Consider the following 55294-nt stretch of genomic DNA (forward strand, 5'->3'; position numbering starts at 1 on the left):
GCGGCGCGGCAAGCGGGCTCTGACCGTCTGTATCTGGAAACGAACAGCGCCCTAAAGCCCGCGATCGCCTTGTATGAAAGCGCCGGCTTCGTTCACCTGCCGCCACGTCCCACGCCCTATGTGCGCGCGGACGTCTTCATGGAGAAGCGGCTCTAGCCGCCTAGGACGCGGCGGTGGCTGCCTTCCGCGACTGGCTGGTCGCGGAAGGCGCGCGTAGTCCGTCGCCGCCTATTCTTTCGATAGGTCCTGGCGGTTGAACCAGGCGACGGCGGCGGCGAAGGGGACGCCGATCCACAGGGCCAGGCTGAGGACGCCTTTGAGGACGGCGTGACCCGGCAGTTCGGTCGCCGCCATGCCGCCCTCGATAGCGGCCTTTAGCAGGTCGGTGGCCATGCCGGGCGACAGCAGAGGCAGAAGCCAGCCGTCTGGCGTCACGCCCATCGGCAGCAGCAGTTGGGGCAGGAAGAACTGGGCCACGCCGATCACCAGCGGCGCAAACAGGGCCGCCAGCAACGAGCGGGTCACCACGGCCGCCAGGAGGCCGAGCATGGTGAACTGCAGAATGCGCGCCCAGGAGGTCAGGGTTAGAAGGCCGAAGTCCGCCGCCGCTGCGCCGTTCATCGAGAAGGTGAGGGGGCGGCTGAACACCGCCGCCTGGATCGCACTGGCGATCAGGTCGGAGATCAGGGCGGCGATGGTCGCCAGCACGATCACCAGACCCACGACCGCCACCTTGCCGGTCAGCAGGTTCGGCCGGGTGTTGCGCGCGCTGATCAGCCGCCAGGTCTCCCAGCGATAGTCGCCGGCGTAGATGGTCGCCGCGCCGATCAGGACGAACATCAGGATGGCGGGATTGGCGAAGTCGCCCGCGCTCTTGACTAGGGCCATCCCCAGATCGAGCGGGCCGCCCTTCATCATGTCCGGCGGCAGCTTGCCCGCCAGTTTGGCTTCATTGGCCTTGGCGACCACGAAGCCCAGGGTGGCTAGGATCACACCCATGATGGGGATGAACAGCACGCTCCAGAACAGGGCGGTGCGGTTCTTGGACAGGCGGTAGGTTTCGGAACGGATAGCGTCAGCCAGCACGGTTTTGCTCCTGCACGCCGGTCCAGCCGGTTTCGCTCATGAAGACGTCTTCCAGGTCCGCGCCGATCCAGCGGGCCTCTTCGATATCGACACCGCCTTCGACCAGAGCCTTGATGGCGGCGGCGGCCTCGGCGCGGGGCACGGCGGCCACCACCGCGTCGCCCTCAAGCGTCGCGCGGTCGCCCAGCAGGGACATGGCCTTGGCCAGCGGCGTAACGGACAGGCGCAGACGCTCGCCCGAGGCGGTCAGGTCTGACACGCGGCCTTCGGTGATCACCTTGCCCTTGTTGAAGATGGCGACGCGGTCGCAGACGCGCTGGACCTCCTGAAGCTGGTGGCTGGCCAATATGACGGTGACGCCGTCGTGGTCGGCCAGGCTGCGGATCAGGGCGCGCATCTCCTGGATGCCGGGCGGATCCATCCCGCTGGTCGGTTCATCCAGGATGACCAGATCCGGCTTGGTCATCAGGGCGGCGGCGACGCCCAGTCGCTGCAGCATGCCGACCGAAAAGCCCTTCACACGGCGGTTGGCGGCCTCGCTCAGGCCAACGCGTTGCAGCCAGTTGTCGATCTCGGCCGAGGACACGCCGCCATGGGCGCGGGCCAGCCATTCCAGCACCTGGCGGGCGGTCATGAACGGCGGGAAGCGCGGCGTCTCGATCATCGAGCCCATGCGACGCATCGAGGCCGGATCGCCGATCCGACCGCCCATCACCGTGGCCTCGCCCTCGGTCGGACGAATCAGGCCCAGCAGGGTGCGAAACAGCGTCGATTTGCCCGCGCCATTAGGCCCCAGAATGCCGTAGACCCCGCCTCGCGGGATCGACAAGGTTAGGCCGTCCAAGGCCTTTACCGTCCCGTAGGTCTTGGTCAGGCCGCGAATGTCGATGACGGTTTCCATACGCCAAGCTTGGCGAGTGAACGCCGGTCGCACAAGCCGTCGCGTGGCTGTCGTCCATTAAGTTTAGGCAATGGTTCAATGCCGCCTTGGAGTAAGCTCATGTCTCGTTTCGTCGCCGCCAGCCTGGCTGTGGCCGCCGCCTTCGCCGTCGCGTCCTGCGCAGGGGCCCCGCAACCCGCCTTTACATCGTCGGTTGTCGAGCAGGCCGCGCAGACGAGCCGTCCCGATCTGGTGATCCTGGTGTCGATCGACAGCTTCTCGCCGAACTATCTGGGCAAGGGGCAGACGCCGGTGCTGGATGGACTGGTCGCCGGCGGCGCGTTCGGACCGATGCGGCCGTCGTTCCCAAGCGTGACCTTCCCCAACCACTATACGCTGGTGACGGGGCTGCACCCAGACCACCACGGCGTGGTCGGCAACCGGTTCACCGACGCGCAGCTGGGCGTCTTCACCATGGCCAGCAAGGAAAGCGGCTTTTGGGATCAGGGCGAGCCGATCTGGGTGACGGCCGAAAAGGCGGGCGTGCGCACCGGCACCATGTTCTGGCCGGGATCGGAGGTCGAAATCCACGGCGTGCGGCCCAGCCAGTGGGCGCCGTTCGACCAGGCAATGCCGGGCGATGCGCGCGTGGATCGCCTGCTGTCGTGGCTGGACCTGCCGATGGATCAGCGACCGAAGCTGGAGACGCTGTATTTCGACATCGTCGACACGGCCGGTCACCGCAACGGCCCCGATGCGCCCGAGACGCGCGCCGCCGCCGCATCGGTGGACGCCTCGATGGGACGATTGATCGAGGGGCTGAAGGCGCGAGGGCTTTATGATCGCACGATGCTGGTCGTAGTGTCGGATCACGGCATGGCTGCGACCTCACCAGATCGCGTCGTATGGATCGACGACATCATCGATCCGGCGGCGCTGAAGATCGGTTATGGCGGAGCAGTCCTGACCGCCGATCCGGCGCCGGGCCGCGAGGCCGAGGTGCAGCAAAAGCTGGTAGGGCGTCATCCGCATATGGAATGCTGGAACAAGGCCGATGTGCCGGCGCGACTGGTCTATGGATCCAACCCGCGGGTGGCGCAAATCGTCTGTCTGGTCGAGACCGGCTGGCTGACGGCGACACGGGATCGGCCGGTGACGCGAGCGGGCGGCGCCCACGGTTATGACAATCAGGCGCCGGAGATGGCGGCGATCTTCATCGCCCATGGGCCGGGCGTGGTAGCCGGGCGTCGGCTGACCGATATGGACAGTGTCGATGTGCAGCCTTTCCTAGCGCGGATGCTCGGGATTGCGGCGCCGGCCGGTGACGGGCGGGCGCAAGACACCTTGCCCGTCACCATGCCCTGACCGGGTGATTGGCGAGCCGACGATTTGAGCGCACACTGGTCGTCAGAAGGGGAGGCGAAGATGCGCAAGAGTCTGTGGGTCGCAACCGTTTCGGTCGCTTGTCTGATTGCGCCCGTGGCGGTCGCCGACGCCACGGCGACGGCGGCGACCTTGGCCCTGATCACCAATCCGCAGGTCTGCGGTAGAGTCGGGGCCGTCGGCGACGTTCAGCCGACACGCGACATGGTCATGGTTCCGGGCTTCGGCGACGACGGTTTCGCGGTCGATACGAAAAACCCTGAGGCCCAGGCCTGGTTCGACCATGGCGTGCGGCTGCGCTGGGCGTTCGAGCATTCGGAATCGGTGCGGGCGTTCAGGAAGGCGAGGCAGTTGGACCCGTCGTGCGGCATGTGCGCCTGGGGCGAGGCCTGGGCGATCGGGCCGAACCTGAATGGCGGAGGCGGCGATCCCGAATCGATCGCCACAGGCCTGCGCGTCGCCCGTGACGCGCGGCGTCTGGCCCGAGACGCTACGCCGATGCAGCGTCAGATGATCGACGCCCTGATCCAGCGCTATTCCGGCAAGGAGAAGACACGCGCCCTGCGTTACGCTCGCGCCATGGACCGGATTGCAAGGCGCCATGCCGACGACGTATCGGTCGCCTCGATCACCGCCGACGCCTGGATGCTCCAGCCCGAGGGCGAATGGTGGGACAAGGACGGCAAGGCGACCGATCCGGCCGTCACCCGCGCCATGGCGATCCTGCAGCACGCCCTGACGGTCAAGCCGAACGATCCGGGCGCCATTCACCTGTTTATCCATTTGACCGAATGGTCGGACGATCCACACAGGGCGCTGGCCTATGGCGAGCGGCTGGCCCTGTTGGCGCCGGGCGCCAGCCATCTGGTGCATATGCCGTCGCACACCTTCTATCGGGTCGGGCGCTACAAGGATGCGATGATGTCCAACGTCAACGCCGTGGCGCTGGACAAAAGCTACGACAAGCTGGTCGGCCCGCCCGGCGGCATTCGCGGCATGCGGCTGCATGCCCACAACATCCATTTCGGCATGGGCGGCGCCCTGATGGCTGGCGGGGCCGAGCGAGGGCTGGAGCTGGCCGACTGGTATATGGCGACTTATCCGCAGCTGGCGGGACCACCCGAGGCGGGCGAAGACGGCTATGTCGTCTATCGTCAGGTGATGGCGGCGGACGCCTATGCGCTTTACGGCCGGTTCGGATCGGACGCCCAGGTCGCGGCGCTGGCCGAGCCGGACGTGGGCCGTCCGCTGATGCAGGTCGGCTGGCGCTATGCACGGGGCGAGGCGGCGGCGCGGCGCGGGGATGCGGCGGCGGTTCGGATCGAAGCCCAGGCGATCGCCGCCCTGCTGGCGGACAAGGCGTTCAAGGGCCCGATGGCGGATCGTCAGACCGGTTTCGCCGAACTGTTCCAGAAGGTGCTGGAAGGCCGCGCGGCCATGATCGATCAGGACTATACCGCCGCCATCGCCGCCTATGGGCGGGCGGCGGCGATCCAGGCCATGGCGCCCGAGGGCGGCGATCCGCCGATGATCTGGTATCCGACGCGTCGCAGCCTGGCCGCCGCCATGCTGGCGTCCGGCGATGCGGCGGCGGCCAAGGCCAAGATCGGCGAACTGCTGAAGGATTGGCCGAACGACCCGTACAGCTACTACGTCCTCTACCGCGCCGAACAGGCGCTGGGCGACGAGACTGCGGCCAATGACGCCCTGCGCCATGCCGGCGTCGAATGGATCGGCGGACAGATGAGTTTGGCCGAGGCCTGACGCCTCGGCCGCAGGTTGGTCAGCGCTTCGCTGCTTCGATCAGTTTGCCGATTTCGGCCGGGTCGATGCCGGGGCTGGCCTTGCCGTTGACGAAGAAGGTCGGCGTGCCGCGCAGGCGCAGGGCGGCGGCCGTGGTGTGGATGTCGGCGATGTGGCGGGTGGTGTCGGGCGCGGCGATGGCGGCCTTGGCGCGGGCCATGTCCACGCCATGCGCCGCCAGAATGGCGTCGATCGCTTCGATCGACAGCGCCCGCTCGGTCATCAAGGCGTCATAGACCTCCAGATACTTGCCCTGCTGGTGCGCGGCCAGGGCGGCGCGGGCGGCGTATTGCGAGGTGACGTCGTCGCCGCGGTCCAGGATGGGCCAGTCCTTGAAGACGAAGCGAACCTCCGGATGGGCGGCCATCAGGGCGCGATAGTCGTGGGCTACGGCCTTGCAGCCGGGGCAGCGGAAGTCGAAGAACTCGATCACCGTGACCTTGGCGTTCGCGGGACCGAAGGCCGGATCGCGGGCGTCGGGCGCCAGGAGGCCGGCGTTGGCGGCGGCGGCCTGGTTCGTCTCCTCGACGGCGGCTTCGGCGTCCTTGGTCTGCAGCGCCATCTGCGCTTCCTGCAAGACCTCAGGATGCTCCAGCAGATACGCACGCACGTTCGATCCGCCGGTCAGATAGGGCGCGGCTGAAAAGCCCAGCGCGATGACCGACAGGCCCAGGGCTAGATAGCCGGCGCGGCCGCCGCTGAGCCAGGCAGGCTTGGCGGTCTTGGGTTCGGGCGCAGGCGGGGAGGCGTCGTCGGTCATTCAGGCTCGCAGTCGGCGGTGAGGGGTCAGTTGAGTGTGGCGGGCCGGCGCGCGGCGTCACGTCGGTCCAGGTCGTTAAGATCGTCGGGCGTGGCGCCCGAGGCCAGGACGATATCGACGGCGCGGCGCCATTCGATCGAGCCGGGGTCCAGCATGGAGCGGGCGCGCAGAGCGAACTGGGTGGCCTGTTTCTCGTCTCCGCCGGCGAAATAGTATTCGGCCGAGGCCAGTCGCGCCTCGCCTTCCTTGCCCTGGGAGGCATAGGCCTGGGCCAGCAGTCGCCAGGCCATGGTGTTGTCCTTCTCGGCGACGACGGCGTGTTTCAGCTGGTCGATGGCCTCGTCCAGCTTGGCCTTGTCATTGGTCTCGATCAGGGCGTGGGCCAGGTTGACGCGCAGGAGGGGGGCGTCGGGCTTTAGGCGGACCGCCTCGCGGTGGGCGGCGACGGCCTCGGCCGGGCGGCCTTCCTCGAACAGGATCTGGCCCTTCAGTTCCTGGAAATAGGGGTTGTTCACGTCGCCGGCGATCAGCGCATCCACCGCCGTCAGCGCCTTGTCCGTCTGGCCGTCGCGATACCAGGCGATGGCCCGCGCATAGCGACCGGGCAGGGAGGTGTCGGTCGACGGATAGTCGCGCAGGGTGGCGTTCGGCGCATCCATGAAGGCGTGAATCTTGGCCAGGATCAGCGCGTGCTGCGCCATACGTTCGGGGCTGTCGCGATGGTCGTAGTGCGGCTGCTCCTGCACATAGCGGCGCAGACTCTCGATCCGGTTCGACGACAGGGGGTGGCTGCGGAAATAGGGATAGCGGCGGGCGTCGGAGAAGACTTCCTGCGAGCGGAAGTTCTCGAAGAAGGACACCAGCCCGGCGGCGGATTGGCCGGCCGCCTCCAGCGCCCGCGCCCCCGAGATGTCGGCCTCGCCTTCCTGGCTCTGCATGTAATGCAGCGCGCCCAGAGCGCCGAAATACTGGCTGGAGCCGAGCAGGGCAACGCCTGCGTCCGGCGCGCCGGCGGCGATCGCCAGGGCGCCCAGCGCCATGGTCATGAACATCGGCTGTTTGCCGGCGTTCTCGGCCCCGTCACGCAGGGTGTGGCGGTTTTTGATGTGGCCCGCCTCGTGCGCCATCACGCCCAAGAGTTCGCCGGGCGTCTTGGTGCGCAGGATCAGGCCGGTGTTGACGCCCATGATCCGCCCGCGTGTCGCAAAGGCGTTCAGGTCGTTGTCGTTGACCAGCAGGACTTCGATATCGTTCGGGTTCAGCCCCATGGCCACGAAGACCGGGTCGGCCCATTCGCGCACGATGCCCTCGACCTCGGTGTCGCGGATCAGGCTTTGCGCGGAGGCCTGGCTGGCGACGGAAACAGCCATCAAGGCCGTCGCCGCCGCCGCCAGAACGCGGGATGCAGATCGGGGAAGCCATCTCATGGCTCTACTCCAACAACGACCGGCCCCCGCCTGTATCCAGACAGTCTAATCGTGACCGATCAGCGGCGCCACCACCCGCGCTTGGGCTTTTCGGGCGGTGCGACGATCTGGTTCGGGTCTTCAGCGATGATGGCCTCGACATCGATCTCCGGCGTGGGGGCGACGAACGGCTCAGCCAGGACTGCCTCGGTCACCGGAACCGCCGTCGGGGCGGCGACCGGGGCGACCTCGGCCGGTTCGGCGGCCAGCGCCTCGTGCGGGGTCACGTCCAGCTCGGCCGGCGCGCCTTGGACTGTGGCCTCGTTCGGCTCGATCGCGGTGTCGGGATGCGGCTCGGTCGCGATCTCGACATTGGCGCTGGCCGACTTGCGGCGCACGCGACGACGCTGAGGCTCGGGCGCGATAGCCGGGGGGGCCGTTTCGACGGCCTCGGTCGGCTCGACCATGACGGCCATCGGCGTCTCGGGCGAGCCATCGGGCGGCATGCCTTCGTTGGTGGCGCGGTTCTCGACCTTGATCTCGTGGCTGACGGGACCGTCGCCACGACCGCGACCGCGACGACGACGACGGCGCGAACGGCCGCCTTCCTCGCCGGAGCCTTCGGCGGCGACCACTTCCAGGCCTTCGACCTCGAACTCGGCGACAGCTGGGCGTGCAGCCCGCTCGGGGCGCTCGCCGCGTTCCGGACGACCTTCCGAGCGGCCGGGGTTCAGCGGGTCGAACCAGACATAGGGGTCGTCCAGCGACGGCGTGCGGCCGCGAACCCAGGTGTAGACGTCGCGCTCGCCATCCTCGCGCACGCGGCGACCGCCACGGCGGCCACGGCGACGGCGGCGGCCGTTTTCGTCTTCCTCATCGTCCGAGGCGTCGTCGGCGCTGACCGTATCGACGGCCTCGACGTCCGAGGTTTCCTCGTCGCGACGACCGCCGCGACGGCGACGGTTGCGCCCACGACCCCGATCGCGACCGCCTTCGTGACGTTCCGAACGTTCGCGCGGTTCGTCGTCGTCGCTGTCTTCGCGATCCAGGGATTCGACGGTGTCGTCATCGTCGTCGGCGATGATCTCCTCGTCGTCGTCCTCATCTTCGTCTTCGTACAGCGAGGCGTCGAAGTCGTCGTCGAGATTGGGCATCTCGATCTCGGGCGCGACGAAGTCCTCGTTGGTCTCGGTGCGCTCGATATTGTGTTCGCCCTGGCCCAGGCTGTCGTCGATCTGGACGATGACGTTCAGGCCGCGACGTTCCAGCAGCGACTGCAGATAGGCGCGCTTGTGGTTCAGGATGTACAGGCCGACGGCGGTGCAGACCTTCAGCACCACGACGCCCGCGCCGTTCTTGCCGGCTTCGATGTCGACCGCGCGCAGGGTCATCAGGGCGGCGGATTCGGCCGAGCGGATGCGGCCCGTGCCCTGGCAGTGCGGGCAGGCTTCGGTGGCGCCCTCGATCACGCCCAGTCGGCGACGCTGGCGGCTGATCTCCATCAGGCCGAAGGGCGAGATGCGGCCCATCTGGATGCGGGCGCGGTCGGAGGACAGGGCTTCCTTCAGCACGCGCTCGACGGCGCGGTTGTTCTTGCCCTCATCCATGTCGATGAAGTCGATGACGACCAGGCCGGCGAGGTCGCGCAGGCGCAGCTGGCGGGCGGCTTCCTCGGCCGCTTCCATGTTGGTCTTGAACGCCGTCTGTTCGACGTTGCGTTCCTTGGTGGCGCGGCCCGAGTTGACGTCGATGGCCACCAGGGCCTCGGTCTGGTTGATGACCAGATAGCCGCCGGACTTCAGCGGCACGACCGGTTGGTGGATCTGCGTCAGCAGCTCCTCGATGCCGTTGGCCGCGAACAGGGGCCGCGAGCCGCGATAAAGGTGAACCTTCTTGGCCTGGGCCGGCATCAGCACGCGCATGAAGTCGCGCGCTTCCTTGAAGCCCTCGACGCCCTCGACCTGGATGCCGTCGAAGTCCTTGTCGAACATGTCGCGCACGGCGCGGCGGACCAGGTTCTCTTCCTCGTAGATGACCGAGGGGGCATGAGAGGCGAGGGTGGTCTCGCGGATCGTCTCCCACAAGCGCAGCAGATATTGATAGTCGCGCTTGATCTCGGCCTTGGTGCGCTTGGCGCCTGCCGTGCGAATGATCAGGCCCATGCCCTTGGGCACTTCCAGGGCCGAGACCGCGCTCTTCAGGCGACGACGGTCCGAAGTGTTGGTGATCTTGCGCGAAATGCCGCCGCCCTTGCCGGTGTTGGGCATCAGGACGCAGTAGCGGCCGGCCAGCGAGAGCCAGGTGGTCAGGGCTGCCCCCTTGGCGCCGCGCTCGTCCTTGACGACCTGGACCAGCAGGATCTGGCGGCGCTTGATGACGTCCTGGATCTTGTAGCGACGCATCAGGCGGCGCTTCAGCCGCTCCTCGTCGGCCAGCGCCGACTCGGGGTCGACGTCATCGCCGGTCGATTCGCGGTCGAGATCGTCCTCGTCCTCATCATCGTGCGCCTCGGCCATGATGGCTTCGCGGTCGGCGACGGGGATCTGGTAGTAGTCGGGGTGGATTTCGTTGAAGGCGAGGAAGCCGTGGCGATTGCCGCCGTATTCAATGAAGGCGGCCTGCAGGCTGGGCTCTACGCGGGTGACCTTGGCGAGGTAGATATTGCCGCGAAGCTGGCGCTTCGCACGGGATTCGAAATCGAATTCCTCAATCTTGCGCCCGTCCACGATGGCGACCCGGGTCTCCTCGGGATGCGCCGCATCGATCAGCATTGTCTTTGACATGGAAAGTCTCTCTCTGGCGCGCGCAGGCCGACCGTCCCGGATCTCCGGACAGGGTCATGGCGGCTCGCCGAATGAAGGTGAGGGCCGGCGCGCGCGACATCCCCTCGCCGAGAACGGCGAAGAAGGCTTGATCAAGCCGTTGGGGAACGCAGGCGGAAAGGCCCATTAAGTCGTCGGTCCTGAACCGGGCGCGCCAATCCCTTGGGAAGGCCGCGTCCCTGGTCCGCTCTTCGAACCATCGGCCAGGCCGGGGCGGTTCTAGGATTGGTGAAAGTCAACGCCGCGAGGAGGGCGCGCCAAGATTCGCAAAGGCGAAATCGGCGCGATCGGTTCGCGAGCGGTCACAGCATAGTCATGCAACGGGAGAATTAAAAGGCGCTCGCCTTAACTCCCTGAATACGAGCCTCTGTCATGATGGGGTTCAAGTAGGCTTAAACTAGGTTCGCCGACGCAGATGAGCGGTCGCGTTTTGACAGGTCTGATGCGCTGGGGCGCGAAGGAGTGGGCGATGACCGCCCTGGCCTTCGTGGTCATCTGCATGGTCGGTCTGTCCGCAACGCGCGGTTTCGCCTGGGGCGCGCAGGGCGATGTGCTGGCGGTGCGCTTCGGCGCCGACGGCGATCGGACGCGCGTCGTCATCGATCTGGACAAGACGGCGCAGGGACGCGTCATCGACGCGGGCGGCGAAGGTCGGGTGGTCCTCGCCCTCAGCGGTGTTGCGCCGGGGCGCGGTCTGAACGGCGGCGGTTCGGGTTTGGTGCGCTCCTATGAGGTCACGTCGTCCGGCGGTTCGTCGCGGGTTCAGCTGGAACTGGCGCGCGGCAGCGAGATCGAACGACGCTTCCTGCTGCCCCCCGGCGACGGTGTCAGCCATTATCGTTATGTTGTGGACTTGAAGGCGACGGGAGCCGCCGCGCGCGCCTCGACCACGCCGGCCCCGCGCGCCAGCACGCCGCCGCGTCGCGCCGAACGCCCCCTGATCGTCATCGACGCCGGCCATGGCGGCAATGATCCAGGCGCCAGCGGCGCGAGCGCCCAGGAAAAGCAGGTTACCTTGGCCGCCGCCCTGGCTTTGAAGGCCGAGCTTGAGAAGAACGGCCGTTATCGCGTGCGCCTGACCCGGACCGACGACCGCTACGTCGACCTCTATCGCCGCGTCTCCACCGCGCGTCAGGCCGACGCCGACCTGTTCATTTCCTTGCACGCCGACGCCGGCGCCGATCCGGCGCTGCGCGGGGCCAGCGTCTATACCCTGTCGGAGCAGGGCGCCGGACGGGCCGTGCGCGAGTTCACGCGCGGCGACAACTGGCATCGCGAGCTGCATCTGCCGGGCCGCGATCCGTCGGTGGATCGCATCCTACTCGACATGACCCAGCGCGCGACCCAGAACCGCTCGGCCCAGTTCGCGCGCGTCCTGCTGACCCATCTTGAAGGTTCGGATCATCCTCTCTTGCGCCGCAGCCATCGCGATGCGGGTCTGGCTGTGCTCCTGGCGCCCGACGTGCCGGCCGTGCTGCTGGAAATGGGCTTCATCACCAATCCTGAGGACGAGCGGCTTTTGACCGATGAGCGCGCGCGCCGTCGCCTGATGAAGTCGGTGGCGGACGGCATCGATCGCTATTTCCGCGAGCCTACGAGCCCGATGATGGCCGCCGCGAACAGCCAAGCGGCCGGTCAGCCCTGATCCGGCGCAACCAAGCCGGCCGTCGCCGGTTTCGGCACCATGAAAAAAGCGATTGTCACGGGCGGATCAGGCCTGATCGGAACGGGCGTTTGTGACGCCTTGCTGGCCAACGGATGGGAGGTCGCCTCTTTCGACCTGAAACCGGGCGAGGGCGAGGCGCGCCATATCGACTGCGATCTGGGAGACGAGGGCTCGGTCAAAGAGGCGTTCGAGACGTTGGGCTGGTCGTCGCTGGACCTGCTGGTCAACAACGGGGGCAACGCCGATCCGGTGAACGGCCCGCTGGCTGAGCTGTCGCTGGCCGACTGGCGCAAGACTGTCGACAGCCATCTGACCGGCGCCTTTTTGATGAGCCGCGCCGCAATACCGATGCTGAACGAGGGCGGCGCCATCGTGAACATGATCTCGACGCGCGCCTTCATGTCAGAGCCGCACACCGAGGCCTATGCGGCGTCCAAGGGCGCGCTGTTCGCCCTGACCCACGCCCTGGCGATCAGCGAAGGTCCTCGAATCCGCGTCAACGCCATTGCGCCCGGCTGGATTTCGGACGGCAAGAATCTGCGTCCTGTCGATCACGAACAGCATCCGGTCGGCCGCGTCGGCCGCGCCGAGGATATCGCCGGGGCCGTGCTCTACCTCGCCGAGGCGGGCTTCGTCACGGGCCAGGTGCTGACCGTGGACGGCGGTATGACGCGCAAGATGATCTACGCCGACTAGGCCGTCAGGCCAGACCGGCCTTCTTCAGCGTCTTCCAGGCCTTGATCACACGTTGCAGCTTAGCCTCGGCGCTGCGGTCGCCACTGTTAGTGTCGGGGTGAAACCGCTTCAGCAGCTCATGATACTGAGCCTTGATCTTCGCCTTGTCCGCGCCGGGGTCCAGATCGAGGTCGGCGAGGGCGGCGCGTTCCAGCTTGCCGATGCGGCGGTCCTCGGTCGCCGATTGCGGCGCCTGATCACCCTTGCGCCCGAACAGGCCGAAGCTGTCGCGCCATGAGCCGGCGCCGGTGGTGTTCGAAGTGCCCATCTTGGCGGCGAAGGCGGCGGCTTCGCGCGTGAACTTGCCGGCCTGCATCTCCCAGGTCGGGCGCCCGCCGGTCATGGCCTCGTTTTCCTGGGCGGCGCGGATCTGGCCTTCGCTCATGCCTGCGTAGAAGTTCCAGCCCTTATTGTATTCGCCGGCGTGCGGCTGGCAGAATTCGTAGAAGTCATTCAGCCGCTCGCGCGACTTGGGCGCCTTGGCGGCGGCGGCCCGACGGCAGTCGGGCCACTGGCACGGCTTTTCGCCCGGCTTGAGGTGAAGGACGTCGGCCTTCGCCGCCTCTTCCTCGGGCTTGGGCGGCTTCACCCGAATGTCGGTGAAGCGCGGCTTGTATTGAAAGGAGGCGGACATCAGCCGAAGTGTAAGCCCGATTGGGACAGCATCAAGGAATCGATCATGTCTGAAGGCCCGGTGGCGACGATTATTCGTGCAAAACTGACGGCAGGGCTGTCGCCCGAGCGTCTGGAGGTCGAAGACGACAGCTGGCGCCACGCCGGACATCATCATGAAGGCGGAATGGACGCCAAGCCTGGCGGCGAAAGCCATTTCAATCTGGTGATCGTGTCCGCCGCTTTCCAGGGGCAATCGCGGCTGGCGCGACAGCGCGCGGTGAACGCCCTGTTGAAGGACGAAATGGCCGGACCGGTCCACGCCCTTTCGATCAAGGCCCTGACGCCTGAGGAGGCGAAATAGCCGAAAGAACTGCGTTCACATCGTCTTAGAACCTTCGTCTTAGCGTCATGCGACCAAACAGAACGTGGGGATCTGGGCTTATGGTGGAATCAGACGGCGTCGCGAAGGCGCTCGAAGGCGAACAACGCGCCGGAGACGCGGCTCAGGCGCTGACGGCCATCCTGCAGACGCAGTATCTCCGCTACATGATCATCGCTTCATGGGGGGTAGGCCTTCTGGGGACGGTCGGTCTTTTGCCGGCGCTGCTGTGGTTCGGGGGCACGCTGGCGGCCGGATCGCTGCGGGGAACTGTCGAACATCGTCTAAGCCACCGTGTCGGCACCAACTGGGGCGTGATCTTCCCGATCGTGGCCACGGTGACGACTGGCGCCTGGGCCATTGCGCCTCTGATGGCCTGGTTCTCGCCCGCCGAGTTCGGACGCCCCCTGGCGCTCGCCCTGCTGATTTCCGGCTATGTTCTGGTCTTCGCCCAGCTTCGCAGCTCGCCGCGTCAGGCCCTGATCATCTCTTCGCCCTATGGCGCGGCGGCCACCATCATTCTCTTCAGCCTGTGGGGCACCAACGCCTTCTGGTCGATGCTGGCGGTCCTGCCGTTCACGGCGGCGGGTCTTTTTGTGCTCGTGACCATGACCCTGCTGCGCGAAGACCGCATCCGGGCCTTCCAGTCGCACCAGGCGCATCTGATCGAGGAGCTGGAAGCGGCCCGCGACAGAGCCAATGCCGCCAATGACGCGAAGTCGAACTTCCTGGGCGTGATCTCGCACGAGCTGCGCACCCCGATGAACGGCGTGCTGGGCGCGGCGCAACTGCTCAGCGCGACGCGACTGGAGACGACGCAGCGCGAATATCTTTCGATCATCCGCAACTCCGGCGACAATCTGTTGTCGCTGCTGAACGACATCCTCGACATGACCAAGATCGAGGCCGGCAAGATGAACTTCGAGGTCGTCGACATCGTCATCGACGGTTTGAACAAGCGCATCACCGGCCCCTTCGAGGCACAGGCCGAAGCCAAGGGCCTGACGTTCGTCACGACCGTGGAAGGCGATATCCCGACGGTGGTGCGCGGCGATCCGCTGCGCGTCTGCCAGGTGGTGCAGAACCTGCTGTCCAATGCGGTCAAGTTCACCGAGGCCGGCGAGATTCACTATCTCGTGCGCGGGCACCGCGTGTCGGATCAGCGCGTGCGGTTCGAGTTTGTCGTCCAGGATAGCGGCGCAGGCATTGCGGCGGCAGATCTGGAGCGGCTGTTCATGCCCTTCACCCAGGTCGATACCTCGTCGACGCGGCGCTTCGGCGGCACGGGTCTGGGTCTGACTATCGCGCGACGCATGGCCAACATCATGGGCGGCGACATCACCGTGACGTCCAAGCTCGCCGAGGGCTCATGCTTCACCCTGGAAATCGAGGCTGAGGTCGTGGAATGGGCCAAGCCCGTGGCGGCGGCCGAGGTTCATGCCGAGATCGAAGGCGGCGAATCGCTGCGCGTCTTGGTGGTCGAGGATCACCCGGTGAACCGCATGATCCTGGAGGCCTGGATGAGCTCGGCCAGCCACGTCACTTCGACGGCCGAGAACGGCCAGGTCGCGGTCGATATCGCCAAGGACCAGCCGTTCGACCTGATCATCATGGATGTGAACATGCCGGTTATGGACGGACTGACCGCGACCCGCATGATCCGCGAGGGCGGCCAGAACGCCGGCACCCCCATCGTGGTCCTGTCCGCCTCGGCGCGTCATGAGGATCACGAAGCCGGTCTTCAGGCCGGCGCCGACGCCTATCTGAACAAGCCGATCGATTTCGGCGCCCTGGCAGCCCTGATGGGTCGCGTCAGCGGCGGTCGCGATGCGGTCGCGCAGATGGCGCTTCAGTCGTCTGAGGCCTCCGTCGCCGCCTGATTGCGGCGATCCTGTGTTCCAGACATGAACCTGGGCCGATGACGCCGGTTCAGGTGCGCCTCAGTCGCCGTGCGCCATAACTGCACCCAAGCCGACGTTCTTCGGCGCAGATGGAGACACGATCATGAAAAAGATCCTGACCACCGCAATCGCTTCGGTCATGGCCGCCGGCGCGCTGGGCGCTGCGGGCGCAGCCTCGGCTCAGCCCGTACCGCCCCACGGTCCGCATGGTCCCGCCGCACGTCACGGTCCGGGTCCTGACCACTACGATCGTCGGGACTATCGCCAGGATCGCCGCGATTACCGCCGCGAGCAGCGTGAGGATCGTCGCGACTATCGCCAGCAGCAACGCGCCTATGAACGCTGGCAGCGTGCGGAACGTCGTTACAACGCTCCGCGCTATGTTGCGCCGCGCGGCTATGCGGTGCGGACCTGGAGCTATGGTCAGCGGATGCCGTCCTACTACCGCACCAACGCCTACGTAGTGAACGACTATAACCGCTATGGTCTGCGCGCGCCGCCCCGTGGCTACCAATACGTCCGCAGCGGCAATGACGTGGTGCTCGCCGCCGTCGCGGGCGGCCTGATCACCGCCGTGATCGCCGGCCTGTTCAACTGATCCGTCAAGGATTTGAGATGCGCCCCGGAGGGAAACCTCCGGGGCGTTTTTCGTTCTGATGAAGACGGCGACGCTTCCGACGCCCAAGATGGATGACGATGCGCGCCTTCGCCGAGCTACTGGACCGCCTGTCTTTGACGGCTTCGCGCAATGCGAAGCTGGTGCTGGTGCGCGACTATCTGAGGGCGACGCCGGATCCGGACCGGGGATGGGCGCTGGCGGCCCTGACCGGCGACCTCACGTTCGACGCGGCCAAGCCGGCCATGATCCGAAAGGCGGTCGAGGGCCGGGTCGACAGCGTACTGTTCGGCTGGTCCTACGACTATGTGGGCGATCTGGCGGAGACGGTGGCCCTGATCTGGCCCGTGACGCCTGATCATCGGCCGAACCGCGAGCCCGAGTTGGCCGAGGTCGTGGAGACGCTGAGGACGGCGACGCGGACCGAGGTGCGCGGCCTTCTGGAAGGCTGGCTGGATGCGTTGGAGCCGAAAGGGCGCTGGGCGCTGCTGAAGCTGATGACCGGGGCCTTGCGCGTGGGTCTGTCGGCGAGGCTGGCCAAGACGGCGGCGGCGATGATGAGGCCGGACGCCGTGATGGCGCCGCCTTCGCCGGACGGGGACGAGGCGCAGATGACGCTGGAGGCGCTCGACGCCTCGGCCATCGAGGAGGTGTGGCATGCGGTCGAGCCGCCCTACGCCGACCTGTTCGCCTGGCTGGAGGGCAGGGCGGAGCGGCCCAGCCCGGATGCGCCCGGCCGATTCCGACCCGTCATGCTGGCCGTCGCCATCGATGAGGCCGTGGACCTGCCCAAACTTTCGCCGGCCGACTATGCGGCCGAGTGGAAGTGGGACGGCATCCGAGTTCAGGCGGTCCTGGAAGGCGAGGTCCGCAAACTTTATTCGCGCACGGGCGACGAGATTTCGGCCGCCTTTCCCGATGTGATGGAGGCTTTGGCGTTTGAAGGCGCGATCGACGGCGAGCTGATCGTCTGGCGCGACGGGGCGGTGGCGCCGTTCGGCGACTTGCAGCAGCGGCTGAACCGCAAGTCTGTGGACGCCAAGGCGATGCAGGCCTTTCCGGCGGCGGTCGTCGCCTATGACCTGCTGGCCCAGGATGGCGAGGATTTGCGCGGCCTGCCGCTGCGCGAGCGCCGGTCGCACTTAGAGACCTTGGTCAATGGTCATACCGGCGAGCGACTGCACCTGTCGCCGGTGGTCGATTACGCCGATTGGGATCAGCTGGCGCGTTTGCGGGCCAATCCGCCGGTCGGCGCGGCGGCCGAGGGGCTGATGCTGAAACGCTGGGACAGCCCCTATCTGGCGGGGCGACCCAAGGGACCGTGGTTCAAATGGAAGCGCGACCCGCACGTCATCGACGCCGTCCTGATGTACGCCCAACGCGGGCACGGCAAACGCTCCAGCTTCTATTCCGACTACACCTTCGGCGTCTGGACGCCGGAAGGGGCGCTGACGCCGGTGGGCAAGGCCTATTTCGGCTTCACCGACGAGGAGTTGAAACAGCTCGACAAGTTCGTGCGCGATCACACCATCGACCGGTTCGGGCCGGTCCGATCGGTGCGGGCCGAGCGGGACTTCGGCCTGGTGTTGGAGATCGCATTCGAGGGGCTGAACCGTTCTACCCGACACAAGTCGGGCGTGGCCATGCGTTTTCCGCGCGTCAGCCGCATTCGCTGGGACAAGCCGGCGCGAGAGGCCAACACCATCGACGATGTGATGGACCTGCTGGACGCCATCGAAAGCGGCGGCGGACGGATCGCAAAGGCCTGAAATCGGGCTTTCGGGGGTTCCAATCGTCGCGTCAGGCGTTAGACCCGACCTCATGTCTCTGCCTATTTCCAACGAAGTCGCCGACGCGGTGGCCGCGGGCCGTAAGGCCGTTTCGATCGACTCAGCCGTGATCGCCAAGCTGACCGACATAGCGGGTGATTTCGCGATCAACTTGACGATCGCCATCCTGATCTTCGTCCTCACCGTCTTTGCGGCGAAATGGGCGGCGCGCGGGGCGCGCAACACCCTTTCGCGGGTCAGGGGCTTCCGCCACGATCCCACGGTCCTGAGCTTTGCGGTCCAGGTGGTGCGGGTGGTGGTCTTCATCATCGGCATGATCGCCGTGCTCCAGCGCCTGGGCGTTCAGACGACCTCGATCATCGCCGTGCTAGGCGCGGCGTCACTGGCGGTGGGTCTGGCGTTGCAGGGCACGTTGTCGAACGTGGCGTCGGGGATCATGCTGCTGGTGCTGCGGCCCTACCGCGTCGGCGACGTGGTCGATGTCGGCGGGATGAGCGGCACGGTGCAGCGACTGGACCTGTTTACGACCCAACTGTCCAACGCCAACAACCACAAGATCGTCATTCCTAACTCCAAGGTCCTGAGCGATCCGCTGACCAATCTGACCGGCCAGCAGACGCGTCGGATCGAGATCAACTTCACGGTCGGCTATGGCGACGATCTGAACCAGGCGCGCTGCGTGCTGGCGGATATGGCCGCCGCGCACGACAAGGTCCTGCATGATCCTCATCCTTGGACCGGCGTGACGGGCCTACTGGACAGCTCGGTGCAGGTGACGCTGCACGCCTGGGTCAATGTCGGCGACTGGTGGCAGACACAGGCCGACCTGATGCAGGGCGGGAAGGAGGCGCTGGACGCCGCCGGAATCGAGATCCCGTTCCCGCATCAGGTCGCCGTGCCCTATGGCAACGAGGATGTGGTGCCGGTCGTGCGCGTCCGCACGGTCGATGACGATACGGCCGATCTAAAGGTTACGAACCGTTGATGCGTTACGATTTCGGCTCCGACAACACCGCCGGCATGGCGCAGAGCGCCATCGAAGGCCTGGTGCGCGCCAACAAGGGATTCGCCCGCGCTTATGGCGCAGACGAGGTCACCGCCCGCGCCGCCGACCAGATTCGCCAGCGGCTGGATGCCGACGCCGAGGTGCGGTTCGTGTTCAGCGGTACGGCGGCCAACGCCATCGCCCTGTCGATGCTGGCCCAACCCTATGAAGCGGTGCTGGCTCATCATGCGGCGCACATCTGCACCGATGAGACCGGCGCGCCCGGTTTCTTCGGTCACGGCGTCGGCCTAATCGGCTTGCCGGGGTTCTCGGGCAAGATCGATCCATTGGCCTTGCAGGCGCAGTTGGGCGAACCCGAAGTCGGGCATCGTCAGCCGCCCGCCGCCCTGTCCCTGACACAGGCCACGGAATATGGCTCTGTCTATACCGAGGAAGAACTGCGCCACCTGATCGAACCGGCCAAGGCGCTGGGCTACGGCGTTCACATGGATGGAGCGCGCCTGACCAATGCGGTCGCCGCCGGTTTCGACCTGAAAGACATTCCGCGCCTGGGCGTGGACGTGCTGGTGTTCGGTGGAGCCAAGGCGGGCGCCAACTGCGCCGAGGCGATCGTGCTGTTCGACAAAAGCCTGGCGCGGCGACTGGACAATCGGCTGAAGCAGGCGGGCCAGACGTCGTCCAAGACGCGTCTGTTGTCGGGTCCGATGCTCGGCTTGCTGGAAAGCGGCGATTGGGAATCGGGCGGCGCTCACGCCAATCTGATGGCGCAGCGACTGGCTACGGGCATCGCGGGGCGGTCGCCCTTCGTCCTGGCCCATCCGGTGGAGGCGAACGCCGTCTTCGTGCGGATGCCGCCAGAGGCGCATGCCCGCCTAAATGAAATGGGCTGGGCCTGCTACGCCTTCGATGACGGTTCGGTGCGCTTCGTCTGTTCATGGGCGACGCAGGAAGCGGCCGTGGACGAGTTGATCGAGGCGGTCGCCGGTCTAGGCTGAGCGACTAATCGCCGCTTGCGCGCCAGCGTGGCCTTTCCCCGGTCGCAATAGGTTTCCATATGCGGATCATGGCGATGCGAGGCGAACGCTCCGGCGGCAGGCGTGACCCAATGGTCAAGGCGCAGCAGGCAGGGAGCCCACAGGACAAGACGGACGGACCCCCGACGCTGACGGCGCTGGCGGACCTTGCGCGGCTGGTGGCCCGATCGGGCGCGCCGCACCTGAAACTGCGGCTGATCTCGGCCATCCTGCTGACGCTGGCGGGCAAGGGGCTGGGCGTCATGGCGCCGCTGGTGCTGGGCGCGGCGGTCAATCGTCTGGCGGCGGGGCAGGGTGCGGCGACCGCCGTCGGCTTGGGCTTTGCAGCCTTCGCGATCGGCTGGACGGTCGTGCGGTTTCTGTCGGCGGCCTCACCCCTGATCTCCGACGTCGTTTTCGCGCCGGTGCGCGCCGCCGCCCAGCGCGCGACGGCGGCCGAGGCCTTCGCCCATGCGCTGAGCCTGTCGCTGGATTTTCACCAGACCAAGCGCTCGGGCGCCCTGTCGAGAACGATGGACCGGGGATCGCGCGCGGTCGATTTCTTGCTGCGCATCCTCGCCTTCAACCTGGTTCCGACCGGGGTCGAACTGGTGCTGGCGGCCGGGGTGCTGGGCGCCAAATACGACTGGCGTTTCGCCGCCGTCGCGGTGGTCGTCGTCGTCATCTACACCGCCGCCACATTCGCCATGTCCAACTGGCGGCTGGAGCATCGCCGGATCATGAATGCGGCCGATTCCGAGGCCGCCGGCGTCTCGGTCGACGCCCTTCTGAACTATGAGACGGTCAAGTCGTTCGGCGCCGAGACGCGAGCGGCCCAGACCTATGACCGCGCATTGGGCGACTACGCCGAGGCGTCGCTGAAGGCCAACAGTTCGCTGAACATGCTGAACGGGATGCAGGCCCTGGTGATGAACCTGGGCCTGGGCGTCATGGCGGTGATGGCTGGGTTCGAGGCGGCGGCCGGAAGGATGGGGCCGGGCGACGTGACAGCGGCGGTGCTGATCATGATCTCGCTATATGCGCCGCTCAACATCCTGGGCTTCGCCTATCGGGAAATCCGCCAATCCTTCATCGACATGGAAGAGATGCTGAAGGTGACACGTCAGACGCCCCAGGTCGCAGACGCCGCCAATGCGCTGGCCCTGCCGCGTCCGGTCGATGCGCGCGGCGCGTCCGTCCAGTTCGAAAACGTCGGCTTCCGCCACGACGCGCGGGCCAACGGACTGGAGGACGTCAGCTTCTTTGCGGCGCCCGGCACGACGACGGCGCTGGTCGGTCCTTCCGGCTCGGGCAAGTCCACCATCGTCAAACTGGCGCTACGCCTGCTCGATCCGCAGGAAGGGCGCGTGCTGATCGACGGCCACGATGCGCGTCAGGTGACCCAGGCGTCGTTGCGCGCCGCCGTGGCCCTGGTGCCGCAGGATGTGGCGCTGTTCAACGACACCCTGGGCGCCAATATCGCCTTCGCGCGGCCCGATGCGGACGCTGCCCAGGTCTGGGCCGCGGCCGAGGCGGCGGAACTGGCCGACTTCATTCGCGGCCTGCCGGACGGGATGCAGACCAAGGTCGGCGAACGGGGCCTGAAGCTGTCAGGCGGCGAACGCCAGCGTGTCGGCATCGCCCGCGCCCTGCTGGCCGATCCGTGCATCCTGATCCTGGACGAGGCCACGAGCGCCTTGGACAGCCGCACCGAGGCCGCGATCCAGAAGACCCTGCGCAAGGCCAGGAACGGCCGCACGACCCTGGTGGTGGCCCACCGCCTATCGACCGTGGCGGATGCCGACCAGATTCTGGTGCTGAAGGCCGGGCGGATCGTCGAACGCGGCGGGCATCACGAGCTGGTGGCCCGACAAGGCGGGGAATATGCGGCGCTGTGGCGCAAACAGACGCGCGGCGGCAAGACGCCTCAGATGGCCGACTGATCGGCGGCGGGAAGCTTCTTTCTCAGAACTTCATGCAGGTTCGTCAGGATGGCGGTCCGCGCGGCCTGCTCTTGCGGCGGCAGCGCCAGCAACAGCTTCATCGCCTGGGCATGAACCGTGGCGATGCGCCAGTCGAACCCGCCCTGACGCGGCGCGGCGTCCAGCAGGTCGCACAGGCCTTTCGCCGCGGTGCAGAGGTCGTCCATCGAAAAGGGGCTGGCGGCGTCGATGATCTGGCTTGAGGCGGAATAGGCCATATCCAGCCGCATCGGTTCGATCAGGTTCGGATCGGGCTTGGCGAGGAGCACCGCGATATTGTCGCCGATGATGGCGCGGGCCTGATCCTGAAGTCCGTCCAGGTTGGCGCGGGCCTGGGCCAGAGCGACCCCGACGCTGACACCGCCGGGGCGATCCAGCATCTCGGACAGGCGCGACTTGCGTTGGTTGTGGGTGATGACGGTCATAGGGCCAGACTCTCCATCCCCTTCGCCTTGCGAATCATGTCGGCGCGGCGTTCCACGCCTTCATAGCCTGTGTGTCGGAACCGGCGATCCGGCCCCAGATAGTCGCCGACTTCCAGGAAGGGCCGGCTGTCGCGCGCGACCCACAGGATGCGCTCCAGCAGAAGGGCGGGGCTGAAGGGCTTGGTGACGACGAAGTTGGCGCCGCAGTCCCGCGCCTCGGCGACGCGCCCGCGACGAATGTGGCTGGCGGTCATTATGACGGGGGTGAAGGCGTTCGGATTGGGGCCGGAGCGGCGCAGCCAGCGCACCAGTTCGAACCCATCGATGTCGGGCATGTCGGTATCGACGACCAGCAGATCGACGGGCTTGTCGGTCAGCAGCTTCTTGGCTTCCAAGCCCGCACTGCACGCGTAAGTCGGGCGGATGCCGAAACCGATCAGGGCGTTGGACGTCAGGGTCAGCGAGAACGGCGAATCGTCGACGATCATCGTGATCGCGCCGGCCAGGTTGAAGACGGCGCTTTCACGCAGGGACTCGCCGCCGCTCATGGCGCAAAGGCCCCAGTCTGTCGCGCCGCTGAACTCATGGCCGGTCGCAAACCCCGATGCCCCTGAACGAAGCGTCGAGCTTGGCAGACGAGGGTGGATGCTGCGTTAACGCTGGTCGGCCAAAGCAATCAGGCGTCAAAGGGCGCCGATGGCGTAGAAGCGATCTGCGCGGCGCTTCTTGATCTGCTGGGGCGTCAGGCCGTCGAAACCCTTCAGCTCGTCGGCCAGAACGTCGCCGACAGTGGCCATGGCCGCGTCGCGATCGGTGTGGGCGCCGCCGACGGGCTCTTCGATCAGGCGGTCTACGATCTTCAGCTGCATCAGGTCCGGGCCGGTGATCTTCATCGCCATGGCTGCATCCTTGGCCCGCGCGCCGTCGCGCCACAGAATGCCGGCTGCGCCCTCGGGCGAGATGACCGAATAGATCGAGTGTTCCAGCATCAGCACGCGGCTGGCCGCTGCGATGGCGATGGCGCCGCCCGAGCCGCCTTCACCGGTGATGGTGGCGATGGAGGGGACGCTCAGGGTCAGGCAGCGCTCGGTCGAGCGCGCGATGGCCTCGGCCTGGCCGCGTTCCTCGGCGCCCAGGCCCGGATAGGCGCCGGCGGTGTCTATGAAGCTGAGCACCGGCAGGCCGAACTGCTCGGCCATGTCCATGAGGCGCACCGCCTTGCGATAGCCCTCGGGCCGCGCCATGCCGAAGTTGTGAGTGATGCGGGTCGCGGTGTCGTGACCCTTTTCGTGGCCCATGATGACGACCGGGCGACCGCGGAACCGCGCCAGACCGCCCAGGATGGCCTGATCGTCGCCGAACTGACGGTCGCCGTGTAGTTCGTTCCAGTCGGTAAACAGGCTCTGGACGTAATCGATAAAGTGCGGACGCTGCGGATGGCGCGCGACCTGGGTCTTCATCCAGGGGTCGAGGCCGGCGTAGGTTTTCTTGCGCAGCTGGTCGGCCTTCTTGCGCAGGCCCTCGATCTCATGGTCGATGTCGCCCGAGGTGTCGGCCAGCAGCGACAGCTCCTCGATCTTGGCTTCCAGATCGGCGATCGGCTTTTCGAAGTCGAGATAGTGCGTGGCCATCAAGGCGTCCGGGAACTGCGAGCGGGCAAGAGCGCCCTTGGGGAAGGCGGGGGAAACTAGAGAGGTCAACGCCGCCGAGCAAGCGGCGGTTCAGAAGGCCTTCGGCAAACCGGCCTGTTTGAGGACGGTGTTAGCGGTGTGTCGGCTCTTTGAGCGTGGAACGATGACGGCATGCGGCTGATCCGGATGCCTCCATTTCTCGTGACTGCCCTTGGCGTTGACGACGCGACGCCACCCGGCGGCGAAGAGGAGGGCGGTCAGTTCGGGGTAGAAGTCCTTGGGCATGGCGCTTTCGATCAGGTCAGATCGCGTATCATCGCTACCGACATATCTGCCTCAACGCACGATCACGCCGCGATCACGTCAAACCCGCCAGCCGCTTCGAAGCGCACCGGGACTGCGCCGTGAATGCCAAGGTTTTCCGCTAAAAGCTCTGGCGCGAAATGGCGCGCGAGGTTTTCGAACTCACCGAGCGTCGCCGTTTCCAGAACAAGCCCGACGATATTCGATTCGCTGCACCAGACCCCCGTTTCGGGATCCCAGATCGCCTTGACGTAGAACTCTTCAGCCATGGCCCGAATATGCGCTGTCAGTCGTCGCGCGCCAAGGGGTGGTTTTGGTGGACGACCTGGGCCAGGCGGTCGGTGGCGACGTGGGTGTAGATCTGGGTCGTGGCGATGTCGGCGTGGCCCAGCAGGGTCTGGACAACGCGCAGGTCAGCGCCGCCTTCCAGCAGATGGGTGGCGAAGGCGTGGCGCAGAACGTGGGGGCTGACGCGGGCCGGGTCGATGCCGGCCGTGATCGCGGCCTCGTCCAGCAGTTGGGCGAAACGGCGCGGGGTTAGGTGGCCGGTGCGGCCGGAGGAGGGGAAGAGCCAGGGACTGTCGGGCGCCTCAGGCTTTCGCCCATCCTTGCCCTTGAAACTGGCGTCGCGCGCGACGAGCCAGGCCTTGATCGCTTCGCGGGCGGCGGTGTTCAGGGGCGCGAGCCGTTCCTTGCCGCCCTTGCCGCGCACGATCAGATAGGCGGGGTCGCGCCGGACGGCTTCGACTTTGAGCCCCAACAGTTCGGATACCCGCAGGCCGGAGGCGTAGGCCATCTCGACCAGGGCGACGAGGCGCAGGCCCGCCGCGGCGTCGCGCGCGGCCGAGGCGGCCAGCAGGGCGTCGATCTCGGCGCGGCTCAACACCTTCGGCAGCGACCGGCCCTGTTTGGGAGCGTCGAGACGGCGCGACGGATCGTCGGTGCGCCACCCCTCGGCCAGGGCGAAGCGATAGAACTGCCGCGCGGAGGAGCGGCGGCGGGCGGCGGTGGCGGCGGACAGACCGCGCCGCGACAGGTCGGCGAACCAGGCCTCGACGGCCTCCTCGTCGGCCTTCATCAGACCGCCGGCGTCCGATAGCGCTTTCTCCGCGTCCGCCAGATCGCGGCCATAGGCGGACAGCGTATGGGGCGAGGCGTCGCGTTCGACCGCCATCATCTCAAGAAAGGCCTCGATCTGGGGCGTCATGCGGCGATCCGCAGCTTGAACGACTGGCGCAGGGTCAGGCTTGGTGTAGAGGTTTTCTGGATCATGCCTGCCCGCGCCGCCGCCTTCGCCTTCCTCTCGACCGACCGTTCCGCCGGAGCCGCCGGATGAGGCGGCGCGCGAATCCGGGTCCGACCCGCACCATAGCCCTGGTCGGCCTGATGGGGGTGGGCAAATCGTCTGTCGGTCGTCGGTTGGCCAATCGGCTGCGACTTCCGTTTGCGGACGGGGATGTGGAGATCGAGGCGGCGGCCGGAATGACGGTGTCGGAAATCTTCGCCGCGCTGGGCGAGGCCGAGTTCCGCGCGGGCGAGGCGCGGGTGATCCGCCGCCTGCTGGAGGGCCCGCCCATCGTGCTGGCGACCGGCGGCGGGGCGATGATGAACCCGGAGACGCGGGCATTGCTGAAAGCCAAGGCCGACACGGTCTGGTTGAGGGCCGATCTGGCGGTCATCGCGGAACGGGTGGCGCGGCGCGACACGCGGCCCCTGCTGCGGGGCAAGGATCCGCTGGAGGTTCTGACGGGCCTGGCCGAGGCGCGCTATCCCATTTACGGCGAAGCCGATGTGACCGTGGACGTCGGGCAGGGCTCGCACGGCCAGGCGGTTGACGCCATTCACAAGAACCTGCGCCGACACTGGCGCCAGAGACGACGCACGGAGACCCCGCAATGACGATTATTCCGGTCAGCGGCGGTGCCTTTGCCGCTTATGACGTCGTGGTGGGACGCGGGCTGCTGGCGCAGGCCGGCGCACACATCGCGCCGCTGGCCAAGGGGCGGACGGTCATCGTCACCGACGAGACGGTGGCGGGCATCCACGCCCAGGCCCTGACGGCGTCGCTGACGGCGGCAAGCGTGACGAGCGAGATCGTGGCGGTGCCCGCAGGCGAGGGCTCCAAGTCCTTCGCCGAGCTGGAGCGCGTGCTCGACCGGCTGCTGGAGATCGGGCTGGATCGCAAGGACGTGGTCATCGCTCTAGGCGGCGGCGTCGTGGGCGATCTGGCCGGTCTGGCGGCGGCCCTGTTCATGCGCGGCATCGATTTCGTGCAGATTCCGACGACTTTGCTGGCCCAGGTCGACTCGTCCGTCGGCGGCAAGACGGCCATCGACACGCCGCGCGGCAAGAACCTGGTCGGCGCCTTTCATCAACCGCGTCTGGTGCTGGCGGACATCGACGTGCTGGCCACGCTGCCGGCACGCCAGGTGAAGTCCGGCTGGGCCGAGGTGCTGAAGCACGGGCTGATCTGCGATGCGGCCTTTTTCGACTGGCTGGCGGGCGAGGGGGCTGTGGGCGTCAAGGGCGATCCGGCGGCGCTGGAACGGGCGGTGATCCGCTCGGTCGAGATCAAGAGCGCGGTGGTCGGCGAGGATGAGAAGGAGGCGGGGCGGCGCGCCCTGTTGAACCTGGGGCACACCTTCGGCCATGCGATCGAGACCGAGGTCGGCTTCGACGAAGGGGCGCTGGCGCACGGCGAGGCGGTGGCGCTCGGCTGCTGCATGGCCTTCCGCTATTCGGCGAGTGAAGGCCTGTGTTCGGCGGAGGACGTGGCGCGTGTCGAGACGGTGGTCGCGGCGGCTGGGCTGCCGACGCGGCTGGACCAGGCGGGATCATTTGGAGCCGATCGTCTGCTGGCCTTGATGGCGGGCGACAAGAAGGCCGAGGGCGGGGCGCTGACCCTGATTCTGGCGCGCGGCATCGGCCAGGCCTTTGTCGCCAAGGGCGTGGATGCGGCCGAGGTGCGGGCCTTCCTGATCGAGGAAGGCGCGACCGCGTGATGCAGATCGCCCCGGTCCCTCTGGAGGACCGGTTCGTGCGGCTGGAGCCGTTTGAGGACGGATTGAAGGCCGATGTCCGCGCGGCTCTGGATTGCGACGCTGCGTCCTGGGACATCATGGTCGCGCCGGCCTATGGCGCGCATTTCGAGGGCTGGTGGGGCAGCGCCCTAGCGGCGATGCAGGCCGGTACACGAATCGCCTATGCGGTGCGGCGGCGCTCGGACGGCGCGGTGGTCGGGACGACCAGCCTTTATGAGATCAACCCCGCCTATCGCCGCTGCGAGATCGGCTCGACCTTCTATCGACCCGAGGCGCGGGGCGGGGCGATCAACCCGGCCTGCAAGCGGCTGTTGCTGGGGCATGCCTTCGACGCGGGTGCGGTGCGGGTCGAGATCATCACCGACGCCGTCAACGCCCAGAGCCAGGCCGCCATCGTGAAGCTGGGCGCCAAGGCCGAGGGCGTCCTGCGCAAGCACAAGATCACCTGGACCGGCCGGGCGCGCGACACCGCCATGTTCGCCGTGATCGACGACGACTGGCCCGAGGTTCTCGAGGCGCTGGACCAGCGGTTAGCGGCCTTCTCTTAGTCGACCGCCCGGCATTCCGTCGGCTGGCGGCCTTCGACGGACCAGGTGGCGAGTACGCCCTTGCCGCGCAGTTCGACGTTGGAGGCGCGGTACCAGATGCCGTCGGCGGCGCGTTCCTGATACAGGTCGATGGCCTCGCCGGAAGAGTTGCGGATGGTGGCCATCTGGCGCGGGTTGTCGAAATCGACCGACAGACGCTCGCCGTTGTCGCAAAGATAGACTGTATGCACCACGCGGTTCAGGGTGCGGTCCTGGATTTCGGCGCCGGTGCGCTGGCGGGCGGTCTGGGCCTCGATGGCGCGTTCCTTGACCTCGTCGCCGGTGCGCGGAGCCTTGTCGGGATCAGCGCCGCAGGCGGCAAGGAGGGCAAGGGCGGCCAGGCCGCTGAACACGATCGACTGCGGCAGATCCGGCTTGAACAAGGTCTTTTCCCTCCAGGGCCCCGCCCAACGGCGCAGCTTTTCGCGGCGTTCTAACGTGCGCCGCCTGTCGCCGTTCCCCGTCGGAGGCGGAAGAACGACTTGAGCAGGCTGGACGCCTCGTTCGCTAGAAGGCCTGAGTCTGTGCTGGGGCGCCAGTGGCAGGTGGGCTGTTCGAACAGGCGAGGGCCGTGGATGACGGCGCCGCCCTTGGGATCGTCGGCGGCCCAGACGACGCGGCCGATACGGGCGTGGCTGATGGCGCCGGCGCACATGGCGCAGGGCTCCAGCGTCACATAGAGGGTCAGGCCGGTCAGGCGGTAGTTGTCCAGCGCCGTCGCCGCGCGCCGCATGGCGACGATTTCGGCATGGGCGGTGGGATCGCGGGCCGCAATCGGAACGTTGGCGCCGGTCGAAATTACCTCACCTGAAGCAGGATCGACAAGAATTGCGCCCACGGGCACCTCTCCTGCGTCCGCCGCCGCTTGCGCTTGGTCCAGCGCCATGCGCATGAACCGCTCATCATGGTCCGCCATACAGACGACAACGACAAGAAGCCCCGCGCCCGTCAAGACGAACGGTCGCCCCGGCCCTTTAAATCCTCCGGTCCCCGCAAGAGCGGCGACGGGACGAGTTCATTCGGCGACAAGCCGCGCGGCCCTCGCCAAGACGGGCCCAAGCGTTTCGGCGACAAGGCCGACCGCCCCCGCAGCGACAAACCGCGCAGCGACCGGCCCCGCGCCGACAAGCCGCGCAGCGATGGGGGCGGCAAGGACGGCAAGTCCAAGACGCCGGACACGCCTCTGCGCGCCGAGCGAATCGCCAAGACCATGGCCCGCGCCGGCATCGCCTCGCGCCGCGAGGTCGAACGGCTGATCGGCCTGGGCAAGGTGGCGGTCAACGGCCGCATCCTGGATACGCCCGCGACCCTGGTGACGCGCGACGATGTCATCACGGTGGACGGCAAGCCCATCGGCTCGACCCAGGCGACCCGCGTCTGGCGCTATCACAAGCCGGCGGGCCTGTTGACCAGCCATAGCGATCCGACGGGACGACCGACGGTGTTCGACGCCCTGCCGGCCGGCTTGCCGCGCGTGATTTCGGTCGGACGGCTCGATCTGGCGACCGAGGGCCTGCTGCTGCTGACCAACGACGGCGAGCTGAGCCGGGCGCTGGAGCTGCCTTCGACCTCGCTGGTGCGTCAGTACCGGGCGCGGGCGCGAGGCAAGATCACCCAGGAGCAGCTGGACGCTCTGAAGGACGGCGTGGTCGTGGACGGCGTGTCCTATGGTCCCATCGAGGCCAAGTTGGATAAGGCCAAGGAGTCCAAGTCCGAAGACGGCAAGACGCCGGCGAACCTGTGGATCTCGGTGTCGATCACCGAGGGCAAGAACCGCGAAGTCAGGAAGGTGCTGGAGTCTGTCGGCCTGACGGTCAACCGGCTGATCCGCCTGGCCTACGGCCCGTTCCGCCTCGACGTCCTGCCCATCGGCTCGGTGGAAGAGGTCGGGCCGCGCGTAATCCGCGAGCTGCTGGCCGAATACATCCGGCCCGAGAACCTGCCGACCGGCAATACGGTCGAGACGCCTGCGCCCATCCCCGGCCGTCGGGTCTCGACGCCCATCGTCAAGGGCCGGTCGGGTTCGGCCATGTCGGATCCGTCGCGCAAACCCAGCCGCGTCCGCGCCGCCGAGACGGCCCAGGCCGATGCGGTCGAGCGCCGCGAGCGTCCGCCCAAGAAGGAAGGCTGGGCCAAGGCCGCGCCGAAGTTCGAGCATTCCAAGAGCTTCAAGCCGCGCGAACGCACAGCCCCGGCCGGCGATCGCCCGGCGCGTGAGGATGGAGATCGGCCCAAGCGCGCCTTCAAGCCGCGCGACGATCAGTTCATCGACGATCGGCGCGGCAAGCCCGGCGCCAAGCCGGCGGGACGCGGCGGTTTTGGCGCCAAGAGCGACGCCAGACCGGCCGGCCGCGACTTCAAGCCCCGCACCGGAGGCAAGCCGGCGGGACCGTCGGGGACCAGCGGTCGCGGACCGGGGGGCAAGCCCCGCACGCCGCGCGGCTGATCCATGCGGATCGTCGCCGGAAGCCTGAAGGGCCGGGCCATCGTCGCGCCGGAGGGGCAGGGCACGCGCCCGACCTCGGACCGCGCGCGCCAGGCTGTGTTCAACGTGCTGGAACACGCCGCCTGGGGCGAGAGCCTGCAAGGCTTGCGGGTCATTGACCTGTACGCCGGTTCGGGCGCCCTGGGGTTCGAGGCGGTCAGCCGGGGGGCGGGCTTCTGCCTGTTCGTCGAGACGGACGACGGGGCGCGCGGCGCGATCCGCGAGAACGCCGACGCCTATGGGCTGATGGGACGCACGCGGGTGCATCGCAGGAGCGCGACGGACCTGGGCGGGCGGCCCGGCCCGATCGCCGAGGCGTTCGACCTGGCGTTTCTGGACCCACCCTATGGCAAGGGGCTGGGAGAGCAGACGCTGGCGCGGCTGATCGAGGGAAACTGGCTCAAGCCCGGCGCCCTAGTGGTGTTCGAACGCGGGTCGGACGAGCCGGAGATCGACACCCCCGGTTATCAGCGGCTGGACGCGCGCGACTATGGCGCGGCCAGGGTGCTGTTCCTGAAGGTTTCGCCGACAGCAGAGTGAGGCGACGCCGCCCGTCTGCGAACGGGAGAGGGCTACAGTTTGGCGACCAGGCCGCGCGCGGCGGCCGTCACCTCGGCCCAGGTGATCTCGAACCCGTCGTCGTCGCCGAAATAGGGGTCCGCGACGGCCTGACCCTCGCGACCGGGGACGTGGTCGAGCAGCAGGCTGAGTTCGGCGGTCGCATCGGCGGGGGCCAGGCGGCGCAGGTTTTCAAGATTGTCGTGGTCCAGGGCGATCACATGGGTGAAGCGGCGAAAGTCGCCCGGCGTCACCTGCCGCGCCCGCAACCCCGAAATCTCCACCCCATGCCGCCGCGCCGTCGCCTGCGCCCTCGGGTCCGGCGGCTCGCCCGCATGCCAGTCCCCGGTCCCGGCGGAATCGACGATCAGATCGAGACGGAGCCGCTCCGCCTCGGCGCGCAGGGCGGCCTCGGCGAGGGGGGAACGACAGATGTTGCCGAGGCAGACGAAGAGGATGGAGGGCATGGGGCGCGATCAGACCTATAAAAATCTAATGTTTGATCATCTGAAATTATCTATTCAGGGCCGCGACTAGGAATCGACCAAGCCGGATCCAATACGTTCTAAGTTCGTGTTCCATTGGGGCGAACTCAGGCGAGTGTATATATCGTTGCATACTTGCAATCGAAATGAGCTGATCGTTTAGCCTTATCCGTTCCAGTTCATCGAAATAGTCCTGATCTATAGCTCCATGATCTAGAAGATGGCGAGAAACTGCGCCAACTCTCCGCGAGAGGTTGTCGGGGGCATTTAGATTGTGTTGGGCGATGTAATTTTCCACGGATAATTCGAGGAGAATACGCATTAATGCTGACACTGCGTTTGGATGAGATCTGAGTTGAAGTGACTGTAGTTCTTCCCAAATCGCACGTATGCGCTGCTGATTAGCGATCCACTGAATGTGGGGTGCATCGCTTGGCACAAAGTTCGTTTGTGGAGGCCGTGGACGTTTGTTACGTCCCGGATTGCGTCCAGTGCCGTCAGGGTTACCTGGATTGGCTGGATTGGGCAGCCGTTCGCTTTCTGCAGGAAGAACGCCTTCGTCCTGAAGCGAGTTTAGGTAAGCCCGCTTTCCGGCATTATTCCAGAGATTGCCCAAAGTAATCGTTTGATTGGAAAGATCCGTGGTAATGCGGTTCAAAGCATCAAGCACTACTTCCGGATCATGGGTTAAGCGAAAACGTCGACCTGCTGTACTTACGCCGGCCCGATTTCGAAATTCTTCCGATGATAGAAGTCTGGTCAGTGTGGACCAAGGTATCGCTCCGCACGGTAGGCGATCAGCTTCGCTTAGGAGGCGTTCGACTTCTGCCGCGACATTTACACCGCCGCCTTGTCCAGTTCTCTCGACGAAGTTTAGTTTCGCCCGATCATTCCAGCTTAACTGTCCTACACCTCGCTGAGATCCGGTGTGTCTGCGATACAAAATGGCATCAATGAGGTTTCGATCATGCTCGATTTGGCACGTAACTGATGCTGAAATTTGGACAGTCGCTTCTTCTGCCAAGCGTACAAAATAATCTCGCAGTTCGGCAGTAGGTGCTCGCTCGGGACTAAGCAGGAGTTTGAGGCACGTAATGCGGCGGTTGCCATCAAAGACGATATAATGATCATCAATGGGCATGACGAGTGGAGGGTCGTAGATTGTGCCTACTTCCGCAATATCTGCGGCAAGGTTGCGCATCTGGGCATCGTGTAGCCGAAACAGTTCGGCGATAGCCAAATCTTCGCTACCCAATTCCCCATGGCGGTCATTGGCTTGGTTGACCAGAAGCTCTCTGATCTCCAGATTCTCATAAGGCATCGGCACCACCCCCGCGCGATTCACATGCGGGGCAATATGCACGGAAATTTCGCGGCGTATGCAGCACTTAGCGTGATGTAGTCGTCGCGCACTATCGCGACGAGCTACACTTTGTTGGTCTCTTCGCGTCGTGAGGCACCTTCACCGCCGTCCAAACAGCTTCTCCAGATCGTGCAGTTTCAGCTCCACATAGGTCGGGCGGCCGTGATTGCACTGGCCCGAGTGGGGGGTGGCTTCCATCTGGCGGAGAAGGGCGTTCATCTCGGGGGCCGAGAGGACGCGGCCGGAGCGGACGCTGCCGTGGCAGGCCATGGTGCCGCAGATGGCGGCGAGGCGTTCCTTGAGCGACAGGGCCTGGCCGTGTTCGGACAGGTCGTCGGCGATGTCGCGGATCAGGCCCTGAACGTCGGTGTCGCCCAGCATGGCCGGGGTCTCGCGCACCAGGACGGCGCCGGCGCCGAAGGCCTCGACGATCAGGCCCATCTCGGCCAGTTCCTCGGCGCGGGAGGCGACGCGCTCGGCCTCGGCGGGGTCCAGATCGACCACCTCGGGCGTCAGCAGGGCCTGGCGGGTGACGGAGCCCTCGGCCATCTGGGCCTTCATCCGCTCATAGACCAGCCGCTCGTGGGCGGCGTGCTGATCGACGATGACCAGGCCGTCGCGGGTCTGGGCGACGATATAGTTGGCGTGGAGTTGCCCCCGTGCGGCGCCCAGGGGGTAGTCGAGGGGGTCGGCGGGGGCGTGAACGGTGAATCGTGGCTCGTGACTGATCGCGGCGGCATCGGCGGATGGCGACGGCCATGACGGGCCATCCCAGCCGGACTCGACGCGGGCGCTGCGTTCGTTGAGGCCGGGCAGGACCTGGGCGGCGGCGGCGGGCTGAGACCAGCCGGTCCACCCGCTGAACCCTTGCGCCGACGGGGCGCTGGGGCTGTAGGCGGGGCCGGATGCGACGCCGGTGTGGGGCTGGAACCCCGCCATGGCGTCGGCGGCGACGGTGGTGGAGGCGCGGTGGCCGGCGGCGTGCAGCGCGTGCCGCAGGGCGCCGACGATCAGGCCGCGCACCAGGGCCGGATCGCGGAACCGGACCTCGGCCTTGGCGGGGTGGACGTTGACGTCGACATAGAGCGGATCGATGTCGAGGAAGAGGACGGCGGCCGGGTGCCGGTCGCGCGCCAGGAAGTCGGCGTAGGCGCCGCGCAGGGCCCCTTGCAGCAGCCGGTCCTTCACCGGGCGGCCGTTGACGAACAGATACTGATGCGCCGCATTGCCGCGCGAATAGGTGGGCAGGCCGGCGTATCCGCTCAGGCGCACGCCGTCGCGCTCCTGATCGATCAGCAGGGCGTTGGCCTCGAAGTCGCGACCCAGCAGGGCGGACAGCCGTTTCAGCCGGCCCTGATCGCCGGGGTGTTCCGCGGGCAGGCGAAGCGTGACCTTGCCGTCCAGCGACAGGGTGAAGGCGACGGCCTCGTGCGCCATGGCCTGGCGCTTGATCTCTTCCGAGATGGCCATGGCCTCGGACCGCTCGGACTTCATGAACTTGAGGCGGGCGGGGGTGGCGTAGAAGAGGTCGCGCACCTCGACCCGCGCGCCGTGCGGGCCGGGGAAGGGGGCGGGGGCCAGGGGACGGGTCTCGCCGCCCTCGACCGTGATGGCCCAGGCCTCGGTCTCGTCGCGGGAACGGGTGGTGATGGACAGGCGGGCGACCGAGCCGATGGAGGGCAGGGCCTCGCCCCGGAAGCCCAGGGTGTGGATGCGCAACAGGTCCACGTCGCCGGCGTCGTCCGGTTCCAGCTTGGAGGTGGCGTGCCGTTCGATGGCCAGGGGCAGTTCCTCGCGCGGAATGCCCTTGCCGTCGTCGGCGATCAGGATGCGCGACAGGCCGCCGCCGTCGGCCTGGATCTCGATGTTGCGGCCGCCGGCGTCGAGGGCGTTCTCGACCAGTTCCTTGATGGCGCTGGCCGGCCGCTCGACCACCTCGCCGGCGGCGATGCGGTTGACGGTTTCGGGGGAGAGACGGCGGATGGGCATGAGCAGGCGAAGATAGGGCGCGGGGGGGATTCGCGCCATGCGTCAGGCGTCCTTCTCCCCTTGGGGGAGAAGGTGGGGCTGCAGGCCTCGGATGAGGGGGCTCTGTCCGCCTCGGGACGGTGAGGGGGAGACTGCGTCTGGCAGCCCCCTCATCCGTCTCGCTGCGCGAGCCACCTTCTCCCCCGAGGGGAGAAGGGATTACTCGGCGGTTTTGGCTTTTTTGGCCGGAGCCTTCTTTGCGGCCGGTTTCTTGGCGGCGGCTTTTTTGGGGGCGGCGGCCTTCTTGGCGGGCGCCTTCTTCTTGGGCGCGGCGCCGGCCTTGGCGGCGAGGAGTGGCAGGGCGTCTTCCAGGGTCAGGTCTTCGGGCGCCGTGCCCTTCGGCAGAGTGGCGTTGATCTTGCCGGACTTGACGTAGGGCCCGAAGCGGCCGGCCATGACGTGGATCGGCTCGCCCGTTTCCGGGTGGGCGCCCAGGTCTTTCAGCGGGGCCGTCGCCGCGCCGCGACCGGGACGACCGGCGCGTTTCTCGGCCAGCAGGGCCACGGCGCGGTTCAGGCCGACCTCGAACACCTCGTCGATGTCAGACACATTGGCGTAGGTGCCGGCGTGCAGGACGAAGGGTCCGTAACGGCCCAGGCCCGCCGTGATCATCTTGCCGTCCTCGGGGTGGACCCCGACCTCGCGCGGCAGCGCCAGCAGGCGCAGGGCCTGGTCCAGCGACAGGGAGGCCGGCGACCAGCCCTTGGGCAGGGACGAGCGTTTGGGCTTGTCGCCCTCGGGCGGGGCGATTTCGACATAGGGGCCGAAACGGCCGATCTTCAGCTGGACCGGTTGGCCCGTTTCCGGATCGACGCCCAGTTCACGGTCGCCGCTCTCGGCCGAGCCGTCCTCCGCCGACGGGCTGGCGACGGGGCGGGTGTATTTGCACTCGGGATAGCGATCGCAGCCGATGAAGGCGCCGAAGCGGCTGGTCTTCAGGCTGAGTTGGCCCTGGTGGCACAGGGGGCACTCGCGCGGGTCGGTCCCGTCGCCCTTGTCCGGGAAGATGTGGGCGCCGAGGCTTTCGTTCAGGGCGTCCAGAATGGCCGTGGTGCGCAGTTCGCCGGCGGCTTGCGTCGCGGCGTGGAAATCCTGCCAGAAGTTGCGCAGCAGCACCTTCCAGTCCAGTTGACCGGCCGAGACCTCGTCGAGCTGGGTCTCCAGCCCGGCGGTGAAGTCGTATTCGACCCACTTCCTGAAGAACTGCTCCAGGAAGGCCGTCACCAGCCGTCCCTTATCCTCGGGATGGAAGCGGTTCTTGTCGACGCGGACATATTCGCGGTCGCGCAGGGTCGACAAGGTCGAGGCGTAGGTCGAGGGGCGGCCGATGCCCAGTTCTTCCAGCTTCTTGACCAGGGTGGCTTCCGAATAGCGTGGAGGCGGTTCGGTGAAATGCTGGTCGGTGCGGATGGCGTCGACCTTGGCCTTGGCGCCTTCCTTGAGCGCGGGCAGGCGGCTGGTGTCGTCGCTCTCGTCGTCTTCGGCGCCCTTCTGCTTTTCGTCGCGGCCTTCCTCATAGACGGCGAGGAAGCCGTCGAAGGTGACGACCTGGCCGGTGGCGCGCAGACCGGTCTGGCCGTCGGCGGTCTCGATATCGACGGTGGTGCGGTCCATCCGGGCCGCCTCCATCTGCGAGGCGACCATCCGCTTCCAGATCAGTTCGTAGAGGCGTTGGAGATCGGATTCGAGGCGCAGGCTGTCGGGATGGCGGGCGATGTTGGTCGGCCGGATCGCTTCGTGCGCTTCCTGAGCATTTTTAGCCTTGGTCTTGTAATAACGCGGTTCTTGCGGAACGAAGGCCGGGCCGAACGCCTGGCTGATGACCTCGCGCGCCTGGGCGATGCCCTCGGGCGTGGTCTGGACGCCGTCGGTCCGCATATAGGTGATCAGGCCGCCGGTCTCGTCGACGCCCTCATACAGTTTCTGCGCCGCCTGCATGGTGCGCTGGGCCGAGAAGCCGAGCTTGCGCGCCGCCTCCTGTTGCAAGGTCGAGGTGGTGAAGGGCGGGGCCGGATTGCGGCGGACGGGCTTCTTCTCCACCGCATTGATGGTGAAGTCGCCGGCGGCGATCGCCGCGCGGGCGGCGGAAGCCGTGGCCTCGTCGTTGATGTCCAGACGCTGGATGCGCTTGCCGGCGTGCTTGACCAGGCGGGCGGTGAAGGGCGGGCTGTCGGCGTTCAGGTCGGCCTCGATGGACCAGTATTCCTGAGCCTTGAACTTCTCGATCTCCATCTCGCGATCGACGACGATGCGCAGCGCCACGGATTGGACGCGTCCGGCCGAGCGCGCGCCCGGCAGCTTGCGCCACAGGACCGGCGAGAGGGTGAAGCCGACGAGGTAGTCCAGCGCGCGGCGAGCCAGATAGGCCTCGACCAGCTCCATGTCGATCTGGCGCGGATTGGCCATGGCCTCGAGCACGGCGGACTTGGTGATGGCGTTGAAGGTGACGCGTTCGACGTGGGTGTCCTTCAGCGCCTTCTTCTTGTTCAGCACCTCCAGCACGTGCCAGCTGATGGCTTCCCCTTCGCGGTCGGGGTCGGTCGCCAGGATGACGCGGTCGGCGCGCTTGGCGGCCTCGGCGATTTCGGACAGGCGCTTGGCGCCCTTGGCGTCGGCCTCCCAATGCATGGAGAAGTCGTCGTCGGGCAGGACCGAGCCATCCTTCGACGGCAGATCGCGGACGTGGCCGTACGAGGCCAGGACCTCATAGTCCGAGCCCAGATACTTATTGATGGTCTTGGCCTTTGCGGGGCTCTCGACGATGACGAGGTTCATAACGGTCCGGTCTCGGGAAGGGGCGCGAACGTGGTTGGAGCGGAGCCGTGAGTCAATCGCACCCGTTGTCTTACACCCTAGGGTAGTTGTGTTTTAATGAGGCGCGGTTAGATTGTGCCCTTGGCAGCGGAGACGATCATGGCGACGGCGCAACCTCAATCGGCCGGCGAAACGGATCGCCAGGCGCATATCGAAGCGGCAGCCTTTCCGACGCGGGAATACATCGGCGCCATGGCGCTGGAAATGGCGCGGTTGGCGCGGGACGAGGGCGATGTGCGCCTGGCTGGTTTGCTGGAACAGGCCGCAGGCGTGGCGGGTCATCCGGCGGCCTAGAGCGAAGTGAGGCCGCCGGGCAGCAGGTCGGCGCGGCCGGTCAGGCTGAGCTCCAGCAGGGCGGCGGCGACCTGGGACACCGGGGCGTTCAGGGCACGGGCGATCTCGTCGCGCGGCGCCGGGGTCGGCGACAACAAGGCGGCGACGCGGTCGAGGAAGGCTTCGTCGATGTCGCCGTCGAATCGCATTGGATCGGCAGACGGCTCACGCAGGGTGCGCAGGGTGTTGAAGGCGCGGTCGATGTCTTCGATCCCCTCGCACAGGATGGCGCCCTGACGCAGCAGTTCGTTCGGACCGCGCGCGCGGGGATCCAGCGGTGATCCGGGCACGGCGAAGACATCGCGGCCCTGTTCGGCGGCGAGACGGGCGGTGATTAGGGAGCCGGACCGGATCTCAGCCTCAACAACGACCGTTCCGCGCGACAGGCCGGAGATGATGCGGTTGCGGCGCGGGAAGTCGCGCGCCTGGGCGCGGGCGCCGACCGGGCTTTCGGAGACGACGCAGCCTTGTTCCGTCAGGCGAGCGTAGAGGTCGGCGTGTTCGGACGGATAGATGTCGTTCACCCCGCCGCCCAGGACCGCGACGGTCCCGGTCGCCAGGGCGCCTTCGTGGGCGGCGGCGTCGATGCCGCGCGCCATGCCCGAGACGACGACATGACCGGCCTGACCGAGTTGTTGCGCCAGGCCGCGTGCGATCCGCTGACCGCCCGCCGAGGCGATGCGGGCGCCGACGATGGCGACCGAGGGCTGGTTCAGCAGATCGACGCGACCGCGTGTCCACAGGATCGGCGGCGGCGGATCGAGCGCGGCCAGCATTTCGGGATAGTCGGGATCGCCCAGCACCAGCAGCCGGGCGCCGATGGCGTCGCCGGCGGCGATCTCGCGTTCGACCGCCTCGACGGGCGGCGGAACAGAGGCGGCGCCGGACTTGCGCACCAGATCGGGCAGGGCGTCCAGCGCACTGAGGGCCGAGCCGTAGCGGCCGATCAGTTGGGTGAAGGTGACGGGGCCGATGCGGTCGGTGCGGGCGAGCCGCAGCCGGGCGAAGCGTTCGGCCGGGTCCAGGCTCACGCCTTCTTGGCCCCGATGCGCGGTTCCTCACCCTTCAGCAGCCGGGCGATGTTCTGGTGATGTCGAACCCAGATCAGGACGGCCGCGAAGACGGTCAGGGCGAGGATGGGCAGGCTGACCGGCAGGCCCACGACGGCGAGCGGCAGAAGCGCCAGCAGAGGCGCGGTGGCCGATGAGATGAGCGCCGCCAGCGACGAATAGCGGAACAGGAAGGCGCAGAGCAGCCAGACCGCCCCCGCCATCAGGCCCAGCGGCCAGGCGGCGGCCAGCAACAGGCCATAGAAGGTGGCGACGCCCTTGCCGCCCTTGAAGCCCAGCCAGACAGGGAAGAGGTGGCCCAGGAAGGCTGCACCGCCGGCGATGGCGCCGGCCAGTTCGCTGCCGAAGAGATGACGGGCGATCAGCAGGGCGACCGCGCCCTTGCCGGCGTCCAGCAGCAGGGTGGCCAGGGCCAGATCCTTGCGGCCGGTGCGCAGGACGTTTGTCGCGCCGATGTTGCCTGAGCCGATGTTGCGCACGTCGCCGGCGCCGGCTGCACGCGTGATCACCACGCCGAACGGAATCGAGCCGAGCAGATAGCCGCCCAGCGCCACCAGCGCCAAGGTCCCGAGAGCCGGGGCCACTAGATCCTGCACGTTGATTCGCTCCCCGCGTGTCGTTGCGGCAAAATGCGTCGCGGGGCGGCCGGGAGCAAGGGCGATCCGACCTCTTGACCCGATGATCGGCGCAGCGTTTGGTCCGCGCGTCTTTCCGGAGCCGATCCATGACCCGTATTTCCGCCGCCGCCGCGACCATGCTGCTGCTTTCGACGACAGGTTGCGTGGGTGCGCCGCCGATGGCGTCTGCGCCGTCGTCAGGTCCGGCCATGGCGGCCTATTTCGACTGCGTGCGCGACGGCGGAGTGGCGATCTCGGCGCACCGAGCGGTTTCGGCGCTTGACCAGCCCGAGAACTCCATCGCCGCCATCGAGGCGACAGGCCGTGCGATCCCCAATGCGATCCTGGAGCTGGACGCCGTCCTGACCAAGGACCGGCAACTGGTTCTGATGCACGACGACACCATGGACCGGACGACCACGGGACGCGGCCGGGTCGCTGACCTGACGCTGGCCCAGGTGAAACAGGCGCGGCTGAAGGCGTCGAACGGCGCCCTGACGCGCGCCGCGCCGCCGACGCTGGGCGAGGCGCTGGACGCCGCCGGACGCGTGGGGGCCATCGCCAGCATCGACCTGAAACCCGCCGACGGCGAGACCACGGTCGATCTGGCGCGGGTGGTGATCGATCAGGTGCGACGGTCACGGGCCGAAAACCGGGTGATCCTGATCACCTATAACGACGCCGATGCGCGGGCGGTGGCGGCCATGGCGCCGGAAATGATGATTTCGGCCGGGTTGGGCGGCGTGGATGACCTGAGCGGGCTGAACCCAGCGCAAATCCTGGCCTGGACCGGCACGCGCGAAGAGCGTCCGGCGCTGTGGCGCGCCCTGCGTGAGGCCGGGGTCGAGGTTCAGTTCGGCACCCTGGGCGCCGAGGGCGTACGCCGCGACGACCGATACGCCGCCGACGGGGACGTTTCGGAATACCGCGATCTGGTGCGCCAGGGCGTGACCGTGATCGCCACCGATACGCCACTGGCCGTCAAGTCGGTGCTGGGAGCCGAAGTGGCCAAGGCCGCGACGTGCGCGCGGCCGCTCTGATCTGAGCCTTAGAAGACCTTGCGACCGCCCACCCAGGTTCCGATCAGCTTGCCCTGAAGCCGGCGGCCGTCGAAGGGTGAGTTCTTGGACTTGGAGTGAAGGGCGTCGGCGTCGATGATGACGGGGGCGCCGGCGTCGAAAAGGATGACGTCGGCCGGCGCGCCCTCGGCCAGGACGCCCGCGTCGAGGCCGAGCAGGGCGGCGGGGCCCTGGGTCAGCGGACGCAGCACGTCGAGCAGGTCCAGACCGTCTTCGTGGTGCAGGGTCAGGGCGGCGGGCAGCAGGGTCTCCAGGCCGATCGCGCCGGGCGCGGCCTCGGCGAAGGGGCGCCGCTTGTCCTCGGCGGGGGCGGGGGCGTGGGCCGAGGTGATGACGTCGATCAGGCCCTCCCGCACAGCCTCGATCAGGGCCTGACGATCCGCTTCGGAGCGCAGCGGCGGGTCCAGCCGGTAGAAGGTGCGGTAGTCACCGATGTCCACCTCGTTGAAGCACAGGTGGTTGATCGAGACGCTGACGGCGACCTCCAGCCCCTTGGCGCGGGCGCGAGCCAGAGTGTCCAGGGCGCCCTGGGTCGAAATCTGATCCACCAGGAACCGCGCGCCGGTCTGTTCGACCAGGGCCAGATCGCGCTCCAGCCCGATCCGCTCGGCGATGGCGGGGCTGCCGGAAAGGCCCAGGCGCGTGGCCAGTTCTCCGGAGGCGGCGACCGCGCCTTCCGTCAGCCAAGGGTCGGCCGGGCGGCAGGCGATCAGGGCGTTGAAGGCGGCGGCGTAGCTCATCACCCTTTGCAGGGTGCGGCTGTTGACGATGACCTTGTCGCCGTCGGTGAAATACAGGGCGCCGGCCTCGTCCATCAGGCCGATCTCGGCCATGCGCTGGCCGTCCAGAGCCTTGGTCGCGGCTCCGGCGGCGCGGACGTTGACGAGGTTCAGGGCCGCGCCGCGCCGCTGGATGAAGTCGATCATGGCCGGGTCATCGACGGCGGGATCGGTGTCGGGTTGAACCACGATGGTCGTCACGCCGCCGGCGGCAGCGGCCAGGCTGGCGGATTTCAGTGTCTCCTTGGGCTCGGCGCCCGGCTCGCCGGTCTTGACCCGGATGTCGATCAGGCCAGGCGCGAGGCACAGGCCGTCGGCGTCGATGATCTGATCCGCCGCCAGGTCCGGCGTCGGACCATGGATAACGCGGCTGATGCGGCCGTTCTGGATCAGCAGGCCGCCTGGGCCGTCGTAGTCCGTTGCGGGGTCCAGCAGACGGGCGTTGATGATGGCGACGGTGGTCATCGGGCGTCTCCCCAACGGGCGGAGAGGGAGGCCAGCACGGCCATGCGGGCGGCGACGCCCATCTCGACCTGATCCTGGATCAGGGAGACATCAAGGTCGTCGGCCACGTCGGAATCGATCTCGACGCCGCGGTTCATCGGGCCGGGGTGCATGACGCGGGCGGCCGGATTGGCCCAGGCGAGCTTCTCGCGATCCAGGCCCCAGAAGCGGAAATATTCGCGGGTCGAGGGGACAAGGGCGCCGGCCATACGCTCAAGTTGAAGGCGCAGCATCATGACCACGTCGCAGCCTTTCAGACCCTCGCGCATGTCATGGAAGACCTCGCAGCCCCAGCGGTCGGCGTCGCCGGGCACCAGAGTCGGCGGCCCGATCAGGCGTACGCGCGCGCCCATCATCTGCAGCAAGGCGACATTGGAGCGGGCCACGCGGCTGTGGGTGATGTCGCCACAGATGGCCACGGTCAGGCTGGTCACATCGCCAAAAGCGCGGCGCATGGACAGCAAATCCAGAAGAGCCTGGGTCGGGTGTTCGTGACGACCGTCCCCGGCGTTGACGACGGCGCAGCCGACCTTTTGGCTCAGCAGTTCGGCCGCGCCCGAGGCCGAGTGGCGGATGATCAGGATGTCGGGCTTCATGGCGTTGAGGGTGACCGCCGTGTCGATCAGGGTTTCGCCCTTCTTCACCGAGGAGGAGGCGACTGGCATGGTGACGACGTCGGCGCCCAGCCGCTTGGCGGCGATCTCGAAAGAGGAACTGGTGCGGGTCGAGTTCTCGAAGAACAGATTCACGACCGTGCGCCCGTGCAGCAGATCCAGGGCCTTAGACGACTGACGATTGAAGTCGACGAAGGCGTCGCCCAGATCCAGCAACTGCGGCGTCACATACGGATCGAGGTCCGATGCGGCCAGGAAGTGCGGTTTGGGGAACGGAACCAGCCGGTCGCGGATGGTCTGATCGGTGACTTGAGCGGGCTGGGTCATCGAGACGCGGCTATAGGCGTGACTCGCCCTGAACGCCAGTCAGGTGAAGTGGAACAGGGCCAGCAGGATAGGAATGACCACGGCGCTGCCCACGGTGGTCAGGGCGATGACGCCGGCGATCAGGGGCGCGTCGCCGCCCATCTGACGCGCCAGGATATAGGAGGCGGCCGAGCCGGGCGCGGCACCGCAGATCAGGGCGATGCCTTGCGCCAGGCTGTCGCCGCCCAACGCCCAGGCGATGAACCACATCAGCGGCGGCATGACACCTAGTTTGACCAGGCTGACGGCGGCGATGGTGGTGCGGCGACGTTTGACCTCGGCGAAGGACAGTCCCGCCCCGGCGACGATCAGGCCCAAGGGCAGGGCGGCGGCGCCCAGCAGATCCATCGCATCCGACAGACCCGGGATCAGCGGCACGCGTAACAGGTTCAGCGCCAGGCCGATCAGACAGGCCAGCAGGATCGGATTAGCCAGCATCGACTTGATCAGGCCGACAACGGAAGGCTCGCGCCGCAGAGAACCCCATTTCGCCAGCACGGCGACGCAAGCGATGTTGGTGACGGGAATGATGAAGGCGATGGCGACGGCGGCCAGCGCCGTGCCTTCGGAGCCATAGACCGACTGGATCACCGGCACGAAGACGAAGCTGTTCCAGCGGATCACGCCCTGAAAGACGCTGGTGTAGGCCGGGCCGTCCAGGGTGATCAGGGGCTTGGACGCCAGGGCCGCCGCCGCCACGATCAGGGTCGCCCCGATTGCCGCAGCGCCCGCTACGGTCGCGCCGCCGCCGGCGAGGTCGGCGTGCCAGATCGCGGGGATCAGGAAGCTGGGATAGAAGATGTTGATCGACAGCTTCTCGATCGGCCGCCAGGCCTCGTCGGGCAGGAAGCCAGACTTTCGCAAGCCATAGCCCAGGGCGATCATCAGAAAGACCGGCAGGACGCCGGCGATCAGGGCCGTCAAACCCAGGTCGCCTGGTCCCGAACCCGATCCAGCGCCCCTTGCAGAATCCAGGCGGCGGCGGTGCGGTCCACGACCTGGGCGCGGCGTTTGCGGTTCAGGTCCAGATCTTCGATCAGGAAGCGCTCGACGGCGCTGGTGGACAGCCGCTCGTCCCAGAAGGCGATGTTGACGGGCCGCAGCCGCTCCAGATTGCGGGCGAAGGCGCGGCACGACTGGGCGCGCGGGCCTTCCGTTCCGTCCATGTTGGCGGGCAGGCCGATGACCAGGGCCGAAACCTTGCGATGCGCCATCAGCTTGAACAGGTGTTCGGCTTCCTGCGTGAACTTTGACTTGCGGATCAGCTCCAGCGGCGAGGCGATCAGGCGGGTGGAATCCGACACGGCGACGCCGATGGTCTTCTCACCCAGATCCAGCCCCATCCACGGGGTGTCGGGCGGGCAGGCGGCGGGCAGGTCGAGGAGGTCAAGGACGGGCACGGCCTGCGGTTAGGACTGGCGCGGACCGAAGTCAAAGGCGATGGTGACGACGATCGACAGGAAGGACGATGACATGCGCATGGCGACAGCGGCCATGACGGCTTTCGGGCTTGTGCTGAGTGGTTGCGGACAGTCCGACGCGCCGGCCAGGATCCAGACCGCCGAGGACACGCAGATTGCGGCAGCCGTACCGACGCCGGCCGCGATCACACGCGCGGCCCCGCCACCGACCGCCAAGCGGGTCGGGCCTACCGAACGGAGCTCCGCGGCTGCTCGCGAAGAGATCGGTACGGCCGCCGATGTTTCGCAGTTGCAGGCCCTGCCGGACCAGAACGCCAAGGTCTTCAGCCTGTCGGGCGGCGATCCGGCGGTGAATGGTCTGGTGACCTATTTCGCCCTGTTCGGCGGCTCGGCCGAGGGCTGGCGCGCCTATCCTTTAGGCGATTACGCCGAATGGAAGGTCGTCGAAGCGAAGGCCGGTCGCGTGGTGCTGGCGGTGCGTCAGGACACGGCGGGGCCGAACGGCGACATCCTGAAGGTGGAGCGCACGGTGCAGATCGACTTCCCTTCAGGCGGTGAGAGCCGGCCCGACGCGGTGTCCGTCAGCACGTCGCAGTAAGATCACGCCTGACGAAGGGGGCTGATCCTTGTGAATCCCAGTGCGGGCGGCTAATCCGACCGCTTCGTTTTCAATTTGTGTGTTGGAGGGCCGCATGGCCATCGACGCTGCGACGGTGCGCAAGGTTGCGCATCTCGCCCGCATCAAGACCCCCGAGGACCGGCTGGAGCCGCTGGCGCAGGAGCTGAACGGCATCCTGGCCTGGATCGAGCAGTTGGATCAGGTGGATGTCGAAGGCGTGGAGCCGATGACCTCGAACGTCGCCCAGCCGCTGCGCCTGCGCGACGACGTCGTCACGGACGGCGCCAAGGTCGATGCGGTCCTGTCGAATGCGCCCAAGTCGGCGGACGGCTTCTTCGTCGTGCCCAAGGTGGTCGAATAGTCATGAGCGACCTGACCAAACTGACCCTGAAGAGCGCCGTCGACGGGCTGAAGGCCAAGGACTTCACCTCGGCCGAAATCACCCAGGCCTTTCTGACTACCATCGAGGCCGCAAACCCGACCCTGAACGCCTATGTCGAGGTGACGGCGGACAAGGCCATGGACATGGCGCGCGCGTCCGACGCCCGCATCGCCGCCGGTCAGGGCGGGGCGCTGGAAGGCGCGCCGCTGGGGATCAAGGATCTGTTCTGCACCGAGGGCGTTCAGACGACGGCCGGCTCCAACATGCTGCGTGGCTTCGTGCCGCCGTATGAATCCACCGTCACCGCCAATCTGTGGCGCGATGGGGCGGTCATGCTGGGCAAGCTGAACATGGACGAGTTCGCCATGGGCTCGTCCAACGAGACCTCGGCCTTTGGTCCGGTGAAGAACCCGTGGAAATCAACCGGCTCGAATGCCGAGCTGACGCCGGGCGGTTCGTCGGGCGGTTCGGCCTCGGCCGTGGCGGCCGACCTGTGCCTGGCCGCCACCGCGTCGGACACCGGCGGTTCGATCCGCCAGCCCGCCGCCTTCACCGGGACGGTCGGGATCAAGCCCACATACGGCCGGGCCAGCCGGTTCGGCATGGTGGCCTTTGCGTCCTCGCTGGACCAGGCCGGCCCGATCACCAAGACGGTCGAGGACGCGGCCCTGCTGTTGCAATCCATGTGTTCGTTCGACGCCAAGGATTCGACCAGCCTGGACATCCCGACGCCCGACTGGACCGCTTCGGTCGGCAAGTCGGTCAAGGGTCTGCGCATCGGCGTGCCGCGCGAATATGTCGTGGACGGAATGCCGGCCGAGATTCAGGCGCTGTGGGATCAGGGCGTGGCCTGGCTGAAGGACGCCGGGTGCGAGATCGTCGAGATCAGCCTGCCGCACACCAAATACGCCCTGCCGACCTATTATATTGTGGCGCCGGCCGAGGCGTCATCGAACCTGGCCCGTTATGACGGGATGCGGTTTGGGCACCGGGCGGAGGACTTCAAGTCGCTGGACGACCTGTACGCGACCTCGCGCGCCGAGGGCTTCGGCAAGGAGGTCCAGCGTCGCCTGACCATCGGCGCCTATGTGCTGTCGGCCGGCTTCTATGACGCCTACTACGTCAAGGCGCTGAAGGTGCGTCGCCGCATCGCCGAGGACTTCGACAACGTCTGGGGCCAGGTGGACGCCATCCTGACGCCATCGACGCCGTCGGCCGCCTTCGCGCTGGGCGATAAGCAGATCGACCCGCTGACCATGTATCTGAACGACGTCTTTACGGTGACGACCAATCTGGCCGGCCTGCCGGGCATTTCGGTGCCGGCCGGCGTGGACGCCAGCGGCCTGCCGCTGGGTCTGCAGGTCATCGGCAAGGCGCTGGACGAGGCGACGGTCTTCCAGGTCGGCGCCGCGCTGGAACGGGCGGCGGGCTTCACGGCCAAGCCGGGCAAGTGGTGGTGAGCATGAGCGACAATACCAAGACCATCAAAGGCCGCACCGGCGATTGGGAAATCGTCATGGGCCTGGAAATCCACGCCCAGGTGGCGTCGAAGGCCAAGCTGTTCTCCGGCGCGGCCGTCGGCTTCGGCGCGGGGCCGAACGAGCAGGTGTCGCTGGTCGATGCGGGCTTTCCCGGCATGTTGCCGACGCTGAACAAGCACTGTGTCGAACAGGCGGTGAAGACGGGTCTGGGCCTGCGCGCGCAGATCAACCGCCGCAGCCAGTTCGACCGCAAGAACTACTTCTATCCCGACCTGCCGACCGGCTATCAGATCAGCCAGCTCTATTACCCCATCGTGGGTGAAGGCGTGGTCGAGGTGGAGGCCGAGGACGGCAGCTTCTTCAACGTCGGCATCGAGCGGCTGCATCTGGAGCAGGATGCGGGCAAGCTGATCCACGACCTGTCGCCGACCGAAAGCTACGTCGACCTGAACCGGGCCGGCACGGCGCTGATGGAGATCGTGTCGCGTCCCGACCTGCGCACGCCGGACGAGGCGGTGGCCTATGTGAAGAAGATCCGGACCATCCTGATCTATCTGGGCACCTGCGACGGCGACATGGAGAAGGGCAATCTGCGCGCCGACGTGAACGTGTCGGTTTGCCGGGCCGGCAACTACGACAAATTCAAGCAGACGGGCGACTTCAGCTATCTGGGGACGCGCTGCGAGATCAAGAACGTCAACAGCTTCCGCTTCATTTCTCAGGCGATCCAGTATGAGGCGCGCCGCCAGATCGAGATCCTGGAGGACGACGGTTCGATCACTCAGGAGACGCGCCTGTACGACCCGACGGCCGGCGAGACGCGTTCGATGCGGTCCAAGGAAGAGGCGCAGGACTATCGCTACTTCCCCGATCCCGATCTGTTGCCGCTGGACCTGGAAGAGGCCTGGATCGCCGAGATCAAGGCGTCGCTGCCCGAGCTGCCGGACGACAAGCGCAAGCGTCTGATGGCGGACTATGGCCTGTCGCAATACGACGCCATCGTGCTGATCTCGGAACAGGCGAAGGCCGACTATTTCGAAGCCGCCGCCAAGGGGCGGGACGCCAAGCTGGTGTCGAACTGGGTCACCAACGAGGTGTCGGCGCGCCTGGCGGCCGAGGGCAAGGACTTCAGCGAGAATCCGCTGCCGGCGGCGCACGTCGCGCAGCTGGTGGAGTTGATCGAGACGAACGTCATCTCGTCCAAGATCGCCAAGGAGGTCTTCGATCACGTCTGGAACGGCGAAGGCTCGCCGGCCGAGGTGGTCGAGAAGCACGGCCTGAAACAGGTCACGGACACCGGCGCCATCGAAAAGGCCGTGGACGAGATCATCGCCGCCAATCCGGACAAGGCGGCGGCGGTGGCTGAAAAGCCCCAGGCCATCGGCTGGTTCGTCGGTCAGGTCATGAAGGCCACGGGCGGCAAGGCCAACCCGGCGGCGGTCAACGACATCCTGAAGGCCAAGCTGGGGCTCTGATGCTTCGGGGCTGCGGCCCCAAACACCCTGCTGGTCGCTAACGCTCGCGACCCGGTCGCTCGCTGCTTGAGCGACGAACTGCACGATAAAGGCCCGGAGATTGCTCTCCGGGCCTTTGTTCTTACCAGCGCCAGGCGTCGCGGATGACGTCGATGATGTAGCCGTCGTATTCGTCGATCAGATACAGGGTGTTGTCGACCGAGACCCAGCGTGTGCCCTCCGGCGGATAGCCTAGGCCGTAGGTGCGCCAGTCGTTCAGTTGATAGCGCCAGAAGACGTCCGGCAGATACTGGCCGACCGACCACGACCGGCCCCAGTAGGAGCGCGGCACGCTGTAGTAGCCCCAGCCCGGCGCGAAGTAGAAGCCGGCGCGCACGCCGTTGTAACCCCTGAAGCGCCGATCATTGCGCCACCAGTCCGAGCGGTGGCTGCGATAGAAGTCGCGCCGCCATTGATCGCCGTTGAAGCGCTGGCGGAACTCGCGGTGCTGACGGTCGCGGTCACGACCGTTGTTCCAGCCCGAGCCCGGACGGTCGGGACGGTTCCAGCCGTTTCCGGGACGGTCGGGGCGTTGACCGCCCGCATTTGGGCGGTCGGGCCGATCGGGTCGGTTCCAGCCGCCTTCGGGTCGGTCTGGACGTTGGCCGCCGGTGTTCGGACGATCAGGACGGTTCCAGCCGCCTTCGGGTCGGTCCGGACGTTGTCCGCCGGTGTTGGGGCGATCAGGCCGGTTCCATCCGCCTTCGGGGCGGTTCGGACGTTGGCCGCCGGTGTTGGGGCGATCAGGCCGGTTCCATCCGCCTTCGGGCCGGTCGGGACGCTGGCCGGCGGCGTTGGGGCGATCGGGACGGTTCCAGCCGCCTTCGGGCCGGTCGGGACGCTGGCCGCCGGTGTTGGGGCGATCAGGCCGAGACCATCCGCCTTCGGGACGATCCGGACGTTGGCCGCCAGCATTGGGCCGTTCGCTATCCGACGGGCGCTCGGGACGGGGCGTATCGTTTGCGGGGCGGCTGGGGCGTTCGGGTCGAGGCTCGCGCGGTCCGTCTTCACGACCCATCTGCGGGCGCTCGGGCCGGTTCATGCCGCGTGCCCGCCCTTCGCGCTGCGGCCGCTCCTGCTGAGCCTGGTCCTGTTCCTGGGCGAGGGCTTGCATCGGAACTGCAAGCGGGCCGGCGACGGCGGCGATGGCGGTGAAAGCCATCAGGAGGCGTTTCATGGTCTTTGGTTCCTGCACGCCGGGTCTCCGGCGGCTTGAGACGATCATCGATCCGTGGCGATGAACCCAGGCTGAACACTGTTCGCAATCAAGGGACTGTCCGAAAACGCAGAACCCCGCAGGCAAGACCTGCGGGGTTCGATCGTCCGGTTATGACGAGGCTTAATAGACGCCCGAGAGGACGCTGGCGATCAGGCCGCTGGCCACAGCGATCAACAGGATATCGTTGCCGGCGTGGACGTAGCGATAGCCGCGCGGCGCTTCGCGAAGACCGTAAACATAGGGGTCGCGGACATAGTAGTTGCGATACTGGTGGGGCAGATATCCGCCGGTTCGCCAGCGATAGTTGCTGTAGCGCGGCTCCACCCGGTAGTAGCCATAGCTGGGGGCGTACCAGTAACCTGCGCGCGGACCGTTATAGCCTCGGAAGTCCGAGCGGCCGCGCCACCAATTGCTGTTGTTGCGGTCCCAGCGGTCGTTGCGCCAATCGCGACGATCGTCCCGGCGTTCCGCCCAGTAGTCCCGGCGGTCGTCGCGGCGGTCACGACGATAGTCCTGGCGGCTGTCATAGCGACCGTCGCGCCAGTCGCGGCGATCTTCACGGCGTTCCTGGCGGAAGTCGCGGCGGTCGTCCCGACGATCCTGACGATACTCGCGGCGGTCGCGGTCCTGGGCCTGGACGAGCATCGGCACAGCCGTGGTCGACAGGGCGAGGGCGACGACGGCGGCCTTGGTGAGGCGGTTCATCTTCGTGCTCCATTCTGGGCCGCCGACGGATGTGCCGAACCGACCCGTTAATGATGAGCAAGGTCGGGTTTTGCGCCTGAATGCCCGCTGAACGATCGCGTCAGGTTTGCGATGCGCTCGTGGGCCGCGTCGGTGAGGCGTGAACGAGAGATTATCAGAGATTTCCGAGGTCTGAATCCTGCCGGAAGTATTCATTTCTGCTTTACTGAAAAGTCCTAGCGCGGCTTTTCGTTGTTAACTTTAACTTCAAACCACCGGTATTTGATGGCGTCTCAGAGGCGGGCCCAGAATGGCGCCCGATCAGGAGATACGGTGATGAACGCGCAAGAAATGGCGCACGACCTGCAGGCCAATGACGACGGTCTGCCGCTGCCGACCCCGGACATGTCCGGCGACGACCTGTTCAAACTGGGCATGATGTATTCGGCCGGATCGGGCGGTTGCCCGATGGACCGGGTGTCGGCCCACATGATCTTCAATCTGGCGGCCATGAAGGGTTCGATCGAGGCGCGCGTCTATCGCCGCGAGATGAGCCTGGAGATGGAACGCGAGGAGATCGCCGAAGCCCAGAAGGCCGCGCGACGCTACATCGACCAGGGCGTGGTTCAGCTGGTCGCCTAAACGACGGGCTCAGAACTGTGCGTAGCCGTTGCCGTTCGATCCGTTGATCGAATAGCTGAAGCCGATCGGCAGGGCGGCGCGCACCTGGGTGAAGAAGGCCGCCAGTTCGCCCAGCGTCGAACGCGGCACGAAGACGATGTCGCCACGCCGCAAGGGCACGACCTCGCCACGACGCGGACGCAGGTCCACCACCCGCATCATGCGCGAACCGCCGGGCCCGCGACGGATCAGGGCAACGCTGTCCTGACGCGAGGTCGGGGCGAACCCGCCGGCCTGAATAACCGCCTGATAGGCGTCCAGATCGCCGATCATTTCGAAGACGCCCGGGTTGCGCACCTCGCCATCGACCCAAACGCGGATCGGGCCGGCCTGGCGCAGTGTGACCTCGACAACAGGGCGCACCAGCTGTGACGCATAGGCCGCCGAGACGACCTGCTGAAGCTGGGGCAGGGTGCGATCCGCCGCCATGACTGATCCGATCAGGGGCAGGGCGATGCGACCATCGGGACCGACCTTGAGCGTGCGCGTCAGCTCCGAGGCCGTCGGCGTCGCCACCTCGATCTCGTCGCCGGGATACAGCAGATATTCCGGCTCCTGGTCCGTCCAGGGGGCGAAGGGCAGGCCGGAAAGCTCGTCGTAGGGCGACCGGTCGGCGCGCCGAGGATCGCGAACGCCGCCGACGCCGCTGCAGGCCGCCAGAGAGGCGGCGATGGAGGCTGAACCCAGGGTCAGCAAAAACAGGCGGCGATCGGTCAGCATGGGAATCGGTCGGCCTCGACGGGGGATATCAGGCAACGTCGCCGGTTATGGGTAATCATCGGTTAACGCCGGTGGGCGAAGGGTGAGGACTACACGCCTTTCAAGGGATTCGGCCCGCCCGATGCGCTCCACCGCACACGTCACCACAAGGCCGCGCTACGGTGTTCTGGACGTGATCGGCCTGTTGTTCCGCGAACTGCTGCTGATGATCGTCGTCTTCGTGGTGATCCTGGGGCTGGGGTTCGCCGCCGCCATGACGCTGAAGAAGAGCTACACCGCCACCGGCTCGGTGTTTGCAGGCGTGGGTCAGGAATACGTCTATCAGCCGCGCGTCGGTACGGCCGAGCGGGGCCAGGCGCCGCAGGGCGACGAGGTCGCCAACTCCGAAGCCGCCATTCTGGGTTCAAGCGCCGTTCGCCAGAAGGTGGTCGAGGCCCTAGGCCCCGCCGCCATCCTGGGCGAGCCACCCAAGGGCAGTCCGCAGGCCGCGCGGTCCGCTGCGCTGAAGGCCGTCGGTGGCGGCCTGGGCGTCGCCACGGCGCCGGGCAGCGCGGTCATCCACCTGACCTATAAGGCCGACGATCCCGAACGGGCGGCCCGGGTCCTGAACACGATCATCGAGCAATATCTGATCTATCGCCGCGAAGTCTTCCAGGACAAGACGCCGGCTATCGCCAGCCAACGCATCGCCTTCGAAGATGAACTCGGCAATGCGGACCGGGCTTATGAGGCCTTCCTGGCGTCCAATGACATCGGCGACTTCACCGCGGCCAAGGCGACGCTGGCCGCAACCTATCAGACGGTCTTCACCGACCGGATGTCGACACAGAGCCAGCTGAACCAGACCGCCCAGCGGCTCAACACCCTGGTGGCGCAGCAGGCGGGAACACCGGCGGAAGTGGCGCTGCAGCAGGATCTCAATATCTCGGCCCAGGACCAGGTGCTGCAACTGCGCACCGAGCGCGAGCAGCTGTTGTCGCGCTATCAGCCCGACGCCCAGCCGGTGAAGGACATCGAGGCGCGGATCAATCAGCTGCAAGCCTATGTCGCGACCGGCACGGCCGTCGGGGCCAAGGAGGTCCGCACCGGGCCGAACCCTGTCTGGACCGAGCTGGAAACCACGCGGATCAACACCCGGGCCGAGCGCGACTCGCTGGCGGCGCGTCTGGCGGTTCTGGACCGACAGCTGGCCGATATCCGGTCGCGGCAGGCGCGGTTGACGGCGTTGGAATCCGAGAACACAACCCTGGCCGGCAATCGCGAAGTGCTGAGCGCCTCCATCCGGGAGTTCCAGCAGCGCGAGACCCAGAGCCGCGCCGACAACGCCTTGGTCGCCGCCGGCGCCGACAACGTTACAGTCATCGAACGCGCCCAGCCGCCGGCGACGGGCAAAAGCCTGAAGATCCCGCTGCTGGCGGCGGTCTTCCTGTTCGCGGGTTTCACCGCCCTGTGTGTCGGCCTGTTGCGCGTGTTTACGCGGCGCGGCTTCACGACCCCGGCCTCGGTCAGCCGCACGCTGGACATGCCGGTCCTGGCGGTCGCGCCGGCCAAGGCGGCCTAGCGAAACTCGTGCTAGGCTGAGGGCTTAGGGAGCGCCTTGGCGATTCGATGGTCGATCTGACTTCAGAAATGGCGGGCCTGTGGGCGACGCTGGGACCGGCGCCGGCGCACCGTGCGCGCGTGATCCAGTTCGCCTCCGCTGCGACCGGCGAGGGCGTCTCGACCGTGGCGCGCGAGTTCGCGCGGCTGGCCGCGGTGCGGGCGCGCAAGCCCGTCTGGCTGATCGACGGCGATCTGACGCAACAGGGACAGTTGGAGACGGTGTCGGCTGAACCGGATCGTTTCGGTCAGGTCGGCAAGGCGGCGCATGGCTCGCCTGACGGATCCAGCTTTTACGCTGTGACGCCGCGCGTTACCGGGCGCGACGGCAAGCCGGTGCCGGATTCGCGGCTGCTGACGGCGCGGTCTTGCCTGGGCGGCCGGCTGTGGGTCACGCATTTCCACATGGAGGCGCTGCGATCCGGGCACCGGGTTGAGGCCGTCGGAGAGCCCCGCTACTGGGAGGCCTTGCGACCCCACGCCGACACCATCGTCATCGACGCGCCCGCCGCCGATCGCAACGACATGGCGATCATCCTGGCCCCCTTCGTGGACATGACGGTTCTGGTGATCGCCGCCGAAAGCACCGCCGCCCATGCGCCGGTCATCTTGCGCGACGAGATCGAGGCTGTGGGGGGCAAGATCGCCGGCGTGGTCATGAACCGTTCGACTTACAAGGCGCCGGGTTTTCTGCAGCGGCTGATGGGCTGAAGCCGTTCCTAGCCGACGTTTGAGGCGTCCGATTCCGCACGTTCGGCAAGAAAATGAAACGGTTGCGTTCAAATCGAACGCGGATGCGGCGCCTTTGCGTGCGTTACGCATTGTGTGGCCATGACAAAGTCCGTCGCATTCGTCGGAGCGGGGCCGACGACGCTCTACGCCCTCCATGCCCTGATGTCCCAAGGCGTCGTTTCGGCGCGGGTCACGGTGTTCGAGGCGCGCGAGACGGCTGGCTGCGGCAGCCCCTACAGCCTCGAGTGGAACGATCCGGCGATGCTGGCCAACATCGCCAGCATCGAAATCCCCCCGTTGCAGGACACGCTGGCCGACTGGCTGGCGAAGCATACTCCGGCCGAACTCGAAGAGCTGGACGTAGATGGGGCGTCGCTTGATGAGCGCACCTTCGTCCCGCGTGTCGCCCTGGGGCGATATTTCGAAAGCCAGTTCGCCACGCTGGTTCAGCAGGCCCGCGCCAAGGGCGTCGAAATCGATGTGCGGACGGGATGCAGGGTTATCGATGCAGCGAATCGCAAGGACGGGATCGAGCTGACCTTCACATCGCCGCCGTCGCGGAAGGTCGCCAAGGCTGTATTCGACCACGTTGTTCTGGCGACCGGTCACCAGTGGCCGTCGCGGCCGGGCGCCCAGCCCGGATATTTCCTCAGCCCATGGCCTGCATCTGACCTCGCGGATGTTCCGGCGACACGCATCGGTATTCGGGGGTCGTCGTTGACGGCCATCGATGCGGCCGTCGCCTTGGCCACGTCGCACGGGGACTTCGTTCGGCGGGATGATCGGCTGATCTATCAGCCCGCGCCGGATACCGAAGATTTGCTCATCGCCATGATGTCGCGAAAGGGTCTGCTGCCCGAGGCGGACTTCTATTTTCCGCTGCCGCATGGTCCGCTGACCTATTGCACGCCCGAGGCTGTCGCTGCGGCTGTGGCGCGCGGTCCTGACGGGCTGCTGGACGCCGTGTTCGACCTTTTTCGAGCGGAGCTGATCCATCTGGATCCCGACTACGCTGCCGAAACCGGATTGCATGACGCGACGCTGGAAACCTTCGCCGAGAGGTATTTCGCGCGGCGCGCATCGGTCGATCCCTTCATCTGGGCGGCCGCGAACCTAAAGGAGGCGCAGGCGAACCATGCCGCACAGGTGACGGTGGCCTGGCGCGACGGCATTCTGCGCATGCATGAGATCGTCGCCGTCATCGTGCCCCATCTGGACAGCGCCGAGTTCGAGCGGTTCAGCCGCTCTTTCAAGCCGATCTTCGTCGATATCTACGCCGGAGTGCCGCACGAATCGATCGAGCGGATGTTGGCGCTG

The 55294-nt window shown here is 67.0% G+C and carries 54 protein-coding genes (2 of these 54 running past the window's edge); 27 read left to right on the forward strand and 27 right to left on the reverse strand.

What is annotated here, in order from left to right:
• Positions 1-156, forward strand: the 3' portion of a protein-coding gene (locus tag HNP47_RS01650) for a GNAT family N-acetyltransferase (RefSeq protein ID WP_184277831.1). It extends 303 nt beyond the left edge of the window; 156 of the gene's 459 nt are visible here — the last part of the coding sequence; the start codon falls outside the window, past its left edge; its stop codon occupies positions 154-156.
• A 72-nt stretch (positions 157-228) separates the two neighbouring features.
• Here the strand turns inward: HNP47_RS01650 and HNP47_RS01655 are convergent, their stop codons facing one another.
• Complete coding sequence (locus tag HNP47_RS01655) at positions 229-1086, reverse strand: ABC transporter permease subunit (RefSeq protein WP_184277833.1); 858 nt, start codon at positions 1084-1086, stop codon at positions 229-231.
• Positions 1076-1987 carry an ABC transporter ATP-binding protein gene (locus HNP47_RS01660; protein WP_184277835.1) on the reverse strand — a complete coding sequence of 304 codons (912 nt, stop codon included), beginning with the start codon at positions 1985-1987 and terminating at the stop codon, positions 1076-1078. The genes HNP47_RS01655 and HNP47_RS01660 overlap by 11 nt, the downstream gene beginning before the upstream one ends.
• 99 nt (positions 1988-2086) lie before the next feature.
• Here HNP47_RS01660 and HNP47_RS01665 point away from each other — a divergent pair, with 99 nt between their 5' ends.
• A complete protein-coding gene (locus HNP47_RS01665; RefSeq protein WP_184277837.1) occupies positions 2087-3331 on the forward strand; it encodes an ectonucleotide pyrophosphatase/phosphodiesterase in 1245 nt (414 codons plus the stop codon).
• A 60-nt stretch (positions 3332-3391) separates the two neighbouring features.
• A complete protein-coding gene (locus HNP47_RS01670; RefSeq protein WP_184277839.1) occupies positions 3392-5113 on the forward strand; it encodes a hypothetical protein in 1722 nt (573 codons plus the stop codon).
• Between the two features lie 19 nt (positions 5114-5132).
• Here the strand turns inward: HNP47_RS01670 and HNP47_RS01675 are convergent, their stop codons facing one another.
• The 3 genes from HNP47_RS01675 to HNP47_RS01685 are packed head-to-tail and all read right to left on the reverse strand — an operon-like array spanning position 5133 to position 10101.
• On the reverse strand, positions 5133-5912 hold the full coding sequence (locus tag HNP47_RS01675) for a thioredoxin domain-containing protein (RefSeq protein WP_184277841.1): 780 nt from the start codon (positions 5910-5912) through the stop codon (positions 5133-5135).
• A 26-nt stretch (positions 5913-5938) separates the two neighbouring features.
• Entirely contained in the window at positions 5939-7339 is a 1401-nt protein-coding gene (locus tag HNP47_RS01680) for a M48 family metalloprotease (RefSeq protein ID WP_184277843.1), read from the reverse strand.
• A 59-nt stretch (positions 7340-7398) separates the two neighbouring features.
• On the reverse strand, positions 7399-10101 hold the full coding sequence (locus tag HNP47_RS01685; protein ID WP_184277846.1) for a ribonuclease E/G: 2703 nt from the start codon (positions 10099-10101) through the stop codon (positions 7399-7401).
• Positions 10102-10609: 508 nt separating this feature from the next.
• On the opposite strand from HNP47_RS01685, the gene HNP47_RS01690 reads away from it, so the two are divergent.
• Both HNP47_RS01690 and HNP47_RS01695 read left to right on the forward strand, forming a co-directional pair.
• Entirely contained in the window at positions 10610-11785 is a 1176-nt protein-coding gene (locus tag HNP47_RS01690; protein WP_221414886.1) for an N-acetylmuramoyl-L-alanine amidase, read from the forward strand.
• A gap of 39 nt (positions 11786-11824) precedes the next feature.
• The gene (locus HNP47_RS01695) at positions 11825-12502 is read left to right on the forward strand and encodes an SDR family oxidoreductase (RefSeq protein WP_184277851.1); all 678 of its coding nucleotides are present in this window, start codon (positions 11825-11827) and stop codon (positions 12500-12502) included.
• 4 nt (positions 12503-12506) lie between these two features.
• Here HNP47_RS01695 and HNP47_RS01700 read toward each other — a convergent pair whose 3' ends face one another.
• Positions 12507-13175, reverse strand: coding sequence for a J domain-containing protein (locus HNP47_RS01700; protein ID WP_017506027.1), 669 nt, complete (start codon positions 13173-13175; stop codon positions 12507-12509).
• A gap of 45 nt (positions 13176-13220) precedes the next feature.
• On the opposite strand from HNP47_RS01700, the gene HNP47_RS01705 reads away from it, so the two are divergent.
• From HNP47_RS01705 to HNP47_RS01735, 7 genes are all read left to right on the forward strand, one after another.
• Entirely contained in the window at positions 13221-13517 is a 297-nt protein-coding gene (locus HNP47_RS01705) for a BolA family transcriptional regulator (RefSeq protein ID WP_184277853.1), read from the forward strand.
• An 80-nt stretch (positions 13518-13597) separates the two neighbouring features.
• A complete protein-coding gene (locus HNP47_RS01710; protein WP_184277855.1) occupies positions 13598-15415 on the forward strand; it encodes a response regulator in 1818 nt (605 codons plus the stop codon).
• Positions 15416-15539: 124 nt separating this feature from the next.
• A complete protein-coding gene (locus HNP47_RS01715; protein WP_184277857.1) occupies positions 15540-16034 on the forward strand; it encodes an RcnB family protein in 495 nt (164 codons plus the stop codon).
• A gap of 98 nt (positions 16035-16132) precedes the next feature.
• Positions 16133-17821: a cisplatin damage response ATP-dependent DNA ligase gene (locus tag HNP47_RS01720; RefSeq protein WP_184277859.1), complete on the forward strand. Its 1689-nt coding sequence runs from the start codon at positions 16133-16135 to the stop codon at positions 17819-17821.
• A 52-nt stretch (positions 17822-17873) separates the two neighbouring features.
• Entirely contained in the window at positions 17874-18827 is a 954-nt protein-coding gene (locus HNP47_RS01725; RefSeq protein WP_184277861.1) for a mechanosensitive ion channel family protein, read from the forward strand.
• Positions 18827-19843, forward strand: coding sequence for a low specificity L-threonine aldolase (locus HNP47_RS01730; protein WP_184277863.1), 1017 nt, complete (start codon positions 18827-18829; stop codon positions 19841-19843). Before HNP47_RS01725 ends, HNP47_RS01730 begins: the two co-directional genes overlap by 1 nt.
• A gap of 110 nt (positions 19844-19953) precedes the next feature.
• Positions 19954-21804, forward strand: a complete 1851-nt coding sequence (locus tag HNP47_RS01735) for an ABC transporter ATP-binding protein/permease (protein WP_260394563.1) — start codon at positions 19954-19956, stop codon at positions 21802-21804.
• On the opposite strand, the gene HNP47_RS01740 is transcribed toward HNP47_RS01735, so the two are convergent.
• The 6 genes from HNP47_RS01740 to HNP47_RS01765 form a co-directional block, all read right to left on the reverse strand.
• Positions 21789-22268 (reverse strand): chemotaxis protein CheE, encoded by a 480-nt coding sequence (locus tag HNP47_RS01740; RefSeq protein ID WP_184277865.1) that lies wholly within the window; start codon positions 22266-22268, stop codon positions 21789-21791. The two genes, HNP47_RS01735 and HNP47_RS01740, sit on opposite strands and share 16 nt — an antisense overlap.
• Positions 22265-22816, reverse strand: coding sequence for a PleD family two-component system response regulator (locus HNP47_RS01745; RefSeq protein WP_184277867.1), 552 nt, complete (start codon positions 22814-22816; stop codon positions 22265-22267). The genes HNP47_RS01740 and HNP47_RS01745 overlap by 4 nt, the downstream gene beginning before the upstream one ends.
• Positions 22817-22951: 135 nt before the next feature.
• A complete protein-coding gene (locus tag HNP47_RS01750; RefSeq protein WP_184277869.1) occupies positions 22952-23899 on the reverse strand; it encodes an acetyl-CoA carboxylase carboxyltransferase subunit alpha in 948 nt (315 codons plus the stop codon).
• Between the two features lie 90 nt (positions 23900-23989).
• Positions 23990-24184 carry a type II toxin-antitoxin system HicA family toxin gene (locus HNP47_RS01755; RefSeq protein WP_184277871.1) on the reverse strand — a complete coding sequence of 65 codons (195 nt, stop codon included), beginning with the start codon at positions 24182-24184 and terminating at the stop codon, positions 23990-23992.
• Positions 24185-24246: 62 nt separating this feature from the next.
• Positions 24247-24471, reverse strand: a complete 225-nt coding sequence (locus tag HNP47_RS01760; protein ID WP_184277873.1) for a DUF1902 domain-containing protein — start codon at positions 24469-24471, stop codon at positions 24247-24249.
• Positions 24472-24488: 17 nt separating this feature from the next.
• Complete coding sequence (locus HNP47_RS01765; RefSeq protein WP_184277875.1) at positions 24489-25409, reverse strand: site-specific tyrosine recombinase XerD; 921 nt, start codon at positions 25407-25409, stop codon at positions 24489-24491.
• 125 nt (positions 25410-25534) lie between these two features.
• On the opposite strand from HNP47_RS01765, the gene HNP47_RS01770 reads away from it, so the two are divergent.
• The 3 genes from HNP47_RS01770 to HNP47_RS01780 are packed head-to-tail and all read left to right on the forward strand — an operon-like array spanning position 25535 to position 27791.
• Entirely contained in the window at positions 25535-26101 is a 567-nt protein-coding gene (locus tag HNP47_RS01770; RefSeq protein ID WP_165117140.1) for a shikimate kinase, read from the forward strand.
• On the forward strand, positions 26098-27204 hold the full coding sequence (aroB, locus tag HNP47_RS01775) for a 3-dehydroquinate synthase (protein WP_184277877.1): 1107 nt from the start codon (positions 26098-26100) through the stop codon (positions 27202-27204). Before HNP47_RS01770 ends, aroB begins: the two co-directional genes overlap by 4 nt.
• On the forward strand, positions 27204-27791 hold the full coding sequence (locus HNP47_RS01780; RefSeq protein WP_184279067.1) for a GNAT family N-acetyltransferase: 588 nt from the start codon (positions 27204-27206) through the stop codon (positions 27789-27791). Before aroB ends, HNP47_RS01780 begins: the two co-directional genes overlap by 1 nt.
• Here HNP47_RS01780 and HNP47_RS01785 read toward each other — a convergent pair.
• Complete coding sequence (locus HNP47_RS01785; protein ID WP_184277879.1) at positions 27788-28213, reverse strand: MliC family protein; 426 nt, start codon at positions 28211-28213, stop codon at positions 27788-27790. The two genes, HNP47_RS01780 and HNP47_RS01785, sit on opposite strands and share 4 nt — an antisense overlap.
• Before the next feature lie 50 nt (positions 28214-28263).
• Positions 28264-28722 (reverse strand): tRNA adenosine(34) deaminase TadA, encoded by a 459-nt coding sequence (gene tadA, locus HNP47_RS01790; protein ID WP_184277881.1) that lies wholly within the window; start codon positions 28720-28722, stop codon positions 28264-28266.
• 12 nt (positions 28723-28734) lie between these two features.
• Here tadA and HNP47_RS01795 point away from each other — a divergent pair, with 12 nt between their 5' ends.
• Together HNP47_RS01795 and rsmD are read left to right on the forward strand one after the other, a co-directional pair.
• Positions 28735-30276, forward strand: coding sequence for a pseudouridine synthase (locus HNP47_RS01795; protein ID WP_184277883.1), 1542 nt, complete (start codon positions 28735-28737; stop codon positions 30274-30276).
• Positions 30277-30279: 3 nt separating this feature from the next.
• On the forward strand, positions 30280-30855 hold the full coding sequence (rsmD, locus tag HNP47_RS01800) for a 16S rRNA (guanine(966)-N(2))-methyltransferase RsmD (RefSeq protein WP_184277885.1): 576 nt from the start codon (positions 30280-30282) through the stop codon (positions 30853-30855).
• A gap of 32 nt (positions 30856-30887) precedes the next feature.
• Here the strand turns inward: rsmD and HNP47_RS01805 are convergent, their stop codons facing one another.
• The 4 genes from HNP47_RS01805 to topA all read right to left on the reverse strand — a co-directional run bounded on the left by HNP47_RS01805 (position 30888) and on the right by topA (position 37524).
• On the reverse strand, positions 30888-31340 hold the full coding sequence (locus tag HNP47_RS01805; RefSeq protein WP_184277887.1) for a low molecular weight protein-tyrosine-phosphatase: 453 nt from the start codon (positions 31338-31340) through the stop codon (positions 30888-30890).
• Between the two features lie 46 nt (positions 31341-31386).
• Positions 31387-32721, reverse strand: a complete 1335-nt coding sequence (locus tag HNP47_RS01810) for a hypothetical protein (RefSeq protein WP_184277889.1) — start codon at positions 32719-32721, stop codon at positions 31387-31389.
• A 99-nt stretch (positions 32722-32820) separates the two neighbouring features.
• Entirely contained in the window at positions 32821-34710 is a 1890-nt protein-coding gene (gene mutL, locus HNP47_RS01815; RefSeq protein ID WP_184279068.1) for a DNA mismatch repair endonuclease MutL, read from the reverse strand.
• A 198-nt stretch (positions 34711-34908) separates the two neighbouring features.
• Entirely contained in the window at positions 34909-37524 is a 2616-nt protein-coding gene (gene topA / locus HNP47_RS01820; RefSeq protein WP_184277891.1) for a type I DNA topoisomerase, read from the reverse strand.
• 138 nt (positions 37525-37662) lie between these two features.
• Between topA and HNP47_RS01825 the strand changes: the two genes are divergently transcribed.
• Positions 37663-37857 (forward strand): hypothetical protein, encoded by a 195-nt coding sequence (locus HNP47_RS01825; protein WP_184277893.1) that lies wholly within the window; start codon positions 37663-37665, stop codon positions 37855-37857.
• Here the strand turns inward: HNP47_RS01825 and dprA are convergent.
• Both dprA and plsY read right to left on the reverse strand, forming a co-directional pair.
• Complete coding sequence (dprA, locus tag HNP47_RS01830; protein WP_184277895.1) at positions 37854-38927, reverse strand: DNA-processing protein DprA; 1074 nt, start codon at positions 38925-38927, stop codon at positions 37854-37856. The two genes, HNP47_RS01825 and dprA, sit on opposite strands and share 4 nt — an antisense overlap.
• Positions 38924-39562: a glycerol-3-phosphate 1-O-acyltransferase PlsY gene (plsY, locus tag HNP47_RS01835; RefSeq protein ID WP_039247674.1), complete on the reverse strand. Its 639-nt coding sequence runs from the start codon at positions 39560-39562 to the stop codon at positions 38924-38926. Before plsY ends, dprA begins: the two co-directional genes overlap by 4 nt.
• Positions 39563-39690: 128 nt before the next feature.
• Between plsY and HNP47_RS01840 the strand changes: the two genes are divergently transcribed.
• Entirely contained in the window at positions 39691-40623 is a 933-nt protein-coding gene (locus HNP47_RS01840; protein ID WP_184277897.1) for a glycerophosphodiester phosphodiesterase family protein, read from the forward strand.
• 8 nt (positions 40624-40631) lie between these two features.
• On the opposite strand, the gene pyrC is transcribed toward HNP47_RS01840, so the two are convergent.
• Genes pyrC through ruvX form a run of 4 tightly spaced genes read right to left on the reverse strand, consistent with a single transcriptional unit; the run spans position 40632 to position 44325 of the window.
• Complete coding sequence (gene pyrC, locus HNP47_RS01845) at positions 40632-41906, reverse strand: dihydroorotase (RefSeq protein ID WP_184277899.1); 1275 nt, start codon at positions 41904-41906, stop codon at positions 40632-40634.
• A complete protein-coding gene (locus tag HNP47_RS01850) occupies positions 41903-42886 on the reverse strand; it encodes an aspartate carbamoyltransferase catalytic subunit (RefSeq protein WP_184277901.1) in 984 nt (327 codons plus the stop codon). The genes pyrC and HNP47_RS01850 overlap by 4 nt, the downstream gene beginning before the upstream one ends.
• A gap of 39 nt (positions 42887-42925) precedes the next feature.
• Positions 42926-43849, reverse strand: coding sequence for an AEC family transporter (locus HNP47_RS01855; protein ID WP_184277903.1), 924 nt, complete (start codon positions 43847-43849; stop codon positions 42926-42928).
• Positions 43846-44325 (reverse strand): Holliday junction resolvase RuvX, encoded by a 480-nt coding sequence (gene ruvX / locus HNP47_RS01860; RefSeq protein ID WP_017506485.1) that lies wholly within the window; start codon positions 44323-44325, stop codon positions 43846-43848. Before ruvX ends, HNP47_RS01855 begins: the two co-directional genes overlap by 4 nt.
• 73 nt (positions 44326-44398) lie before the next feature.
• Between ruvX and HNP47_RS01865 the strand changes: the two genes are divergently transcribed.
• From HNP47_RS01865 to gatB, 4 genes are all read left to right on the forward strand, one after another.
• A complete protein-coding gene (locus HNP47_RS01865) occupies positions 44399-44944 on the forward strand; it encodes a hypothetical protein (protein ID WP_184277905.1) in 546 nt (181 codons plus the stop codon).
• Positions 44945-45038: 94 nt separating this feature from the next.
• The gene (gene gatC, locus HNP47_RS01870) at positions 45039-45326 is read left to right on the forward strand and encodes an Asp-tRNA(Asn)/Glu-tRNA(Gln) amidotransferase subunit GatC (RefSeq protein ID WP_039247681.1); all 288 of its coding nucleotides are present in this window, start codon (positions 45039-45041) and stop codon (positions 45324-45326) included.
• Between the two features lie 2 nt (positions 45327-45328).
• Positions 45329-46807: an Asp-tRNA(Asn)/Glu-tRNA(Gln) amidotransferase subunit GatA gene (gene gatA / locus HNP47_RS01875; RefSeq protein ID WP_184277907.1), complete on the forward strand. Its 1479-nt coding sequence runs from the start codon at positions 45329-45331 to the stop codon at positions 46805-46807.
• Between the two features lie 2 nt (positions 46808-46809).
• Positions 46810-48303 (forward strand): Asp-tRNA(Asn)/Glu-tRNA(Gln) amidotransferase subunit GatB, encoded by a 1494-nt coding sequence (gatB, locus tag HNP47_RS01880; RefSeq protein ID WP_184277909.1) that lies wholly within the window; start codon positions 46810-46812, stop codon positions 48301-48303.
• Positions 48304-48424: 121 nt separating this feature from the next.
• Here the strand turns inward: gatB and HNP47_RS16240 are convergent, their stop codons facing one another.
• A complete protein-coding gene (locus HNP47_RS16240; RefSeq protein ID WP_260394564.1) occupies positions 48425-49519 on the reverse strand; it encodes an RcnB family protein in 1095 nt (364 codons plus the stop codon).
• Positions 49520-49681: 162 nt separating this feature from the next.
• On the reverse strand, positions 49682-50266 hold the full coding sequence (locus tag HNP47_RS01890; RefSeq protein ID WP_184277911.1) for an RcnB family protein: 585 nt from the start codon (positions 50264-50266) through the stop codon (positions 49682-49684).
• Positions 50267-50581: 315 nt separating this feature from the next.
• Here HNP47_RS01890 and HNP47_RS01895 point away from each other — a divergent pair, with 315 nt between their 5' ends.
• Positions 50582-50887 carry a sel1 repeat family protein gene (locus HNP47_RS01895; RefSeq protein ID WP_153922793.1) on the forward strand — a complete coding sequence of 102 codons (306 nt, stop codon included), beginning with the start codon at positions 50582-50584 and terminating at the stop codon, positions 50885-50887.
• Positions 50888-50896: 9 nt separating this feature from the next.
• Here the strand turns inward: HNP47_RS01895 and HNP47_RS01900 are convergent, their stop codons facing one another.
• The gene (locus tag HNP47_RS01900) at positions 50897-51646 is read right to left on the reverse strand and encodes a polysaccharide biosynthesis/export family protein (RefSeq protein WP_184277913.1); all 750 of its coding nucleotides are present in this window, start codon (positions 51644-51646) and stop codon (positions 50897-50899) included.
• A 121-nt stretch (positions 51647-51767) separates the two neighbouring features.
• Between HNP47_RS01900 and HNP47_RS01905 the strand changes: the two genes are divergently transcribed.
• From HNP47_RS01905 to HNP47_RS01915, 3 genes are all read left to right on the forward strand, one after another.
• Complete coding sequence (locus HNP47_RS01905; RefSeq protein ID WP_066551296.1) at positions 51768-53207, forward strand: chain-length determining protein; 1440 nt, start codon at positions 51768-51770, stop codon at positions 53205-53207.
• Between the two features lie 47 nt (positions 53208-53254).
• On the forward strand, positions 53255-53956 hold the full coding sequence (locus tag HNP47_RS01910) for a hfsB (RefSeq protein WP_184277915.1): 702 nt from the start codon (positions 53255-53257) through the stop codon (positions 53954-53956).
• Between the two features lie 120 nt (positions 53957-54076).
• Positions 54077-55294 carry the 5' portion of an FAD/NAD(P)-binding protein gene (locus HNP47_RS01915; protein ID WP_184277917.1) on the forward strand. The gene runs 447 nt beyond the window's last position, so only the first 1218 of its 1665 coding nucleotides appear in the window; the start codon lies at positions 54077-54079; its stop codon lies beyond the right edge, outside the window.

The sequence above is a fragment of the Brevundimonas vesicularis genome, assembly GCF_014204545.1.
Lineage (GTDB): Bacteria > Pseudomonadota > Alphaproteobacteria > Caulobacterales > Caulobacteraceae > Brevundimonas > Brevundimonas vesicularis_B.

What these genes read in the sequence shown, in the direction of transcription:
- HNP47_RS01660 (WP_184277835.1), bottom strand. Translation starts at nt 1,987, where the DNA reads ATGGAAACCGTCATCGACATTCGCGGCCTGACCAAGACCTACGGGACG.
- HNP47_RS01665 (WP_184277837.1), top strand. Translation starts at nt 2,087, where the DNA reads ATGTCTCGTTTCGTCGCCGCCAGCCTGGCTGTGGCCGCCGCCTTCGCC.
- HNP47_RS01670 (WP_184277839.1), top strand. Translation starts at nt 3,392, where the DNA reads ATGCGCAAGAGTCTGTGGGTCGCAACCGTTTCGGTCGCTTGTCTGATT.
- HNP47_RS01675 (WP_184277841.1), bottom strand. Translation starts at nt 5,912, where the DNA reads ATGACCGACGACGCCTCCCCGCCTGCGCCCGAACCCAAGACCGCCAAG.
- HNP47_RS01680 (WP_184277843.1), bottom strand. Translation starts at nt 7,339, where the DNA reads ATGAGATGGCTTCCCCGATCTGCATCCCGCGTTCTGGCGGCGGCGGCG.
- HNP47_RS01685 (WP_184277846.1), bottom strand. Translation starts at nt 10,101, where the DNA reads ATGTCAAAGACAATGCTGATCGATGCGGCGCATCCCGAGGAGACCCGG.
- HNP47_RS01690 (WP_221414886.1), top strand. Translation starts at nt 10,610, where the DNA reads ATGACCGCCCTGGCCTTCGTGGTCATCTGCATGGTCGGTCTGTCCGCA.
- HNP47_RS01695 (WP_184277851.1), top strand. Translation starts at nt 11,825, where the DNA reads ATGAAAAAAGCGATTGTCACGGGCGGATCAGGCCTGATCGGAACGGGC.
- HNP47_RS01700 (WP_017506027.1), bottom strand. Translation starts at nt 13,175, where the DNA reads ATGTCCGCCTCCTTTCAATACAAGCCGCGCTTCACCGACATTCGGGTG.
- HNP47_RS01705 (WP_184277853.1), top strand. Translation starts at nt 13,221, where the DNA reads ATGTCTGAAGGCCCGGTGGCGACGATTATTCGTGCAAAACTGACGGCA.
- HNP47_RS01710 (WP_184277855.1), top strand. Translation starts at nt 13,598, where the DNA reads ATGGTGGAATCAGACGGCGTCGCGAAGGCGCTCGAAGGCGAACAACGC.
- HNP47_RS01715 (WP_184277857.1), top strand. Translation starts at nt 15,540, where the DNA reads ATGAAAAAGATCCTGACCACCGCAATCGCTTCGGTCATGGCCGCCGGC.
- HNP47_RS01720 (WP_184277859.1), top strand. Translation starts at nt 16,133, where the DNA reads ATGCGCGCCTTCGCCGAGCTACTGGACCGCCTGTCTTTGACGGCTTCG.
- HNP47_RS01725 (WP_184277861.1), top strand. Translation starts at nt 17,874, where the DNA reads ATGTCTCTGCCTATTTCCAACGAAGTCGCCGACGCGGTGGCCGCGGGC.
- HNP47_RS01730 (WP_184277863.1), top strand. Translation starts at nt 18,827, where the DNA reads ATGCGTTACGATTTCGGCTCCGACAACACCGCCGGCATGGCGCAGAGC.
- HNP47_RS01735 (WP_260394563.1), top strand. Translation starts at nt 19,954, where the DNA reads ATGGTCAAGGCGCAGCAGGCAGGGAGCCCACAGGACAAGACGGACGGA.
- HNP47_RS01740 (WP_184277865.1), bottom strand. Translation starts at nt 22,268, where the DNA reads ATGACCGTCATCACCCACAACCAACGCAAGTCGCGCCTGTCCGAGATG.
- HNP47_RS01745 (WP_184277867.1), bottom strand. Translation starts at nt 22,816, where the DNA reads ATGAGCGGCGGCGAGTCCCTGCGTGAAAGCGCCGTCTTCAACCTGGCC.
- HNP47_RS01750 (WP_184277869.1), bottom strand. Translation starts at nt 23,899, where the DNA reads ATGGCCACGCACTATCTCGACTTCGAAAAGCCGATCGCCGATCTGGAA.
- HNP47_RS01755 (WP_184277871.1), bottom strand. Translation starts at nt 24,184, where the DNA reads ATGCCCAAGGACTTCTACCCCGAACTGACCGCCCTCCTCTTCGCCGCC.
- HNP47_RS01760 (WP_184277873.1), bottom strand. Translation starts at nt 24,471, where the DNA reads ATGGCTGAAGAGTTCTACGTCAAGGCGATCTGGGATCCCGAAACGGGG.
- HNP47_RS01765 (WP_184277875.1), bottom strand. Translation starts at nt 25,409, where the DNA reads ATGACGCCCCAGATCGAGGCCTTTCTTGAGATGATGGCGGTCGAACGC.
- HNP47_RS01770 (WP_165117140.1), top strand. Translation starts at nt 25,535, where the DNA reads ATGAGGCGGCGCGCGAATCCGGGTCCGACCCGCACCATAGCCCTGGTC.
- aroB (WP_184277877.1), top strand. Translation starts at nt 26,098, where the DNA reads ATGACGATTATTCCGGTCAGCGGCGGTGCCTTTGCCGCTTATGACGTC.
- HNP47_RS01780 (WP_184279067.1), top strand. Translation starts at nt 27,204, where the DNA reads ATGCAGATCGCCCCGGTCCCTCTGGAGGACCGGTTCGTGCGGCTGGAG.
- tadA (WP_184277881.1), bottom strand. Translation starts at nt 28,722, where the DNA reads ATGCGCATGGCGCTGGACCAAGCGCAAGCGGCGGCGGACGCAGGAGAG.
- HNP47_RS01795 (WP_184277883.1), top strand. Translation starts at nt 28,735, where the DNA reads ATGGTCCGCCATACAGACGACAACGACAAGAAGCCCCGCGCCCGTCAA.
- rsmD (WP_184277885.1), top strand. Translation starts at nt 30,280, where the DNA reads ATGCGGATCGTCGCCGGAAGCCTGAAGGGCCGGGCCATCGTCGCGCCG.
- HNP47_RS01805 (WP_184277887.1), bottom strand. Translation starts at nt 31,340, where the DNA reads ATGCCCTCCATCCTCTTCGTCTGCCTCGGCAACATCTGTCGTTCCCCC.
- mutL (WP_184279068.1), bottom strand. Translation starts at nt 34,710, where the DNA reads ATGCCCATCCGCCGTCTCTCCCCCGAAACCGTCAACCGCATCGCCGCC.
- topA (WP_184277891.1), bottom strand. Translation starts at nt 37,524, where the DNA reads ATGAACCTCGTCATCGTCGAGAGCCCCGCAAAGGCCAAGACCATCAAT.
- HNP47_RS01825 (WP_184277893.1), top strand. Translation starts at nt 37,663, where the DNA reads ATGGCGACGGCGCAACCTCAATCGGCCGGCGAAACGGATCGCCAGGCG.
- HNP47_RS01840 (WP_184277897.1), top strand. Translation starts at nt 39,691, where the DNA reads ATGACCCGTATTTCCGCCGCCGCCGCGACCATGCTGCTGCTTTCGACG.
- pyrC (WP_184277899.1), bottom strand. Translation starts at nt 41,906, where the DNA reads ATGACCACCGTCGCCATCATCAACGCCCGTCTGCTGGACCCCGCAACG.
- HNP47_RS01850 (WP_184277901.1), bottom strand. Translation starts at nt 42,886, where the DNA reads ATGACCCAGCCCGCTCAAGTCACCGATCAGACCATCCGCGACCGGCTG.
- HNP47_RS01865 (WP_184277905.1), top strand. Translation starts at nt 44,399, where the DNA reads ATGCGCATGGCGACAGCGGCCATGACGGCTTTCGGGCTTGTGCTGAGT.
- gatC (WP_039247681.1), top strand. Translation starts at nt 45,039, where the DNA reads ATGGCCATCGACGCTGCGACGGTGCGCAAGGTTGCGCATCTCGCCCGC.
- gatA (WP_184277907.1), top strand. Translation starts at nt 45,329, where the DNA reads ATGAGCGACCTGACCAAACTGACCCTGAAGAGCGCCGTCGACGGGCTG.
- gatB (WP_184277909.1), top strand. Translation starts at nt 46,810, where the DNA reads ATGAGCGACAATACCAAGACCATCAAAGGCCGCACCGGCGATTGGGAA.
- HNP47_RS16240 (WP_260394564.1), bottom strand. Translation starts at nt 49,519, where the DNA reads ATGAAACGCCTCCTGATGGCTTTCACCGCCATCGCCGCCGTCGCCGGC.
- HNP47_RS01890 (WP_184277911.1), bottom strand. Translation starts at nt 50,266, where the DNA reads ATGAACCGCCTCACCAAGGCCGCCGTCGTCGCCCTCGCCCTGTCGACC.
- HNP47_RS01895 (WP_153922793.1), top strand. Translation starts at nt 50,582, where the DNA reads ATGAACGCGCAAGAAATGGCGCACGACCTGCAGGCCAATGACGACGGT.
- HNP47_RS01900 (WP_184277913.1), bottom strand. Translation starts at nt 51,646, where the DNA reads ATGCTGACCGATCGCCGCCTGTTTTTGCTGACCCTGGGTTCAGCCTCC.
- HNP47_RS01905 (WP_066551296.1), top strand. Translation starts at nt 51,768, where the DNA reads ATGCGCTCCACCGCACACGTCACCACAAGGCCGCGCTACGGTGTTCTG.
- HNP47_RS01910 (WP_184277915.1), top strand. Translation starts at nt 53,255, where the DNA reads ATGGTCGATCTGACTTCAGAAATGGCGGGCCTGTGGGCGACGCTGGGA.